The sequence below is a fragment of the Enterococcus sp. FSL R5-0957 genome (genome assembly GCF_038008005.1).
Classification (GTDB): Bacteria; Bacillota; Bacilli; order Lactobacillales; family Enterococcaceae; genus Enterococcus_B; species Enterococcus_B faecium.
Genome location: NZ_JBBOYG010000001.1, coordinates 2,420,172 through 2,477,842, shown reverse-complemented (window position 1 = coordinate 2,477,842; position 57,671 = coordinate 2,420,172). Strand labels below are relative to the sequence as shown.

The following is a 57,671-nucleotide window of genomic DNA, read 5'->3' as shown; positions in this document are numbered from 1 at the left end:
ATAGCATGAGTTATTTGGTTTCAACGATTTCAGCCGCCAATCAGTTAGCAAAAATGACGACACCACTTCAAAAAGAGCTGAAACAGCAAACTAAACCATTAAGAGACATCCCTAAATTAGGTTTTTCATTTCGTATGAAGAGCGGGAGTGAAGCAGAATTGATTTTTGAATATGTCAACATCATGTTCATGCTGCCATTTATCTCCTATCATTTCGTTCTCACTAAATTAGAAAAGCATTCAACTGAAGCCATCAAGCTGTGGGAATTGCTGGGAGAATTGGAAGTTGCAGCAGCCGTTTTGAATTATCGCACCTATATGCCGATCACTTGCCGACCAGAGTTTACTGAGGGCGGTGTGACAGCGAAAGATATCTATCATCCATTGTTAAAAGAAGCGGTAGTGAATCCAGTCAACTGGCAGAAGAATACATTAGTCACGGGTTCCAATGCATCAGGAAAATCTACGTATGTCAAAAGTATAGCCATCAGCTGTATTCTAGCACAGACGATCCAAACAGCGATTGCAGAACAGTTTACCCTGCAATCTGGGCATGTGTTGACTTCCATGGCAATCGAAGATGATTTATTTGAAGGCGACAGTTATTTTGTTTCAGAAATCAAATCGATCAAACGTTTGCTGGACCAAGTGGCTTCCAAAGAACGCTGCTACTGCTTCGTAGATGAGATTTTAAAAGGAACAAATACGATCGAACGGATTGCTTCTTCCGCTTCAGTCGTTCGGTGGCTTGCGGAGTATCCATCTTTAGCATTTGTCGCCACACATGATATCGAATTGACAGAGATTTTAAAGAATTATTGTGAAAATGTCCACTTTGAAGAACAAGTAACAGAAGGAAAAGGAATCAGTTTTGATTTCAAATTAAAAGAAGGACCTTCAAGGACCCGAAATGCGATTGCCTTGCTGAAAGTTTTGAATTATCCTGAATCCATAGTTGAACAGGCCCAAAAAGAAAGTTTGTTGTTCGATGAACAGCGGCAGTGGTATCCGTTTGATTAACTTTATCAAACGAAGCATGATGCGTGGGTCCAAAAAGACGATTATCAAAAGAAGTACATTGATGCCAAAAAAGTGGCAGAATTCAATGGAAACGAGTCTGCTGTCCAGATGATTTTGGAAGATTTAGCAAAAGACGATACAAAATAAACCACGCTGTCTTCCTTCTAGCAGCTTTTATCGAAAAAACTTAGCATCAGCGACGAGACGCACGTTCCATGGAAAAGTTCTCCGTAAAATAAACAGCGAAAACAGAAATTGAAAATAACTATTTCCATTTTATTTATTTCGGTTAAAATAAAAGAAAAAAGCTTTCGATAAAAGGACGGAGGAAAGCTTAACATGAATAAAAAAGACAAAAACCTCAGTTATAAGGATCTTCTATATGTCATCGTAGTAGTTGCTGTCGGTACTTTTATGATTTTAAAAGTGCCAGAGTTGTTTAGATAGTTATTCTATCGAAGATGATCATGAACTAAAAAACACATCTCCTCTTTGTGAGCAGGTGTGTTTTTGTGTGGAAGCCAAGTTGTTTTTTCATCTGCTGTATTCCATGATACAATTAAGAATCATGTCTATAAGGAGATAGGAAATAAATGGCAAATGCGCTTGAAATAAATAATTTGAAAAAGATCTATGGAAGTGGGGTCGAAGCATTGCGGGGAATCGATCTTTCGGTGAAAGAAGGAGATTTCTATGCGCTATTAGGGCCAAATGGAGCTGGAAAGTCTACAACGATCGGGATCATTACTTCTTTAGTCAATAAAACATCTGGAAAAGTGAATGTCTTCGGTTATGATCTGGACAAGGATCTAGTTCGAGCAAAGCAACAGATTGGATTGGTTCCACAAGAGTTCAATTTTAACCCTTTTGAAACGGTCCAGCAAATCGTCGTGAATCAAGCCGGTTACTACGGTGTATCTCGCAAAGAAGCGATGAAACGCAGTGAAAAATATTTGAAGCAGTCCAATCTTTGGGAAAAGAGAAATGTCCGTGCACGTATGCTTTCCGGGGGAATGAAGCGAAGACTGATGATTGCTAGAGCACTGATGCATGAACCACGTTTGCTGATCTTAGATGAACCAACAGCAGGAGTTGACATCGAGTTGAGACGCGAGATGTGGGAGTTTCTACGAGAATTGAACGAAAATGGTACAACGATCATTTTGACGACGCATTATCTAGAAGAAGCTGAAATGCTTTGTCGCAACATCGGAATCATCCAATCGGGTGAACTGATCGAGAATACAAGTATGAAAGAGCTTCTGTCAAAACTGCAATTTGAAACATTTATCTTTGATTTAGCGCCATATGATGCCAAACCTGTGATTGAAGGATATGCTTGTACATTTGAAGATGAGCAGACAATCGCTGTCGAAGTTGAACGAAATCAAGGGGTGAACGGAATCTTCGATCAGCTTACAAGACAAGGAATCAAAGTTCTTTCTATGAGGAATAAGTCGAATCGTTTAGAAGAACTGTTCTTGAAAATCACAGAAGAAAATAATCATACGGAGGAGAAAAATGTTTAATCTTTATTTTACTGCATTAAAAAGTTTAGCTATCAAGGAAACGAACCGCTATTTGCGTATATGGGTCCAAACACTGGTTCCGCCAGTGATCACGACATCCTTGTATTTTGTTATTTTCGGAAAAATGATCGGTGGGCGGATCGGTGACATGGGTGGTTTTTCATATATGGAATTCATCGTTCCTGGTTTGATTATGATGTCTGCTATCACTAGTTCGTATGCCAATGTTTCTTCGTCCTTCTTCTCTCAAAAATTTCAGAAAAATATCGAAGAAATCTTGGTAGCACCTGTTCCTACGCATGTGATTATTTGGGGCTTTGTGATTGGTGGTGTGGGTCGCAGTATTCTCGTCGGCTCTCTCGTAACGATCATTTCCTTGTTCTTTGTACCACTTCATGTGTATTCATGGTTCATGGTCATCATTACATTATTGATGACGGCAATCTTGTTTTCGTTAGCAGGACTGCTCAACGGGATTTTTGCTCAGTCTTATGATGATGTATCGATCGTGCCTACATTTGTCTTGCAGCCGTTAACTTATCTAGGTGGCGTTTTCTATGCCATCTCTATGTTACCGCCCTTTTGGCAAGCTGTTTCGAAAGTCAATCCGATCGTTTATATGATCTCCGGTTTCCGTTACGGATTCCTTGGAACGATCGATGTGCCAGTAGCAACATCGATGATCGTACTTGTGTTATTCATCGTTGTTTTGTACGCCGTTACTTGGTATTTGATTAATAAAGGAAGAGGATTGAGAAGTTAGAAAAGAGGTTGTGAAATCAGCGTTTTGATCTGAGTATTAGAGAAACAAACGGAAAAATAGTTCCTCATATTTTGTTGTTTTTTGAGCGAATACCGAGGGTCAGCTGATTGAACACCGTTTAGTGGAGAGGTTGTGAAAAAGCTGTTCTGCATCAAGTAATAAGAACAGCCAAACAAAAATAGCTTCTCATGTTTGATGAATATTTTGACTTGTGACCGAGGAGTTGGCAGGAGAACACCATTTATTCCGGAAAAGGGACTGTGAAGATTTTTGTCACAGTCCTCTTTTTGTTCAATCAGACAAACCTTCTGAGCTGTTCACTTTGCTTCTTTTTTTGTTTCCTAGTATAATGACAATGTTTTTGAGAAAGATTGCGACTTCACTGCTTGATAGAATGGAGAGTAACAAATAAATGACTACTAATTTTTGGAAAGAGCTGCCAAAGCCTTTTTTTGTTTTAGCACCAATGGAAGATGTAACAGATGTTGTATTTCGCCATGTCATAAAGCATGCAGCAGCACCGGATGTCTTCTTTACTGAGTTTACAAACTCAGACAGTTTCTGTCATCCAGATGGAAAAGACAGTGTACGAGGAAGATTAACATTTACAGAAGATGAACAGCCGATGGTTGCCCATATTTGGGGAGACAAGCCAGAATTTTTTAGAGAAATGAGCAGTGCTATGGCAGAAATGGGCTTCCAAGGAATCGATATCAACATGGGCTGCCCAGTCCCTAATGTAGCAGAACGTGGAAAAGGCAGTGGCTTGATCCTTCGTCCAGAAGTAGCGGCACAATTGATTGAAGCAGCTAAAGCTGGCGGTTTGCCTGTCAGCGTCAAGACGCGTATCGGCTATACGGAAATGTCTGAGATGGAAGAATGGATCAGTCACCTACTTCATCAAGATATAGCCAATCTTTCTGTCCATTTGCGTACGCGTAAAGAGATGAGTAAAGTAGATGCACATTGGGAAGTCATTCCTAAAATCATTGCTTTACGTGACCAAATCGCTCCACAAACACTAATCACGATCAATGGAGATATCCCCGATCGCCAGACAGGAGAAGAATTGGCCGAGAAATATGGCGTTGATGGCATCATGATTGGCCGAGGGATTTTCAAGAATCCTTATGCATTTGAAAAAGATCCGAGGGAACATACAGAAAAAGAACTGATCGGACTACTTCGTCTGCAACTAGATCTGCAAGATCATTATTCAGAAATCATCCCGCGTTCCATCACAGGACTACATCGTTTCTTTAAAATCTATATCAAAGGATTTCCAGGAGCAAATGACTTGCGAGTTCAGTTGATGAATACGAAATCTACTGATGAAGTACGAGAGATCTTAGAGACCTTTGAAAAAGAACATCCAACGCTTTTCAGTGAACAATGATTTCTTGCTTGAACACCATTTACCAAGAGGTTGTGACAAAAGTCTTGTCGCAACCTCTTTTTTAACCAAAAAAGTGCAAATAGTTTACTTTAAGTAAGAGAATAATTATGATAAATAAAAAAGGTGAAACAAATAGCATACTATATATACTGATATGAAAACTGTATGGATGCTCCAACTTGATGAAGCTAAGGAGGAATTCGTATGTCAGAAAAGGAATTAATGAAGGTAGTCGGTTTTTATGAAGGGCTGCCGATCGATGATCCAAAAAGCTTTATTGATGAAAAAGAACAGATACCTGTACCCAGTTCACGGGATCTTCTGGTAAAAGTCAACGCAGTATCTGTCAATCCTGTCGATACGAAACTTCGCCAAGATAACGGGATAAGAAATGCTTTACGTATCTTAGGGTTTGATGGAGTCGGAAAAGTTGTTGCTGTAGGTGATGAAGTGCAAAAATTTTCTGTCGGCGATCGCGTTTTTTACGCAGGTACAACGACAAGAGCAGGAAGCAATCAAGAATACCAACTGGTTGACGAACGTATTGTCGCTCTTGCACCAAAAAATCTTTCAGATGAAGAAGCCGCAGCCTTGCCGTTGACCTCATTGACCGCTTATGAATTGTTATTTGAAAAATTTGGTCTGACTCCAGAAGAAAATGCCAACCGCGGGAAAAAAATCTTAGTGATCAACGGAGCTGGGGGCGTCGGTTCGATTTTGAATCAACTAGCGCATTGGGCTGGCCTAGAAGTCTACGCGACTGCAAGTCCGAAGAATTTTGAATGGCTGAAAAAAACAGGTGTAGACTATCCAATCGATTATCATCACGACTTAAGTAAAAGTTTTCGTGAATTAGGAATCGATCAAGTAGAGTATGTCGCTGTATTATTCGATATTACCCGCTACTTTGATCAAATCAAGCACCTTGTCCGACCATTTGGACATGTGGGAACGATCGTAGGGATCAAAGAGCCGTTAGATATAGGTGTTTGGAAAAACCAATCTATCAGCTTCGACTGGGAGTATATGTTCGCTAAAACAGACTATAACTATGAAATCGAAACGCAAGGAGAAGCTTTAGCGCACATTGCTGCTTTAGCAAATGAAGGGATTATCCGCAGTACATTGAGCAAGGTCTATTCAGATGGGATGAATGCGAAGAACTTGAAACAAGCAACCAAAGACGTAGAAACAGGACATATGTTAGGAAAAGTCGTTGTTAGTGGTCCGTTCAACGGATAAGTAAGAATACGCCGATTTTTTTCTTATTTGACTTTGATAAAAACAAGAGCGCATGACAGTAATTTGCCATAAGCTCTTGTTTTTTTATTTATAATAAGCGAATTAACGAAAGGGAAAGAATTCCTACCAAGACGATCACCAATAAGCTTTTTGAAAGAATAGCAGCTAAAAGTGTAGGAACTGAAGCCAAAGCATTTTCGAGATTGATCTGCGGCAGATGTCCGATATTTTGGGTAAATAGACTGCTGAACCATAAAGCAGACATAATGACGATTGGGACAAAACTTAAATACTCAAGCAACGGTTGCGGTAAATCGTATTTTTTCAGTAAGACAAATGGTAGGACCCTAGAAAGCCAAGTTGCTAAAGTACAACCTAAAATAGTCAGCAATGTAAACTCAAAAGAAGGCATGTTTGATCCACACCCCCAATCCGCACCCAATCAGTGTTACAACTACAATCACTAAGTTGCTTGGGATAAAAATCAGTCCGACATATACCAGAATCAAAGTGAGACCAATCAGGATCAACTGTAATCGTTTAGAGGTGTTTCTATCAGAAATGACTTGAAGATAAAGTAACCCGATAAACATAGCGACGATGGCGAAATCCAAACCAAACTTTTTCGGATCAGTAATAAAATTCCCTAAAAGTGCGCCAACAAGAGAAGAACCCACCCACGTCAAATAAGAAATCCAATTAGCTGTATTCATCCAACGAAAGTTTAACTTTTGTCCAGTATAGTTCAATTTATTCATTCCCAGTGCGAAACTTTCATCTGTCAGCAATGTGCCAATCAGCAGATTTTGAAGCAGCCGATTTTTCTTGAAATAAGGAGCAATCGTCATACTCATCAGAATCATTCGGGAATTGACTAGAAAGGTCGAGAGAGCGATGGAGAGCAGTGGACTATGGCTCGCAAGCATGCTGACCGTGATAAATTGGGCAGAACCAGCATAGATCAGCAGGGACATCAACGTGACGACTAGTGGATGAAATCCGGCAGCTTTCCCAACGATACCAAATGCAAGTCCAATACCGATATAACCGAAAACGGTAGGTAACGTGTCTTTGATCGCAGTTTTTATATCTAACTTTTCATCCAATAACAAAACTCCTTTAGCACGACATAAATTTTCATAATTGTCGTCAAACTTGTGAATATTCTAAATTTTTAATGAAGACTTGTCAACTTCAATTTTAAACAAACGCCGATTGTAAAATTAAGCTAGACAACTAAAAAAGTCATTTGTGCTACACTCAAAATAGTTCCGTCCAAAGAATTATAAGGAGTGAGTACAAATGACCTATACCCATCTTACAACGGATGAACTTGTAATGATAGAGTCTTATTTCAAAATAAATCAATCTGTTGCGAAAACTGCGCATTGCTTGAATCGTTCAAGACAAACGATCCATAAAGTATACCTGTTCTTCAAGCAAGGAAAATCAGCCTTAGAGTACTATCAACAGTATAAGAAAAACAAATCAAACTGTGGTAGACGCCCGCTTGTTTTACCTGAGGAACAATCAGAATATATTCAAAGAAAGGTTGTTCAAGGATGGACACCCGATGTGATTGTTGGTCGTGCAGCGTTTCCTATTCGTTGTTCTGCTCGTACCATTTATCGTATGTTCAAAAAGGGGCTATTTAATCCTTCTGACTTACCGATGAAAGGCAAGCGTAAACCAAATGGACATCAAGAAAGACGTGGAAAACAAGCTTTCCGTCGCTCTATTCATGAACGTGAAAAAGATTATAGCCAATTCTCAAATGAGTTTGGTCACCTTGAAGGTGACACTATCGTAGGTTTGAAACATAAAAGTGCTGTAATTACCTTAGTTGAGCGATTATCAAAAGTTATCATCACATTGAAACCGTGTGGTAGACAAGCGATTGATATTGAAAACAAATTAAATCATTGGTTTGAATCTGTACCGAAAAATCTATTCAAATCCATCACTTTTGATTGTGGAAAGGAATTTTCAAATTGGAAACAGATCAGTAATGCCAATGATATTGCCATTTATTTCGCTGATCCAGGAACGCCGTCTCAAAGAGGCCTAAACGAGAATTCTAACGGATTGTTACGTAGAGATGGTTTATTGAAATCTATGGATTTCAATTCAGTAGATGAATCTTTTATTCAATCTGTCGCATCGAAACGAAATAATATTCCTAGAAAATCACTGAATTATCGAACACCTTTGGAAGTATTTTTGAGTTACGTAAGTATTGATGATTTGTCTAACTTAATTTGACAATTAAGAAAATAAAAAAGACTGGACGTAGTTTAAAAAAATCTTCTCAAGTTAGATTTCCAGACCTAACTTCTGAGGATCACTACATTTGTCACAGTCTCTTATACTGACAAGTATAAATGAAGTATGAAGAAAAAGTATTTGTTATTGGTATTTCTCATTATTCTTGTTTTCTAATGTGTTCACTTCAAGTGGAATTTTAGAATATTATTCAACTAACAAGTCTACATCGTATCTAAATCCATTTGTATCACTTAATTGCTTGTAAAATTCGCCACTTTTTTTAATTGTTCTTTTTTGAGTAGTAAGGTCGAGTGAAACCAGCCCATATCGGTTTTTATAGGCGTTGATCCATGACCAGCAATCAATAAATGTCCAAAGATGATACCCCTTAATGTTACATCCTTCATTTATTGCCTTCCATAAGTAAGCAAGATGATCTTTGATATACTCAATCCGATAATCATCAATTATTTGCCCTGTATCATCCATGAAACGTTCTTCATCCGCAACGCCCATTCCGTTCTCGGAGATAAATGCTTCGATGTTTCCATAATGGTTCTTGATATCCATGCACAAATCATAAATTCCTTTTTCGTAAATTTCCCATCCCCGGTATTCGTTCATTCGTCGTCCAGGCATGATATGTGGTTCGAAAAACCACTCTGGTAAAAATGGACTAGATGTATCCACCATAGAAGAACGAGATTTGACGCGACGTGGCTCGTAATAGTTTAGTCCAAGAATTTGAGCGGTATTTTCGTAGATACATACAAGATCTTCTTTCGTATAATCTTCAGGAAGCTGATTATATTCTTGTAATAACAGGATAAGCTTTTTAGAAAAATTCCCTTTAACCATAGGATCTAAAAAGCTCCGCGTATAAAATAAATCAGCGATTTCTGCTGCTTTCACATCAGCAGGATTTTGACTACGAGGAAAAGTAGGACTCAAATTTAGAATAACGCCTATTTTACTAGGAAGAGCTAGTTCTTTAAATACTTGTATTGCTTTTGCGTGTGCAAGTATAGTGAAGAATGCTGCTTGCGCTCCGCGTTTAAAGTCAATGAGGTTTGGATAATGAAAATCTTCAAGATAAGTACCTAAAATAGGCCCAAGTGGTTCATTGAAGGTAAACCAATGACAAACTAAGTCACCAAATTCTTTAAAACAAGTTTCAGCGTAATGAACATAAGCATCAACTACTTCACGTGATTCCCATCCACCTTTATCTTGAAGAGTAGCAGGCATGTCAAAATGATATAAGTTGGCAAATACTTTGATTCCGTTATTATTCATTTCGGAAAATAATTTTCGATAGAAAGAAATGGCTTTGGGATTTACTTTTCCGGTACCGCCATTTGGAAACATTCGTGCCCAAGAAATAGAAACGCGAAAGGAGTTATGCCCAGTTTTTTTCATTAGTTCTATATCTTCTTTATATTGATGGATGTGATCGGTTGTAATAGAGGAATCGATTCGTTGATAAAACCGGTAAGGTTGTTCTTTAAACCAGCGATCCCAGATAGTCTCTGCTTTTCCTGTTTCCCCTTTTCCTTCTGCTTGCTCAGCTGACCAAGCGGAACCCCACCAAAAATCATCTGGAAAAGTTAGCTTTTTCATAGTTGTCATAATTTTTTTACCTCCTGTTTTCACTTAATGATAACACCGCTTACAACTTAAAGTAAATAGTTTTGTTTAAATATATATATCTTTTTTGTTGTGTGTATAATTTTGATGTGGATTTTATCGGTTTATTTATGTTAAAGTATAGATGAAGATATGTGTTTGATTGGAGGGTCACCATTGAAAAAAATTGCGAAGTATATGGAAATTTACTTAGATATAAAGAAAAAAATTGTAAATGGAGAGTATAAAATTGGTGAGAAACTTCCTACAGGAGATGAATTGGCAGTTATTTATCATACAAGCAAGTTAACAGTAAAGAAAGGCGTAGACTTACTTGTTTCCGAAGGAGTTTTGCGAAGTAGAAGTGGGTATGGGACTGAAGTCGTCAGAACACCAATTGATAACTCACGAGTTCTTGGTCCAAACGAAGGTTTGTTTAGCGTGGTTGGTGAAGAACACGTAGATTCAGAAATCCATACTTTCTCAATTGAACTTCCATCGAAAAAAGTAGCTGATAAATTAAGTATCAGTGTAAAAGACTATGTATATAATATTGTACGAAGCCGTTTTATTGATTGTCAACCATACTCGATTGAGCAAACATTCATGCCATTAGCAGTCATACCAGGCTTGGAACCAAAACATTTAAAGAAATCTGTATATGCTTATATCACAAATGAACTGGGTCTGGAAATAAAGACTTCGCACATACGTATCAAAGGAGATACTGCGAATGAATTTGACGCAAAAATATTAAAAATAGATCCAGGTGAATTTATGATCGAGATAGACAAAGTTGTTGCTCTATCGTCTGGTAAACCTTTCGAGTATTCGGTATCGAGACATTTATATCAAGACTTTGTTTTTGAAGCTGTTTTTGTTGAAAAATAAGCTCGGGAAAATTATTTTTTTCAGAGCTTATTTTTTTATACTAATAAAGATATATACCCGTGGTGCTAGTTAATTTTTTCCTAGAGGAAAATGTCTAAACATGTTGGTAAATCAACAAAAAAACGCATATAGTAGTCTCAAAACTCCCAAGAAATGAGGACTACATATGCGTTCATCAAAATATACTGAACATTATACAGATACTTTTATAACATTCAAGGAAATTATGAGAACTGTTTCTAACATATACCACAATTGTGTACCAGATAAGATTAAAAACCGAAGAAATACTGATCAACTGAAGCAACGCGATACAGTGATTATTGCTTGTGTTATATGGGGCATAATTAATGGCTATACTAGCCAAAGAGCCACGTATAGAGCGGTTTGTTCCGTCTTATTTCCTAATGGTGACTTTCCTAGTAGGAGTCGATTCACTCGCTTAAGTTCAAACTTAGCTTACACTATCAAGATTATTCGATACTTTTTCATCAAGAAGCTCACCAAAGGTGAACTAGTCGGAATTATAGATAGTTTTCCTAGTCCATTATGTAAACCAGTTAGAAATAGACAAGCAAAACTATTGAATCAAATAGCCAAAGTTGGCTATAACTCAACAAAAAAATCTTATTTTTATGGTCTTAAAATTCATATGATCGTTACTAAGACTGGCTTTCCGATTACTTACTCAATCACGAATCCAGGTGTCCATGACGTGAAAGTGTTAGAGACTTTATCGGAAGAAGCGAATCTTCCCAATATCCTAGGGGACAAAGGATATATTAGCCATAAAATCCATGAAAAGCTTGCCCTTAAGGGCATTACTATATCCGTTCCGCCACGTAAAAACATGGATAAATCAGAAAAACTAGACCACAGCTTACTTGGAAAACAAAGAAAAACAGTTGAGACTGTTTGTTCTTCCTTAGAAAAATTAGGTTGTCAAAATTTCAACTCACGTTCTGTTAAAGGGCTAGAGAGTAGATTTGAAAGCATATTACTGGCTTACAGTGTTCTATTAAGTCGAGCACAACGACGTTTTGAAGGAACTTTGAGATATTCTTTAGGATATTAAAATTAACTAGCACCACGGGTAGATATATATATTTAATTAAAAGTATTTACTTTTATTGATAAGTGATGTATTATTTGGGTGGGAAAAGTAATCGATTACAATAAGCATAAAGGAGAAAAAATATGGGCAAAAGTAGCAGGAAGGACATTGTATTTGAAAAATTTGGTATAGTTGCGACTAAGTTGGGGAATCAGATCCATTTAAGAACTTTGCGAGATGCGTTTGCTACATTTATGCCATTTATGATGTTAGCAGGATTTGTGACACTTATTAATTCAGTGATCTTAGAACCAACAGGATTCATGGGTGAAATTGTCGATACTAGTACATTGACCACGTTACAACAAATTGGTACTTCAATTGCCAATGGTACATTAAGCATAACTACATTATTAGTTGTAGCAGCAGTATCTTATCATATGTGTGCAAGCAGAAATTATACAAATCATATTGCAGCGGTATTAGTTGCTATTTCGACATTTGTTGTATTAACACCTATGCAGATGATGTTTACTCCTGAAAATGCGGATAAAGCTGTTGAAGTGACGGGTGTGATACCTATATCCTATACAGGAGCTTCAGGAATGTTTGTAGGTATATTTGTTGGATTAGCGGCTACAGAATTATTTATTAAACTTTCTAATAATAAGAAACTACAGATTCAGCTATCCGGAAATATTCCTCCCGCTGTTTTAAAGTCTTTTAATGTATTAATCCCAATCATTATTACGATTACCTCGTTTGCTTTATTGTCATTTATAATCATTCAATTGTTTAATATGGATATAAATAAGCTAATTACCACGATAGTTACAGAGCCATTAAGTAAAATTACAACTGATTTACCAGGATTTTTGTTAATTACATCTATTGCTAATCTATTTTTTGGATTTGGTATCCATCAAGCAGTAATATCAGGTTCATTGTTAGATCCGTTTTTGATTCAGAATATGCAAGAAAATATGGCAGCTTATGCAAACAAAGAGCAAATTCCACATATTATCAATATGGCCTTTAAAGATACCTTTGCGGTAATGGGTGGATCGGGAAATACGATTGCTTTATTGATTGCAATATTTATCTTCAGTCGTAGAAAAGATTATAAGGACTTTGCTAAATTATCGGTAACTCCCGCTATATTCAATATAAGCGAACCTATTATTTTTGGATTGCCTATTGTATTTAATATCAGTCTGATTATTCCCTTTGTGCTTGCACCGATTTTTTCTTTGACAGTAGCATATTTTGCAACTGCTGTGGGATTAATTAATCATGTAGTAGTGCAAATTCCTTGGACTACGCCACCAGTTATATCGGGATTTTTAGCAACAGCCGGAGACTGGCGAGCAGCTGTTTTACAAATATTAATTATAGCCGCAAGTGTGTTTATATATTTACCGTTTTTACGAATTGACGAACACGTGACAACTAAATTGAGTGAAAATGAAACATAATTTACTATGAGATAACAAAAATTAACACAAGAAGTCGTTGGAATATAAATAGCCAGTAATTTCAATAAGGATCATATTTTTTGATAAGTACGAACATGTAGAAAAACAAACATTTTTTGGTAAGGATAATCATTATTTTTCACAAGACAAACCTATCTGTGTATATACGTCTATTTAGTATATGCAAAGATAGGTTTTTGGTGGTGAAAAATAAAGACTGTTAATATTATTAATCGTTATTTTAATATTTATCTTTAAAGATTAGAGTGGTTCGACACACCTGAAAGTTGTTGTCAGAATTTTATCCAATATACAGATGCAGTGGAACCTCTCTTACAAAATGTAGAAAAGTATCGTAAAATATATCAACAATACCGGAAAATCTATCCAGCAACGAAGGAAATTTGTCATGACTTATAAAACAAAACGCGTACCTAATAGTCAAATGACTAATATTGGGTACGCGTTAAGTCTTCTTTACTTCATCCTTTGCATGATTCGTGTTTTTAAAGCAAGGTCTGCTGTATTTCTTGTGGATTTAGGATGGTTGTTATCGTTTACTTGCTATTTTTCATTGAAATCGTCTTTCTTTACCGTTTCTTTAGTTTTTTATCTATTTTTTTCTTTTGGTTAGAAAATTCTTTTTCCCGAAAGTCTTCTTTCAGGATTTTTATGGAGTAGCGTTTTGAATAAGAGGCGTCAGTGTGATCGACTTGGCAGACGAACCAAGAGAACATTTGCCTTTTTTCTGCATGAGGTGCTTCTGCTAATAATTCTTTCCATAAATAATAACAGTCCTCTATCAGAAGAAGGGTTCGTTCATCCTCAGGCTCCCAATAGAATGTTTCGAGAGTAGCAATCACTTCATTGATCAATTCGAATGCGGGAAGATAGGCATTTTGCTGAATAAGCGATTCAACTGCTTCTTGGATGAACTTTCGCATCTCCATGATGAACTTCGCTGTTTTCCTGTTTTTGTTTTTCTTGATAATATGATCGTATTTATGGATGATAGTTGTTAATTTATCTGAATAATTTATTGCATGAAATGGCATCTTAACTTTGAAGCGTTCGATAAATTGCGGATGTTCTATAAGAATCTCTGTTAAAAGCTCCCGTACAAGAGAGGAACTAGCGGAGGAAACAAGGGACGAGAGTTCGGAAAGTGAGTAGTTGGATTTTTTTATTGGACGTTCTTCGTAAGCGAATAAGACAGCAGCCATGTGTTTGCATTTTTTTCCTTCTATGGCATATAGACAATCACAAGTCATGTTGGTCTTTTCATCCCAAGTGATCACTACCTTATAATCTTCCGTGCCAGAAACTGTTGCGGACAAGTATTTGCTTGTATAGTTCAAATGACGGACAAAACCGTGCAGATGATAGCTGTAACCGCGTTCCAAAACGTTTTCAGGAAAATACTCAAGCCAATTATTCATCTAGTTCTCCTTTCATGAAACACTTATTTATATTTAGTATAAAGAAACGTTTAAGAAAAAGTAGCTGATTTTACATATTTGATAATCACTCTTGCTCGAATTGTCAAAAATTCATTCTCCTTTTCTTTTCTTAGAGAATGTGAGAAAAAGTAAAAGAATAGCGTGTTTTAAAGATGGAACTTTTTTTGTTTTTTATTTATCTGACAAAAATGAAGTGATTTTGTTAGAAATAAATAATTGTTCCAATTGATAAAAGAGGTATGATGTATCGCAAAGAAAGATCCAAGCAGCGTTCTGATCAGCAGTTTGAACAACAATTTGCTTTGAACAGTAGGTAGTAAGCGGATTAACTAAGGGAATAAAAGATATTTTTACCGCTTTGTTTACTTAGAATGTGTCTTCCCCAAAATTTATTTTTCTAAAGGTAAAACATAGATAGGCAGATAATACCAATTATCCGTTACGAAACGCTGCTTGAGAATTTTCTTTAGATCCATACAACATTTTCTATATCTGACTAAATTGGTTCCTGATTCATCAAGTAACTGACTTTCTTTGATAATATGATAAAAAGGCAAGCAAGGAGGAAGATAAATATGCTTAAAGATCTGAACCAATTGATCGATTACATCGAAGAACATTTGACAGAAGGACTTTCCTATAAAATAATAGCCGAAAATACAGGAATCTCTGAATATCAATTAAAACGCATCTTTACGTTTATTGCAGGGATGTCGCTGATGGACTATATCAAAAACCGTAGATTGGCTTTGGCTAATCGCGATCTTCTAGGTGGGGAAAAAGTAACAGAAACGGCGTTTAGATATGGATATGAAACAGTCGAGGGTTTTTCAAGAGCTTTTCGTGATTGGTCAGGTTATCTGCCTTCAGAAATCAGCAGATATGGCATACAAAAATCTTTTCCACGCTTGACATTTTTTATTGATGTCAGAGGAGGAAAATCGATGGAATTTCGTATCGAAAAGAAAGAACAGTTTTATGTGGCAGGTGTGGCGAAAAAAGTCCCTGTCCAATTTGAAGGAGTCAATCAAGAAATACAAAAGTTAGCGCAGACGATCACGGAGACTCAAAGGGAAGAGATGCATAAGTTAGGAGCTTTATATCCACATCAAGTAATCAACGTTTCTTATGGATTTGATGGAGACCGCTTGGAAGAAAAGGGTAGTTTAATGCACATGATCGGCTTTGCTACGACAAAAGAAAATCCGTACGCTGATTTAGAAATGCTTGCTATAGAAGAACATACTTGGGCCATTTTTCCTAATAAAGGACCATTTCCCCAAACTTTACAAGACACTTGGGAGAAAATCTATGCAGAATGGCTTCCTTCTTCAGATTATGAGTTAGTTGAAGCTCCCGAGATCTCTTTTACAAAATGGGGAGAGGATTTCAGTCATGTTTACAGTGAGATTTGGATTGCAGTGAAAGCAAAAAAATAGTTAAAAAATGAAAGTATCCCCACAAGAAGAGCGTAATCGTGTCATTCCTCTTTAATTTTATGTAAGATGAACTTAACATAATAGAAAGGGTGGGAGAAATGGCAAAGTATAAGATTGAAGAAAAACCAGAGTTTGCAGTGACAGGTATTGGTGTGGAATTGAAAAGTAGCAATACAGATTTTGTCGGTTTGGCAGCAGAGAAGCAAGCCTTTGAGCAAAAAGTCATCAGTGACGGAACAATAGACACCTTGAAACAAGCTGCTGAAAATCATTATTTCTTTACAGTCAACGAACCCTATGACGGGAAAATGATGTACTATGTCGGTGTTCAAACGAGTCAGGATATTCCTAATACTACGAGAATCGTCCCATTTCCAAAAGGAACGTATCTCGTCGTAAGCGCTTTAGCAGAATCGCCTGAAGAATTAAGAAATGATTTGACGAATACGGCCTTTGGACATGTTTTAAGAGAAGTAGAAGATTACGCCTATGTTGTGGGTCCAAATGCTGTAGTCGAAATGGGAGTTACCAACGGGAAATATATGGGAGAAATCTGGATACCGGTAGTCAATAAACCATGATAATATAGAGGTCGTGAAAGTAGCGCTTTGACCTGAGCATTAGAGAGGAAAAAGGGGAAATAGCTTTCCATATTTTGCATTTTTCAGAACTAATGCCGAGGGTCAGCTACTTGAACACCGTTTATCAAGACGTCATGACTTCAGCGCTTTGACCTGAGCATTAGAGAGGAAAAAGGGGCATGACAAGGCTTTTGTCCCCCGGAGAATAAAAGAATTTATGTAGACGATTCCGATCAGAAAAATGCAGGCACAGTAGAGAGAATTATAAAAATCTCTCTACGAGGCCTGTGTTTTCTGGTCTTTTTTCTTTTTCCAAAACGGCTATTTTATGTATCAGACTATCAAGTGTGATCTTAGCCATTTCTTCTTCTGCCTTTTTCTGCAGCCGAGCGTAGCTTTCTTCTAAAGCTTCTTGGATATTCGCACCAACGACGCAATTTGGATTTGTTTTTGGATCGACTTGGATAAGCTGTGTATTACCTTCGATGCTGCGATAGACATCTAGTAAAGAAATCTGATCTGGACTTTTGGCAAGGGAAGGCTGCGGTTTTCCGGTTTTTGTAAAGATCAAACCGGATTTTTTGAGCTGACTCATGATTTTACGTACATTTGCTGCATTTGTTTCGATACTACTGGCAATCATCTCACTAGAAAGTGATCGGGTATCTTGAAACATTTCAATATAGGCAAGTACATGGATTGCATCACTAAATTGCAGAGAATACTTCATCAGTTGTCATCCTTTCATTTTTTTTGCTTGACTTATCTTACCACACTCTTTATGATGAAGGTGTAATTTATAAATGTACAGCTGTAAATCTTAACAAATAAAAAGAATAGGGAGTGGCAAATATGCATTATTTAGTAACAGGAGCAACTGGAGGTTTTGGTGGTTATGCGCTGGAATTCTTAAAAAAGATGGTTCCACAAAATGAAATCTATGTACTAGTACGTAGTGAAGAAAAAGGAGAAGCGCTGAAAGAAGCTGGATTTAATATACGTATTGGTGATTATGATGATTTAGACTCAATGAAAGAAGCGTTGAAAGGAATAGATCGATTGCTTTTTGTCTCTGGCGTTCCAGGAAATCGTCAAGCCGAACATAAGAATGTAGTGAAGGCAGCACAAGCAGCTGGGGTATCTTATATCGCTTATACAAGTTTTGCAGATGCCGATCACTCGATCAGTGTATTAGCGCCAGATCACCAATTCACTGAAAAAATGATTAAGGATTCAGGTATTTCCCATACATTTTTACGGAATAATTGGTATGTAGAGAATGAATTACCTATCATTGGGCAGGCTTTAAAAACTGGTCAATTCGTTTATGCTGCAGGAAATGGAAAAACAGGTTGGGCATTGAAACGTGAATATGCAGAAGCTGCAGCAAAAGTACTAGTAGAAAGTGACTCTCCAGAAATCTTAGAATTATCCGGCAATCTAACTGACTATGAAGAATTAGCCAAGGCATTAGAGCGTGCGACAGGTAAAGAGTTAGAAATTATTGAAGCAAGTGATGCAGCGTTTGTCGAAAATCTAAAAGAAGCCGGATTCCCTCAAGAAGCAGCTGACATGTTTTTAGCGATCCAACATGATATTAAAAAGGATCAGTTAGCTATTTCCTCTGATGATTTAGAAAAAGTATTGGGAAAACCATTAACTTCTCTTGAAGCAGCATTAAAAGAAATATTGGATCAGGAATAATGTATAAAGAGGTTGTGAAAAAGCCGATTAGTTTTGAGTATGAAGAAAAATTTTGTGAAAATGGCTTTCCACATTTTTGCATAAATTTGACTTCATACCGATAAACTGGTTTTTGAACACCGTTTACCAGAGGTTGTAAAAAAAGCCGATTAGTTTTGAGTATGAAGAAAAATTTTGTGAAACTAGTTTTCCACATTTTTGCATAAATTTGACTTCATACCGATAAACTGGTTTTTGAACACCGTTTATCAGAGGTTGTAAAAAAGCTGTTCTGCATCAAGTAATAAGAAGAGTCAAATAAAAAATAGCTCTTCATATGTTACGTTTGGCTGGACTTATTACCGCGGAGTTGGCAGGAGAACGCCGTTTTTTATTCGGAAAAAGGAGCTGAGACAAGATTTTTGTCTCAGCTCCTGTTTGTTTATCGATAAAAAAGTCTGGGGAAGACGATGGCTCAGGCTTTGTTGGAAACAGAGCCGATTTTATCATTTGCTTTTACATCACGTGCGGGTTCGATTTCTAAGCTTTGGACTTTGTCGCCATTTGTGAATACAACTACCATATCCGTGTTTTTGCCTGCAGATTGAATAGCGGCAAGATCAACTAAAGCAATCAATTGACCTCTTGCGACTTTTTGACCTTCTTCTACATATAAAGTGAATGGTTCGCCTTTTAAGTCAACAGTGTTGATGCCCATATGAAGCAAGACTTCGATACCAGTATCTGTTTGGATTCCGACAGCATGTTTCGTTGGGAAAATGTTTGTGATCGTACCAGCGATTGGAGAGAATATTTCTCCATTTTCTGGTAATACAGCATAGCCGTCACCCATCATTTTTTCCGCGAATACATCATCTGAAACTTCAGTGATTGGAATCAGTTTCCCATTTGCGATAGCGTAAATATCTTGTTCGATCGTTCCACCGGCAAATGTTTCTGTTTTAACCACGGTGTTTGTTTGTGCAGGTCGTGCTGCAGCACCACCATGTAGTTTTGCCATCTCATCTGCAACGAATTGTACTTCTGTACCTACGATGACTTGCGCATTTTTTCCGTCGATGATCTTCATACCAGGTACGCCAGTGGCTTTGATTTTATTTTGATCGATCAGGCCTGTATCTTTGACTTGCAAACGAAGGCGTGTAGTACAGTTATCGATCGAAGTTACATTGTCGGCTCCGCCTAATGCAGCGTAGATTTTGCTTGCTTGTGCCGCATATTTATTGTCTGAATTAGTCGTTGCAGTATCGTCATCTGAAAGATCTGCTTCCTCGCGGCCAGGAGTCATCAGATGGAATTTTTTGATAGCAAAGTTAAAGCCAAAGTAGTAAATCACTGCTGTTACTAATCCTTGGACGATCAACATCAATGGCTGATTCGCAATCGGATTTTTCAAAGATAGGAAGTAATCGACAAATCCGGCACTAAAGGCAAATCCTGCTGTCCAATGGAAGAATGCACTCACTGCTAAAGAAATCCCAGTGAAAATTGCATGCAAGACATATAATGGCCAAGCAACGAACATAAATGAAAATTCAAGTGGCTCTGTTACACCAGTAAAGAATGAAGCAAAAACTGCTGCTAGCATCAATGAAGCTGTTTTTGCTTTGTTTTCTGGACGTGCATTTCTGTAAATAGCATATGCTCCTGCTGGAAGCCCGAACATCATGATTGGAAAAAATCCAGCTTGATACATTCCTGTTACGCCTTTTGTTCCTTCAGAAGCCAAAAATTTACCAATATCATTGATTCCTGCTACGTCAAACCAGAACACGGAGTTCATTGCTTGATGCAATCCTGTAGGGATCAGTAAACGGTTGAAGAAGCCATAAAGACCTGCACCAACCCAGCCTAAACTCAAAATGAATTTAGCAAAAGAAACTAAAGCAGAGTAAACCGGAGGCCATACGAGCAGTAGCACTGCACTGATCAGCAGCATGACAAAGGCAGCCAAGATTGGCACTAGACGCTTGCCGCTAAAGAAAGATAAAGCCATCGGTAATTTTGCTTCGTGGAAACGATTATAAAGAGCTGCCGCAATCAATCCGGCAATAATACCACTAAATACGTTACTGATCTGAGCAAAAGATGGATCAACTGATTCTGGTTTGATATTCAATAAAGTAGCTACTGAATCAGTTTTTAAAACATTTACTGGAACTTCAAATGCGACCAAACCTGCCAAGGCAGCAGCACCTGATTTGTCCACTGACATCCCTAGTGCTAACCCAACGGCAAACAGCAAAGGTAATTGACCTAAAACTGCGTTACCGCCAGCTTGTAAAAAATGAGCGACAATGTCGTTACTATAAGATGCCCACCAGTTTCCGATCCCTACTAGTAGAGCAGCAGCAGGTAAGACCGCAACTGGAAGTTGAAGGGAACGTCCCATTCGTTGTAGATATGCTTTCAATTTTTTTCCTCCTCATGATTGTTAACATTTGTTTGTACGATTGCGCTTCTTAAACGCTCGATATGGATGGCCAAGTAACCCAGTTCTTCTTTCGTGATCGCGAGCTGGTATTCTTTGGTCAGCAACACACGGATTTTTTTAGAAATCTTATAGCTTTCTGGGTATTTTCGTTTGACCATTTCTACGATTTCCGTGTCTAAAACAGCATATTGTTGCGCATGGGTTCGTTGTAGAAGCAGTCGTAAATGATTCACCAGTCTTGAATAATTCAGTGAAAATGGTTCTGAATGGATATCTGTTTCCAATTCTGATTCCACTAAATGGATGATGTCAGATACAATCGTCACTTCACGGATACTGCGATGGTTATTGTTCCGACCGCTTCGTCCGCTGTGAATATGGATTGCGATATATCCTGCTTCATCATAAGTATATGGAATCCCAAGCTCTTTTGTCAGATACTCTACTGCCCATTGAGCAATACTGAATTCATCACTGTAAAGCACTTCGATTTCTCTTAAAAGTTTGTTGCGGATGACGATACCGTTATTGATGTTCTCCGCAGAAAAAGCAATGTGGTCGGTCAAAGCGATCAATACATGTTCATTCAACTTTTCCATCAAAACAGTTTCCGCATGATCAATGATCGTTTCTGCTGCAAATAAAAAGCGTTCATCGATCTGATTAAGTAAATTTTGCAACTTGATTTGACCTTCTGGTTCCATGACAAATATCCGTTCGACATCACGATCAAAAATCAAATCATTTCTTTTTCTGTCAAATCCAATCCCTTTTCCAATAGCTACTTTTTCCTGTCCACCGTCATCTACCAATACTGCATTTTGATTAAAGATCTTTTTGATTTTCATGCGCGCACCCTTTTTGAAGATTTGGTTTTCACGTTTGCTAGACCAGTTGATTGCGGCCAAACAAAAATAGACACGAAAAACCTCCTAGGGAAACCATGTTCCTCAGAGATTTTTCATGCCTAGTATGATCTAGTCACATGAAACGAATTATTGTTAACGTAATCAATTTTATATAGACAGTTATGTTTTGTCAATTCTTTTTTTATAATTTTTTATAATTATAGTAATTTACTGGAATTATCAGAAATAAAAGGAAGAAACAAATTAAGAAACTTGTGTTATTTAATCATTGGATCTTTTGCTTATCTTATTCGTTGTTAAAAAGCTGAAAGCGAAGGAAAAAAACTCTACTTAACTGTATTTCTCCGTTAGGACATCTAAAAATTTACGAGCAGCAGGAGAAAGAGGCTGGTCTTTTTTCCAAATGAGATTCAGTGAAGCTTGTAATGGCGGATCGAGTGGGATAAATATTTTTTCCGTCCCATAAGTATTGATGATCCCATCTAGAGCTAATGCACCAAAAGTCCCGTTATCGACCATCAAAGAAGCATTGTACAATAAGTTATATGTTCCGACGATCGATAACTGATCTATGCTGAAACTTAGCCATTCAGCTAGTTGACTGTCCACTGACGTTTGCCGGGAAATGATCAAAGGAACAGTTTTCAATTCCTGCGGATGGATGACGGTTTGCTTTGCTAAAGGATGATTCCGATGTATCAAAAGTCCCCAACGATCTTGGGCTGGCAGTCGAAATGACTGGTATTTTTGTTTGTTTGTCGGTTCGATTACGAGTCCAAAATCAAGTAATCCGCTATCCAGTTTGTCTATGATATCATCTGCATTTCCGCTATATAAATGAAACTGGATATCAGGATGCGCCTTGATCAACGAATGAAGGCTATCAGAAATGAAAGAGATTGCTTTAGTTTCGCCTCCGCCAATGTAGATTTCTCCAGAGATGATTGCGTCATTTGTTAAATTGTTCGCCGTTTTTTCTACCAACGACAAGATTTCTTTTCCTTTTGAATAAAGATATCGACCAGAATCCGTCAACTGTATCTCTCGGGAGCCTCGAGTGAAAAGTGTCACACCAAGTTCTTCTTCTAAATCTTTCAGTTGTTTTGAGAGAGTAGGTTGCGTGATATGCAGAGATTTTGCTGCTCGGCTGATATTTTTTTCTCTAGCTACTGCTAAAAAATACGTCAGTATACGAATATCCATTTTTTCCCTCCTGTTTTTAAAAAAGCATACCACTAAGTATAGTTAAAAGGAATAGTTAAGTATGTTTTATAAGTATTAGACATCATAAGCCGTCCGTTATAAAGTAAGGATAAAAGGAGGGAGCAAAATGACAAGCCTCATCGAAAAACAAATCGTCAATAAAGAGATTCGAGTAACGGATCCGCTCTTTGAAGTGATCCATCAGATCCAAGCTGAAAACGAAGAGCCTTTAGCAGCGCTGAATACTGGGTACCATGAACCAGCAGATATCCGCAAACAGCTAGAAAATATCATTAGTGACAAAGTAGATGATACGGTGACTGTTCTGCTGCCTTTTTATACAGATTTCGGCAAACATATTAGTATAGGGAAAAATGTCTTTATCAATCGTCAAGTGATGTTCGTTGACTTAGGTGGCATCTGTTTAGAAGATTCAGTATTGATTGGTCCTCGTGTCAACCTCATCACGGTGAACCATCTAACCGATCCAAACGAACGAAGAGGCTTGTCAGTAAAGCCAATCCACATCAAGAAAAATGCTTGGATCGGAGCAGGAGCAACTATTCTGCCAGGCGTAACGATTGGCGAGAATGCCATTGTTGCAGCGAATGCAACTGTTACGAAAGATGTCCCAGACAATACCATCGTTGCAGGAATCCCTGCCAAAATCGTCAAACCTGTCGAACGGATTATTTGAACAGTAAGATGAAATAAGAGATAGTGAGTATAAGCAAGAGATTTTTCAAAACAGGAGGAGAATAGAATGAATGATTTATCAGAAAAAGTAATTGTCATCATGGGCGCTTCAAGCGGAATCGGTGAAGCAACAACGAAGCTATTAGCAGAAAAAGGGGCTAAACTAGTTATAGCTGCACGCCGAGAAGATCGCCTAAAAGCAATAAAAGAATCTTTACCAGAAGCTGAGCTATATATTCAAACAGCAGATGTAAGAGATTTTGCACAAGTCCAAGCAGTTATCGATTTAGCGATGGAAAAGTTCGGTCGAATCGATGTATTGTACAATAATGCAGGAATCATGCCAACCGCTCCATTAGTTGAAGGTCACCGTGATGAATGGCAAAATATGCTTGATATAACATCATGGGTGTGTTAAATGGAATTTCCGCCGTACTTCCAATCATGGAAAAACAAAAATCTGGGCATATCATTTCAACTGATTCTGTGGCGGGACATGTTGTTTATCCTGATTCCGCCGTTTATTGCGGAACAAAATTTGCTGTCCGTGCAATCATGGAAGGATTACGTCAAGAGCAACGGCAAAATAACATCAAATCTACGATCATCTCTCCAGGAGCTGTTCAAACTGAATTATATCAAACCATCAGCGACAAAAAGGCTGCTCTTGAACTTCATGAAGCGCAAAAAGAATGGGGATTGACCTCCGAAGATATAGCTTCTGCTGTAGCATTTGCGATAGAAACGCCAGACCGGATGTCTGTCAGCAACATGATTATCCGTCCGACGACACAGAAAGTATAATCCATAACGGATAATATCCAAAGAGAATTACTTGTTAAATAGTTATTCAAACGACCATCAATTTAAGGCGTGAATGGAGAAGAATATTCTTCATTTACGTCTTTTTATGCAGAAAAAGCAAATTTATCAAAAAGAAATAAATGTTATTTAAATATGGACATTGACTTGCTTTTACTTTTTTAGTTACACTGTTATTTAGGAAAAGTTTCATAATTCAAAGGAGAAAAAAGATGAAAGCAAAGAATTTATTATTTAGCGTTATTCTTTTAGGAAATCTAGCAGTTGCCAACACAACAGTGCTAGCTGAAGAATCGACAGAAACTGTCGCAACTCAGACATCGAGTTCTTCAGAAACAGGAATTGAAAACGATACAGAGAGTACTTTGCAGTCAGCTACTGTCTCAGAAAATACAATTTCAACCGAAGAACCAACAACTGAAACAACAGAACAAACACAAACAGAAGACAGTACATCAGCAGAAGCTCAGAACAATCCAGAGAATGCAGAAGAAATCACGAACCAATTGACAGATGGGCAAACATTGACACATACCCATCAAGCAGATTTGTCTGAATTCGAAAACTATACTGGCTATGCTTTTTATGCTCGCTCATCTGCTAATTCTCAACAAGCGTTCATTGATAGTATTGCCTCAACTGCACAAAGTTTGGCAAGTGCCAATGACTTATATGCATCAGTCATGATTGCTCAAGCCATTGTTGAAAGTGGCTGGGGGAACAGTACTTTGGCTTCTGCCCCTAATTACAATCTATTTGGGATTAAAGGAAGCTATAATGGCCAATCTGTTACGATGCCTACTTCGGAATATGTGAATGGGCAATGGATTACGGTGAATGCCGCTTTTAGAAAATATCCTTCGTACAAAGAATCATTGCAAGATAACGTAACGGTATTGAAGACGACTTCTTTTCAGCCAGGCGTTTACTACTATTCCGGTGCATGGAAAAGCAATACGAACTCTTACAAAGATGCTACGGCTTGGCTAACAGGTCGTTATGCCACTGCGCCTAATTATGGTTCTACATTGAACAATGTAATCGAAACCTATAATCTGACACAGTATGATACAGCACCAACTTCAACTTCTCCGATGTATCGTCTGTATAACCGTCATACAGGAGAACATTTATATACATTGAATGCCGGAGAAAAAAATTATCTGCCAACTGTAGGCTGGGAATATGAAGGGATTGCTTGGCAAGCACCAAACAGCGGACAACCTGTCTACCGTTTATACAATCCTTACAGTGGAGACCATCATTACACAATGGCACAATCTGAGATCAACTCTTTAACAAAAATCGGTTGGCGTTATGAAGGTCTAAGTTTTTATTCTGGTGGTTCCAAGCCAATTTATCGACTATTTAATCCAAATGAAAAAACTGGTACCCATCACTATACCTTGAGTGCTAAGGAAAGAGATTGGCTAACACCGATGGGCTGGAGATATGAAGGAATAGGATTTTATGGTTATTAAAAAGAGGTTGTGACAGAAGTGGTCAGCTTCAAGAAATAAGAAGGAATTTACGAAATTGCTTTTCAAATTTTTGTGAAATCAGCGTCCTGACCTGAGTATTAGAGAAACAAACAAAAAATAGTTCTTCATATTTTGCCGTTTTTTGAGCTAATACCGAGGGACAGCTGATTGAACACCGTGTATCAGAGGTTGTGAAAAAGCTGCCCTGCATCAAGTAGTAAGAACAGCCAAACAAAAACAGATTTTCATGTTTTTTGTTTGGCTGAACTTATTACTGCAGATGTAAGTTTTTGAACACCGTTTACTCAAAAAAGGTTGTGACAACATCTTGTCATAACTTTTTTATTACCGTTTAAGCATACTGATCCAATTTCTAATATTCGACGGGATTCTTGCAAAAGGCGATTTCGGAAATTTTTGGCGGTGTAAAATTTTCTACTGCAGAAGAGCTATCTTCTATAGTTTGATAGGAATCAATAATCTTGGTTTTAGCGTTGTGCTTTCTTTATCATTTTTTCCGTTCATTCTACAAAAAATTTCTTTTCTCTATACTTTTCTATTGAGAGCGTTTTTTTTATTACACAGCTGATTCTTTGACTTTTTTCTTTTTTTATTCTATTATTGACAAGTCAATCGTTGACGAATCAATTATTAGAGAGGAGGAAATTATGTCTTTAGAAGAGATTAGTCACCTTTTATATCAAATCAAATTAGCCGATCAAAAAATCGTCCAGATCTTTGAAGAAAATATCGGTATAAGCCTTACTAGATACGAGATCATGATGAGACTGAAAGAAGAAAATCCATTGCTACAAAGCAGTTTGCAAGAAAAGTTGCAGATTGATCAAGGAGCAGTTACTCGTCATCTGAAGGTATTGGAAGCAAATGGCTATGTTTCGCGTCAGAGAAATCCTCAGAACAACCGGGAAGTGTATGTAGCGCTAACAGAAAAAGCCCAGAAGAAAATCGAGCATTGTGAAATGGACCATAAAGATACAGGTTCCGTGCTATCCCCGGCTTTCAGCGATGTAGAAATGAAACAATTTCTAACACTTTTAGATAAATTGAATACCCAACTTTGCAATATAACAACAGAAACGAAAGAGGTTAATAATAATGGAACAAAAAAATGATTTTTCAACAATTATGACTGGTAGAAGATCCGTTCGCGTATATGATGAAACATACAAAATCCCACACGAAGAAATGCTGGAAATGATCAAAGAAGCGACGACTGCACCTTCTTCTGTCAATATGCAACCATGGCGCTTTGTGGTCGCTGAAAGCGAGGAAGCAAAAGAAATCTTGCGTCCTTTGATCCGTTTCAATACGAGACAAAATGATACTTCTTCTGCAATGGTCATGATTTTTGGCGATATGCAATGTTACGAATATGGCGAAGAAATCTATAACCAAGCTTACGAATCAGGGAAGATGCCAAAAGAAGTCAGAGATCAACAATTAGCTGTGATCATTCCTTATTACAAGAGTTTTTCAAGAGAAGAAATGAACGATGTAGTCAAAGTCGATTCTAGCTTAGCGGCTATGCAATTCATGTTAGTTGCGCGTGATCATGGCTATGAAACAAATCCAATTGGTGGATTCGAAGCAGATCAGTTGGCAGAGGCATTTGGTTTGGATAAAGACCGTTATGTTCCAGTTATTATTTTATCAATAGGAAAAGCGGTAGAAGAAGGTTACGAGTCTGTTCGTTTAGCACCAGAAAAGATCACTACGTTCGAATAAAAGGTTTTCAGTTACTATTCAGTAGATATTGCTTTTCTTGAAATCGTGTGTGGTAACCTAATAAAAAAGGAGGTCGGAAAAATGACTGCATCGATGAAATTACGTTTCGAACTTTTGAATAACAACTAAATAAATTCAAAAGACATGTATAAACAACAATTTCATGGATGGATTATGTCCATTTTTTCGAACGACAGTAGAATAGGTGAAAGCTATGACAGATTTGGTGATTTAGTCATAGTTATTTCGTTCAGAGTTGGAAAAGATGTGATGCAGTTTTTTTTGCAAACAGATTTTTCTGCTCTTTTTTAGTATCGATAATTGTTGTTTTACATGAAATAGGAGTGTAAAACATATGGAAAATTTAGCAGTAAATATAACAAATCTACAAGTCAGCTTTGGCAACCAGCTAGAACTATCTATTGATTCTCTTCGTGTCTATCAGCAAGATCGTATAGGGATCATAGGAGAAAATGGTGTCGGTAAATCGACTTTGCTCAAACTAATAGCCGGTGAACTTTTTCCCGATCATGGGAAAATCCAAACAGAGATCACCTTCAACTACCTGCCTCAATTAACCTATCTCGCTGAAGCAAAGGACCTAAATTTGGAATTAGCCAGTCATTTCCAGTTAAGACTGGAAGAAACTTCAGAGCGGAAATGGAGCGGAGGGGAAGAACGAAAGATCGAGTTGATACGTCTTCTTTCTTATTATGAACAAGGGATGCTTCTAGACGAGCCAACAACCCATCTAGATAGAAAAAGTATTGATCGACTGATTGAAGAGCTTCGTTATTATTATGGTACGCTGGTTTTTGTTAGTCATGATCGCTATTTTCTAGATGAGCTGGCAACGAAAATCTGGGAAGTAAAAGACGGAGAAATCCGAGAGTTTTCGGGGAATTATAGTGCCTATCTCACTCAAAAGGAATTGGAGAAAAAGACTCAGCTACGAGAAGCAGAGTCGATCATGAAAGAGAAAAAACGATTGGAAAAATCGATCCAAGAAAAGAAAAAACAAGCGGAAAAGTTGGAAAAAGTGTCCAGTAAAAAGAAAAAGCAACAAATCAGACCGGATCGGTTGTCTTCCTCTAAACAAAAAGACAGTGTACAAAAAGCCATCCAAAAGAATGCGAAAACATTAGAGAGAAAACTCCAAAAAATAGGAGAAACAACCAAGCCGCAGCAGATGAAACAAATCCGTTTTCCAGTACCAAAATCTCTTGAACTCCACAGCCGCTATCCCATCATGGGACAAAATGTCCAACTGGAAAGAAGTGGGAGAACATTACTGGTAAATGGTGATTTTCAGTTTTCTTTAGGTAAAAAAATCGCGATTGTCGGTGAAAATGGTTCAGGTAAGACAACCTTATTAGAACATATCCGCAAACAAGGAGAAGGAATCCTTCTCTCTCCGAAAGTAAGCTTTCAAGTATATCAGCAAAAGGGTTATCAAATGACATCTGAAGAATCCATCATTCGTTTTGTCATGAGACAAACAGAGTTTTCAGAATCGCTTGTCCGTAGTTTGCTGAATCACTTAGGGTTTGCTCAGGAAACTCTGACGAAACCGTTATGTACATTAAGTGGGGGAGAAGCGACCCGTCTGACGATTGCTTTGCTTTTTACTAAGCCAAGTAATGTGTTGCTGTTAGATGAACCGACTAATTTTATTGATATGGCAACGATCGAAGCTTTAGAGAAGCTGATGCAAATATATCCGGGAACGATTTTGTTTACTTCTCATGATTCTTACTTTGTCGAGCGTACGGCTGATGAAGTTTATGAAATAAAAGGGCAGAAAATAAAAAAAGACTTACGAGAAATTTTTAAATGTGCTACGATGATTTTCGTGACAAATTTAAAGGAGTGGTACAGATTGCCTACAAATAAAAAAGAAGGAATAATTTTTACAACAATGATGTGTTTTTTGATGGTCTTAGGGATGAGCGCGTATAATTTATGGCTGCATCAAGACCTTCATTTATCAAGTTTGTTGATTGGTCTAGTGCCTGGATTCGTGGTGGCTTTCATTTTGGATGTCTTCATCATCGGTGTGCTGGCGAAAAAAATTGCCTTTAAACTACCAGTAAATCCAGAAAGCAAGGTCCAAATGATCTTAACTATTTCATGCTTGATGGTTTTAGGAATGGTGACATGTATGTCTTTGTTCGGTGTGATCATGGAACAAGGAATACCTGATCAATTATTCTCTGCTTCTTATATGAATGCTTGGAAAATGAATGTGATTGCCGCTTTACCGTTGCAGTTGATCATCGTTGGCCCGCTTTCAAGAAGTGTGCTAAAAGCAATTCAAAGTAATGAATGATGGAACACTGTTATTTGAAAAAAGACCTTGGCATGCTTTTTGTCATAGTCTCTTGAATGCAGTTCTAGAAAAATAGTGATCCGAACGATAGGTTTTGGCCTGTCGCTCGGATCGCTTTTTCTTTTCCAACTGTATTGCTCTTTTATTGAAGATAATTTGCTCTTCAATAGATATTTCTAGAAAGGTTCTGTTTATCCCTTACTCAAAAAACTGCTGCATTTGTTCTCTTACTTGCTGACACCATTGGAGTTCCTGCTGACAAAGCATAATTCTGCGCTGGATCACAACATAACGTCCAAATTCTTGTTTCTTGTCTAGCGAGAGGTCATTCAATTTTTTTTGATTTTTTTGCATGATTTTGTTCAGCTGTTGTTCTCTAGTGAATAGCAGTCCAGTAGCTGTTGTTTTATCGAGCGTCGAAAAAGCATAGATTTTTGCTAGAAATTCATCTTTTTGCGTAGGAGCGGGAGTTTCCTCTTTGATCCATTCCTCTACAAGAGTACGTCCTTCATCAGTCAAGTGGTAGATCTTTTTTTGAGAGTGCTCGTCTTTGTCCAAAACGGTCACATAACCCTGCTGGTCTAACTTGGCAAGCGTTGTATAGATCTGACTGTGATGGGCTTCCCAAAAAATTGTGATCAGCTGCTTCAATTCATACCCAGAACGTGGTTTGGATAAAAGCACGCATAATAATATATAGGCTAAAGTATTCATAAAAATCCTACCTCTCGTCTTATTTTCTTTATTATATCACAGTAAAGTTTCCATGTTTTACATGTGCATATTGACATGTAAAATAAATCATGTATGATGCTAATAGAGAGAAAGGGATGGAAATATTGGAGAATCAAATAGATATACAAGAACAAACAAATGAAGAAACAAAGGGGAAAGTTCGGCGCTCGTTGTAGCAGCTACCTGTATGATCGCTTTTATGGGAGTGGGCCTAGTAGACCCGATCTTAAAAACGATTGCTGCACAGTTAAACGCTACGCCAGCTGAAACGACCCTGTTATTTACTAGTTACATGTTAGTCACTGGTGTGGTGATGCTATTTACAGGTTTCTTATCTAGTCGGATCGGTTTGAAAAAAACATTGATGACAGGATTGTTTATCATCGTTGTATTCGCTGGTCTTGGCGGATTATCTGGCAATATCGGTATGTTGATTGGGTTACGTGCCGGCTGGGGTGTCGGGAATGCTTTGTTTGTCTCTACTGCTTTAGCAACGATCGTCAGTATTTTAGTCGGTAACACAGAAAAAGCAATCATGATGTATGAAGCAGCACTTGGCTGCGGAATGGCTGTTGGTCCTCTAGTCGGTGGAGTCTTGGGCAGTGGTTCATGGCGCTATCCATTTTTTGGGGTAGCATTTTTGATGTTTTGCGGTTTTATAGCCCTAGCGGTACTTTTACCTGAAACTGAGAAACCAAAGAGAAAAGTAGGCCTTTGGGAAGGTGTCAAAGCGTTAAGCAATCATAAACTTCGTTCAGTTGGACTAATCGCATTGTTATATAATTTCGGATTCTTTACTTTACTTGCGTATGCGCCATTTTTATTGATTTGTTATACTGAATTAGAAGTTGGTTTTGTATTCTTTGGCTGGGGTGTGCTTCTAGCTATCGCTTCGATTTTCGTTGCACCCGCTCTTGAGCGGAAGTTTACGACTTATCGGACAATTTTAGCAGCATTTGTCTTATTCATTATTTGTTTGCTGTTATTAGGGGCTGGAACTTCTATGCCAGTCCTTGTACCGATCAGTATCGTGTTAGCAGGATTTTTCCAAGGAATCATCAATACACTGTTGACAACGATTGCTATGGAAATACCAGGTCTGCAACGAAACGTTGCTTCGTCCAGCTATAGTTTTGTCCGCTTTTTCGGTGGAGCTTTAGCACCATTTATTGCAGGTGTGATTGGTGAACATATTGGTGAAAGCTATGCGTTTTATTTTGCAGGTGCCATTGTTCTTATCAGTGTATGTTGTATCATTTATCACCGTAATTATTTTGCTACAAATGAAGAAGAATAAGAAATCAGAGGTTGTGAAAAAGCTGTCCTGCATCAAGTCATAAGAACAGCCAAACAAAAATAGCTTCTCATATTTTTCGTTTGGTTGGGCTTATTACCGCAGATGCAAGCTTTTGAACGCCGTTTACCAAGAGGTTGTGAGACTGTCGTTTAACTCTGAATCACAAGGAACAATTTCAAAAAACAGTTTCTCATGTTTGTTGAATATTGTGACTTATGATTGAGGAGTTGGCAGAAGAACACCATTTATTCGGAAAAAGGGGATGTGACACGATTTTTGTCACATTCCCTTTTTTTCTCAAAATAATGAAACTGGAAAATTTTCAGTAGGTAAGCTAAAATTCATTTAAGAAAAAGAATGGGGGGATAATAGATGCTGGAAGAATATTTTCAGGAAGTCGGGTTGACACTCGTTGAATTACCCATTGAATTTTCAGATGATCGGTTGATTTATCGTAGCTATATCAAAGAATTGCCAATAATCAATGCGGAAGGTGAAACTAGAAAAGCGATGCAGCAAAAAATAGCTGATATGTATCAGGTGTATCGGGAACAGCTACTGGCTGAATCAGCGGAAGAAGAAAAAGAAAAAACGATGAACTTGTCCATGGACGAGCTGCTTCGTTATTATGATGGCGAAACATTTGACGGATTTTCGCTTCTTAACGAAGAGGAAACAGATTTACCAGGCAGCTGGTAGGCGAACGCCGTTTATATGGAAAAAGAGGCTGTGACAAAATCTTTGTCACAGCCTCTAAAAAGTCCGGCAGTTTTTTGCCGATCTTCAAGGCACTCTACTTATCGTACGGATATTTTTTAGCGGAAAGTCCGATTCAAGTGGTTTTTATTCAGCTGATATTTATAAGATAAGTGAAAAATCCCAGCAATCAGTAGCGTAATCGTATAAGCGATTGAATGATCGAAAAAAGAATAGTAATTGATTGTCGCTAATAAGCATAATGCAACCATGTAACTAATGTGCAAGCGTGTAACCAGCCCTTTTGGCCCGATTTTGTCAAAATACTGCGACCATTTTTCCCGTTGACTCCCTATGCTTCGTTTTTTGAATTGAAAGAAAAGGGATAAAATACCGACTCCCAGAAAAGCAGCGATATTCAGAGAAATAAGGTAAATAAAAAAAATCATTAAAATTTCAAACATATTGACACCTTTCTAGTTGGATAGAACCTTTACAGAAAAAAGGCAAAAGGCGGGAATAATGTTTCACACGAAACATTATTCGCGGATTTGTCCATCGCCATAAATGATATATTTTGTGGAAGTTAATTCATTTAACCCCATTGGACCACGGGCATGCAACTTTTGAGTAGAGATACCAATCTCTGCACCAAAACCAAATACCGATCCGTCTGTAAAACGAGTGGAGGCATTGACATAGACAGCCGCCGCGTCCACTTCATTTAAGAAACGTTGACTAGCCGCATAACTATCTGTCACGATCGTTTCTGAATGTTTAGTATTATGCCGATTGATATGTGCAATTGCTTCATCCAAAGAATCGACCACTTTGACAGCAAGGATATAATCTAGATATTCAGTATCCCAATCTGTGTCTTCTGCTAAAGCAGCCGTCTCTAGATATTCTAACGCACGAGCATCCGCACGTAAAGAGACCCCGTGTTCTACCAGTTCTTTTTCAATAGCTGGCAAGAAAAAAGGTGCGATCTCAGAATGGATCAGCAATGTTTCTGCCGCGTTACAGACAGATGGACGGGAAGCTTTTGCATTGACGATGATGTTCACTGCCATAGCCAACTGTGCTTCTTTATCGATATATACGTGATTATTTCCTGTACCTGTTTCAATGATAGGTACCGTTGCCTGTTCTTTGACTCGTTGGATTAATTTTGCTCCGCCTCGAGGAATCAGCACATCTAAGTATTCTGTCAATCGCATCAACTGTCCTGCAGTTTCATGAGAAGTATCATCGACAAACTGGATGGCATAAGGAGATTCGCCAGCACTGACCAGTACTTGCTGCAATAATTGGACTAATAATTGATTCGAGAAGAATGCTTCTTTGCCACCGCGAAGGATAACGGCATTCCCTGATTTGAATGCTAGACTAGCTGCATCTGTCGTGACATTTGGACGAGATTCGTAAATGATGCCGATCACGCCTAGTGGCACGCGCTTTTTGCCGATTCTCAATCCGTCGGTGTTCGTCCACATCTCATCTACTTTTCCAATAGGATCGTCTAACGAAGCAATTTTTTCGATCTCTGTAGCCATGGCATTGATTCGCTCAGGTGTCAGCTGCAAGCGGTCTTGCATCGTTTCACTGATATTGTTTTCGACTGCTTTTTCTAAGTCTTTATGATTTGCTTCAATGATCGCTTGTTGATTCTTTTTGATGGTTTGTGCCATTTGAACAAGTAGCTCATTTTTGCGGTTTGTAGGCATAAGTGCTAGTTGTTGCGCGCTATCTTTTGCCTGTTGTCCTAATTGCATCAAGTCAGTCATTTCAAGTCCTCCTTAAATAAAGTACCTACTTCTTTTCCTGCAAGAATATCAAAAATAATTGCCGGATTTTTTCCATTTGCTAAAATCATTGCGCTGTTTGCTTCAAATATCCTAGAAGCGGCTTTTAATTTACTCTGCATACCGCCTGTTCCAAATGTGCTACCAGCACCACCTGCTTGTGCCAGAATCTTTTCATCGATTTTATCGATATAGCGATACATCTGAGCCTCGGGATTTGTAGTCGGATTATCTGAATAAAACCCGTCGATATCAGAAAGGACGATCAAAAGGTCTGCCGCGACAAGTTTTGCCATGATGGCTGACAGCTGATCATTATCGCCAAATTTTGTCAGATGATCTAATTCATCCACTGCTACAGTATCGTTTTCGTTCACGATAGGGATCGTGTCCATAATCAAAAGCTGTTCCAATGTATTCCTCACATTTTTACGACTTTCAGGATAATCTACCACGTCTCTTGTCACGAGGATCTGTGCCGTCTGTTGATTATATACACTGAATCTTTGATTATAGATATTCATCAGTTCGGCTTGACCAACAGCTGCCGCAGCTTGCTGTTCAGGAATCAAAGTCGGACGTTCTGACAAATGTAATTTATGCATACCAACGCCTACAGCTCCTGATGAGACTAAGATCACTTCCTTTCCCCGATTTCTAAGATCAGAAAGGACAAAAGCTAACTGATCGATTGCCGCAAGATTGATATTTCCATTGGGATAAATCAATGTACTTGTTCCTACTTTGACAATAATTCGTTTTGCATTTTTAATTTCTTTACGCATGTGACACCTCAATCAAATATCCACTCATTAATTTCGTTCTATTCTACTTGTTTTGACGAGTAAAGTCATGTAAAAAATAGTTTTTTTGTACAACTTGCAGTCGTTTGGAAAAAGAACGAATTAATGGTTTACTTTAAGATAGCAGAATTTCTTGAAGAATTTGTAAAGAAAGTCTTTTACAGCCTCGGATATGTTAGAATAGGAGTAGTTTATTTAGGGAGGAAAACCGGTGAGAAAAAGAGGATTTGAAGTTATTTCTAAATATAAAGATCAAAATATCAATCTACCGCAGCGCGCTACACATCATGCTGCTGGCTATGATTTTGAAGCAGCAGAAGCGGTCGTGATTCCAAGTATCTGGAAAGCAGGCTGGAAAAAGGGGTTGGAAACAGTCGCAGATGGATTGAAAAAAGATGTATCAGAAAATGAAAAACAATTGAAACCAACCCTCGTGCCTACTGGAATCAAAGCTTACATGGGAGAAGATGAATTTTTGCAGCTTGCTAACCGTTCAAGCAATCCGTTGAAGCGGTTTTTAGTGTTGACAAACGGAGTAGGTGTGATTGACAGTGATTATTACAATAATGAGGCAAATGAAGGCCATATCATGTTCCAATTCACCAACTTTGGTTTCAAGGATGTAGTGATCAAAAAAGGCGAGCGTATCGGCCAAGGGATCTTTTTGCCGTTTTTAAAAGCAGATCAAGATCAAACGACTGCTCAACGTCAAGGCGGATTTGGTTCTTCCAGTAAATAAAACGTTAAAGATACTTAAGCTTGATTTAATGTCTCATGATTAGGATAAAAGGAGGCGGTACAATGGCAAAAAAATCAAAAGTACAATTTGTTTGCCAAAATTGCGGGTATGTGTCGCCTAAGTTCTTGGGACGCTGCCCAAATTGCGGAAAATGGAATACGATGGTCGAAGAAATCGAACAAGATACAACGGACCGCAGAACTCGGACAAGTTTGACAGGAGAAAAAGCAAAACCAACAAAAATCGCAGACGTCGTCCCTAAAAAAGAACCTCGGATCAAAACAAAATTAGAAGAACTGAACCGTGTGTTAGGCGGAGGTGTGGTGCCAGGGTCTATGGTCTTGATTGGTGGCGATCCAGGTATCGGGAAATCCACTTTGCTGTTACAAGTTTCTCAGCAATTAGCAGCCATAGGCGGAAAAGTCTTATATGTATCCGGCGAAGAAAGCGCAGAGCAGATAAAATTACGCGCGGAACGCCTCGGAAGTATCAACACAGAATTTTATCTATACGCTGAAACAGATATGAACGAAATCAGTCGTGCCATCGAACATATCTCCCCTGATTATGTTATCATTGATTCCATCCAAACGATGACGCAGCCAGACATCACAAGTGTGGCAGGAAGTGTCAGCCAAGTAAGAGAAACCACTGCAGAACTACTCAAAATCGCTAAAACAAATGGGATAGCCATTTTTATCGTCGGTCATGTTACCAAAGAAGGCTCGATCGCCGGCCCAAGAATGTTAGAACATATGGTGGATACGGTGTTATATTTTGAAGGTGAACAACATCATAGTTTTCGGATTTTGCGAGCAGTAAAAAACCGATTTGGCTCAACGAATGAGATTGGGATTTTTGAAATGCATGAGCATGGATTGGAAGAAGTCGCTAATCCTTCACAGATTTTCTTAGAAGAACGCCTAGACGGTGCAACTGGCTCTGCTATCGTTGTGGCAATGGAAGGGACACGTCCAATTTTGGTAGAGATCCAAGCATTAGTCACACCTACTATGTTCGGAAATGCCAAACGAACAACAACAGGTCTTGATTTCAATCGGGTATCTCTGATCATGGCAGTGCTGGAAAAAAGAGCTGGGTTGCTTCTTCAGAATCAAGATGCTTACTTAAAAGCTGCAGGTGGGGTAAAATTAAATGAACCAGCGATTGATTTAGCTATCGCTGTCAGTATTGCTTCAAGCTATAAAGAAAAAGGAACACAGCCAACGGAATGTTTCATCGGTGAAATTGGACTGACTGGAGAAATCAGACGTGTCAGTCATATTGAACAACGAGTCAAAGAAGTCCAAAAACTCGGCTTCACAAAAGTATACCTACCTAAAAACAACTTAGGTAACTGGGAAGCGCCAAAAGGAATCGAGATAGTTGGAGTAGCAACTTTGGCTGAAACGTTGAAGCGTGTGTTCCGCTAACTAATAAATGATTGTCGAAACGGAGGAAAAACGATGCAAAAACGTGTCATTACTTTGCTTATGATCATTGTCGGCGCAAGCTTGGGTATTTCATTTTTACCCTCAGCTTGGCAGGCAATCGGTCAACAGTCAAACGGATGGCTGAATAATACATTTACCAACAGCCTGTTAGGCGCACTTATTTTCTTTTTATTATCTTTGCTGTTGGCCAAACATATCTCAGCTATTATCAAACAAGTAGAACAAAAACTAAGTGAGGTCAGCTTGACTTATCTTCTCTTCGGTGCGATCGGTGCGATCATCGGATTGACTTTAGGTGTTGTGATCTCGACCCCTCTTTACAATATGGAAATTCCATTCGTCAATAGTGTATTGCCGATTTTACTGATGATCATCTTAGGTTATCTGGGATTGAGAATGGGAACAACACGAATCGAAGAATGGAAGAAAGTTTTTGGTTCACGAAGCAAAAAAATCGAGCAAGAAACAGCTAGTCAAGTTGAGAGTCAACTGCTAGAACGAAAATCAGGAGAAAATTTCCATAAATATAAAATCTTGGATACAAGCGTGATCATTGACGGTCGGATTTATGATATTACAAAGACTGGTTTCTTAGAAGGAACCTTGATGATCCCTAATTTTGTTCTTTACGAACTACAATACATCGCGGACTCAGGGGATAGTTTGAAACGTGTGCGTGGTCGTCGCGGATTAGATATCCTAAATGCCTTGCAAAAAGAAGAGGGTATATCTGTCGAAATGTACGATGGAGACTTTGAAGATATCAGTGAAGTAGACAGCAAATTGATCAAATTGGCTAAGCTTTTAGATGGTGTCATTGTAACCAATGACTATAACTTGAATAAAGTCTCTGAATTCCAAAATGTACCTGTTCTTAATATCAATGCGTTGGCAAATGCCGTAAAACCAGTCGTCATCCCTGGTGAAACGATGAATGTTCTAATAGTAAAAGCCGGGACAGAACGCCAACAAGGAGTAGCCTACCTAGATGACGGCACGATGGTTGTCGTAGAAGATGGACAGCATTACATGAATGAGCGTATCGAAGTCGTTGTAACGAGTGCCCTTCAAACAGCTGCTGGACGCATGATCTTTGCTAAACCTGCACATGCAGGACGAGGAATCGACAATAAAAAAGAGACAGAGAAAAAGACTAAACAATCAAAATAAAAAAGAAATTCAGCCAACTGGTAAGGAAATTCAACCAGTTGGCTTTACTATTTACCTTAGAAAAGGTAAAATTTGTGCTGAGTGGCTTTAAATAAATGATATTTGAGAAGCCGTAACTGACGGAATTTTTGCTGTTAGTCAAAGTCTAGTTTGAAAGAAGAGGAAGAAAATGACGAAAGTACGCGTACGCTATGCACCAAGTCCAACTGGGCACCTGCATATTGGAAATGCAAGAACTGCATTATTCAATTATTTGTTTGCCCGCCACAATGATGGAGACTTTATTATTCGTATTGAGGATACTGACCAAAAACGTAATATCGAAGATGGCGAAAAAAGCCAGTTGGAAAACCTTGCTTGGTTGGGAATGTATTGGGATGAATCTCCTGAAAATCCTGGAGAATACGGCCCTTACCGTCAATCTGAACGTAAAGAAATCTATCAACCGCTGATTGATCAGCTGCTTGCTAGCAATCGAGCATACAAATGCTATTGCACAGAAGAAGAATTAGAAGCAGAACGGGAAGCACAACGCGCAAGAGGAGAAATGCCTCATTACGCAGGAACATGTGCGAACTTGACACCTGAAGAACAAGCAGAAAAAGAAGCACAAGGTCTAGAATCTGTTGTACGTTTCCGTGTGCCTCGCAATACAGAATACGCATTTACAGATATGGTGAAAGGCGCTATTTCGTTCGAATCCGATAATATCGGTGGCGACTTTGTCATCCAAAAACGCAATGGTATGCCAACTTATAATTTTGCTGTTGCGGTCGATGATTATTTGATGAAAATCACTCACGTTTTACGTGGAGATGACCATATTGCCAATACACCAAAACAACTGATGATCTATGAAGCATTTGGCTGGACACCACCAACCTTCGGACATATGACATTGATCATCAACAGTGAAACAGGTAAAAAACTAAGCAAACGTGACGAATCAATCTTGCAATTTATCGAACAATATCGCGAATTAGGCTATCTACCAGATGCAATGTTCAACTTTATTGCATTATTGGGCTGGTCACCTGTGGGCGAAGACGAAATCTTCGAACACCAAGAATTGATCAAAATGTTCGATCCAAAACGCCTAAGTAAATCACCCGCAGCTTTCGATGCGAAAAAACTGCAATGGGTAAACAACCATTACATCAAAGCAATGGATCTAGATGCATTTACTGACATGTGTCTGCCTTATCTAATCGCTGATGGACGTGTAGCAGAAAACCCAGATGAAAAGACAATCGAATGGGTGAAGAAGATCGTTAGCCTGTATCAACCTCAAATGAGCTATGCTGCAGAAATCGTTGATCTGTCTACGCTATTTTTCAATGAACATCCTGTATTGAATGAAGCAGCAAAAGAAGTACTTGCTGGTGAAACAGTTCCTACTGTTCTCCGCGCATTCAAAGCACAGCTAGAACAAATGGAAGTAGTAGATGCTCCAACTGTCAAAGCTGCCATCAAAGCTGTTCAAAAAGAAACTGGCGTAAAAGGAAAAAATCTTTTCATGCCAATCCGTGTAGCTGTATCAGGACAAATACATGGTCCAGAATTGCCTGAAACGATCGAATTGCTTGGTCGTGAAAAATCATTAGCACATTTAAATCAAGTACTGAACTAAACACGATGAACAGAAAAAAGTAAGCAGCTGATCATTACAAGAGAGATACCGGGTGGTGCAAGGTATCAATGAATGGTTGCCGAAATGCCTCTGGGAGTGGTCTTGGCGAAACACAGAAAACAGGAAAAACTGTTTTCTAGGAAACAAAGTAGCCAAGAACGTATAACAGGCGTTAGCTGTCAGAGATAATCATTGATTATGAAGAAAAGTGGAACCACGCGGAAAGCGTCTTTTGATAAGGAAACTTATTTAAAAGGCGCTTCTTTTCTTTATAAGAAGATGATTTCCTACATAAAATTCTTACGAAAGGAGTGGAAAGTCATGAGTTGGTTTACCCGAGCGATTGATGCAGCAAAGAGAAACGATCCGGCTGCACGTTCGACAGCTGAGATCGTTTTGACATACCCTGGTTTTCATGCCTTGTTTTGGCATCGTTTCTCTCATTTTTTATATCAGCACCGGCTCTTTTTATTGGCGAAGATCAATGCTCAATTCTGGCGTTTCCTAACTGGTGTTGAGATCCATCCAGGAGCAACGATTGGCACTGGCGTGTTCATCGACCATGGAATGGGAATCGTCATTGGCGAAACCGCAGAAATCGAGGACGATGTGATTTTATTCCATGGCGTAACATTAGGCGGTACAGGAAAAGAAACGGGTAAAAGACATCCAACTGTTAAACAAGGAGCCATGCTCTCTGCGAATGCGCAGATATTAGGACCGGTAACGATCGGAAAAAACGCCAAAATCGGTGCAGGTGCCGTTGTGTTGAAAGATGTTCCAGACGACGCTACAGCGGTAGGAGTACCAGCAAAAGTCGTTCGAATCAAAGGAGAAAAAGTGAGGAGATCAGAATGATAAAAATCTACAATACATTGACCAGAAAAAAAGAAGAATTCATCCCTATACAAAAGGGACATGTCGGTATGTATGTCTGCGGACCGACTGTGTATAATTATATCCATATCGGAAATGCTCGTAGCACCATTGCTTTCGATACAATTCGACGCTATTTTGAATATCGAAGCTATAAAGTCGATTTCGTATCGAATTTCACGGATGTAGACGATAAAATCATCCGTACAGCAAACGAATTAGGTATTACAGCACCAGAAGTTGCTGATCGTTTCATCCGAGCATTTGAAGAAGATACGAAAGCGTTGAATGTCGAGCCTGCTACACTGCATCCAAGAGTCATGGATCATATGCCAGATATTTTAGCATTTATTCAAGTGTTGGTTGAAAAAGGCTATGCTTATGAATCTTCAGGTGATGTGTATTACCGTACCCGTAAATTTGAAAATTATGGGAAATTAAGTGACCAATCCATCGATGAACTGGAAGTCGGAGCAAGTCAGCGTACAGGGGAAGAACAGCAGCAAAAAGAAGACCCATTAGATTTCGCTTTATGGAAACAAGCAAAACCTGGCGAGATTTCTTGGGATTCACCATGGGGCAAAGGACGTCCCGGTTGGCATATTGAATGTTCCGTTATGGCAACAAAACATTTAGGAGAAACGATCGATATCCATGGTGGCGGGCAAGATTTAGAATTTCCTCATCATGAAAATGAAATCGCACAAAGTGAAGCGAAAACAGGGAAAAAATTCGCTAATTACTGGATGCACAATGGTTATGTAACGATTGGCGAAGACGATGAAAAAATGAGTAAATCTCTAGGGAATTTCATCACTGTACATGAAATGATCAAAAACGTTGATCCACAAGTCTTGCGTTTCTTCATGGCGACCACACAATACCGTCGTCCGATCCGCTACAGTGAAACGACGATGAAAGAAGCAGCCACCAATTTACAACGACTGAAGAATACGTTTGACAATTTGAAATTCCGCCAAGAAACTGCCTCAGAGAATTTGGCAGATGATGCGGATAAAATCGCTTTGTTAGAAAATTTAGAACAGCGATTCATCGAAGAAATGGACGATGATTTTAATGCAGCAAATGGGATCACAGTGGTCTATGAGCTTGCTAAGTGGCTGAACACTTATCTAGACCAGCCGAAAGTTTCTGCCGCTGTCTTGGCACAAGGAGAAGCTTTATTCTCGCAATGGCTTTCGATCTTCGGTATTTTATTTACAGCAGAAGAGTTATTAAATGAAGAGATTGAACAATTGATCGAAGAACGAAATCAAGCAAGAAGCAATCGTGATTTTGCCCGAAGCGACGAAATTCGTGATTTGTTGAAAGAAAAAGGGATCTTATTAGAAGATACACCGCAAGGAACCCGATGGAGAAGAGAAGCATGAGAGATTACACACAATTGAACGGTTTAGCCTTGGCTTATGTTGGAGATGCGATTTACGAAATCTATGTTCGTGACCACCTGATTGATCAAGGAGAAACAAAACCCAATAAGCTGCATCGTGCGGCAACGAATTATGTTTCTGCGAATGCACAAGCCTTTTTGATTCAGCAAATGCTGGAAGAACATCTTTTGACAGAAGAAGAAGAACTTTATTATCGCAGAGGAAGAAATGCTAAAAGCCATACGAGCGCAAAAAATGCTGACGTTACGACGTATCGGGTCGCAACAGGGTTCGAAGCGCTCATGGGCTATCTGCATTTGACAAAACAAACCGAGCGGATGGAAGAATTGATCCGCTGGTGTATTCAGAAAGTTGGTGAAAAAAATGGGTAAAGAAAGAACAAACAAACATCAATCGAAACGTGGATTTGAAGACAAAAAACAAAATAGATATCCAAATAAAAAGCAAACTGGACGAAATCAGTCAGTTTCTGATCAAAATGAAGAAGCATTAGAAGATAATTTCGTCTTTGGACACCATGCCGCAGTAGAAGCGCTACAACAAGGGCGAGGGAATAAACTCTTTCTTCAAGAAGATTCACGAGGAGAAAAAGTAGAAGAACTGAAAGAAATCGCACGTGAACAAGCTGTGCCAGTCAAATGGGTTCCTAAACAAAAATTAGAAACTTTGAGCGATCACGGCGTGCATCAAGGAGTCGTTCTTGCGATTACACCTTATGAATATTTATCCCTTGACCAACTGATTGAACGAACAAAAGAGAAAAAAGAAGACCCCTTCTTTTTGATTTTGGATAGCATCGAAGATCCACACAATTTTGGGTCGATTTTACGGACAGCAGACGCAAGTGGCGTCGATGGTGTGATCATACCAAAACACCGAGCAGTTGGAATCACACCTATCGTAACAAAGACTTCCACTGGGGCAGTCGAACATGTCCCCGTTGCACGCGTGACGAATTTGGTACAAGCTGTGCAACAGCTCAAAGAAACAGGATTTTGGGTATTTGGCACAGATATGACCGGCACAAACTTCCAAAAATGGAATGCCAAAGGATCAATTGCTTTAGTCATTGGTAATGAAGGCAAAGGAATGAGTCCAGGATTGAAAAAAGAAATGGATGAATTGCTGACGATCCCGATGACCGGGCACGTCCAGAGCTTAAATGCCAGTGTTGCTGCTGGTTTGCTTATGTATCAGGCTTTTTCCCAACGTCAGGGGGAGTAGACCATGAAAAAACAGCTGTTGATTGTAGACGGCTACAACATGATTGGTTCGTGGCCGGAACTTGTCCAGCTTAAAAAGCAGGACAAAATGGCGGATGCAAGAGAAGCTCTTTTACATCGTTTATCAAATTATGCGAAATATGAAGGACTAGAAGTCATCGTTGTCTTCGATGCCCAATTAGTTCCGGGCATCCAACAAAATTATAAGAAATACCAGTTGGATGTTGTTTTTACGAAAGAAGACGAAACGGCTGACAGTTATATCGAGAGAATCGCTGGTCAGCTGAATGACCGTTTGACACAAGTGACAGTGGCGACAAGCGATTTAGCAGAACAGTGGATGATCTTTTCCCAAGGAGCATTACGAACTTCTGCTTATGAATTATATAAGACGATAAAAAAAACGGAAAAAACAATAGCCCAAGAAAATAAAGATATGCATTTTATTGATTTCCGACGTAATTCTCCATGGAATGAAGAGCAGTTAAAAAAATTGTCCCAAAAATTGGACGATTTAATGAGAAAAAATAAATAACATATCGTTCTAATCAGTTCGATGAATCATTGATGATAAGATTCCTCCATAAACGAATTTATGGAGGAATTATTTTATGTCTGAGGAGTTATTGCGCGCTGCACGTAATGGTGACGAAGAAGCATTTGCTGCCCTATATCAAAAATATTTTCCACTTTTACTACGTTTGAAAAACACCTATTATTTAAGAAATTATGTTTCTGAGGATTGGGAACAAGAAGCAAGGATCGCTTTATATCAGGCATTGAGAACTTACGAAAAAAGCAAAGGTGTTAGCTTTGGAAGTTATTATAAAAGCATTATAAGCAATCAAATCTATTCTCTATTGAGGAAGCAGAACGCGCTGAAGCGTCGTGATCAAAAAGATGAAGTCTCAATCGACCAAAAAATAGAGACAGAAGGACCAGACTTTTTAGCAGAGATCACATTGCAAGAACCTTTAGCGATTCAGCATCTTTTATTAAAAGAAGCAATCGAAAATTGCGAAATCCAGTTTTCAAAAATAGAAGCTAAAATTTTTCATTATTATATGCAAGGCGTTGATTTTGTAGACATGGCTGAATGTTTAGCAATGGATCACAAGCAAGTAATGAGCGCTTACGGGAGAGTAAAACTCAAAATAAAAAAACACTTGGAATTTTATAATGAGGAATAATTTAGAAAAATCTTAATGAGCTTCTTATTTATTTTTATTGCATTTCTTTTTTTTTTATGGTAAACTTGAAAATTTTAAAAATATGTGGTATAGTTGATAGTAGAGGTGAACTGTATGCCAACAACTTTAGCTTCAATCAAGAAAGATTTAGAAGGTCGTATCGGCAGCCCAATCATGTTGGTTGCTCAGACAGGAAGAAAGCGTCAAACAGAACGCCGCGGCGTTTTAACAGAAACCTATCCTTCAGTATTCGTTGTTGATTTGGATCCTGAAGAAAATTCTTTTGAACGAGTATCTTACAGCTATTCAGATGTACTTACTCGGACAGTTGAGATCGAATTTTTAACTGAAGCAGTTTAAAAAGCAAACGAGCCTGAGATTCGTAAGGCTCGTTTGCTTTTTTGTGTGCGAATCGGTATGCTAAGAATAAAAAAGCAGGGGGCGTTTGCTTAGTGGAATATCAGGTAAAGAAATTTGAAGAATTGTCAACAGCAGAGTTTTACGCGATCGTCAAAGAACGAATCGCAGTTTTTGTTGTGGAACAACAGTGTCCTTATCAAGAAGTTGATGACATTGATGGACAAGCTTGGCATACGTTTTTTCAAGATACTGAGGGGAAGATCCTTGCCTACACGCGAGTATATGAAGAAGCGGAGAGTATCCATTTTGGACGTGTCCTTGTTCATCAGGACAACCGTAAAGATGGTTTAGGAAGAAAGATTGTTCAAGAAACGATTAACATGATCCAGAAAAATTTTCCAGAAAAACCAATCGTGATCGGCGCACAAGAATACCTACAAGCTTTTTATGAGTCGTTTGGATTCAAGGCAATCTCAGATGTGTATTTGGAAGATGATATTCCACATATCGACATGAAAAAGGAACAAGTAGCAAGTTAAGAATCTATGATTTGTCAAATTAAGCTAGAATAAAATGCTTCTTGTACATAGCTCAAAAATATTTCGATTGGTGTTCTGTAATTCAATGATTTTCTTGGAATATGATTACGTTGATTGCTGACACTGGAAATAAATGTCTGATTCACTTCTCTAAAATCCATTGATTTCGGCAGTCCATTACGACGCAGAATCCCGTTAGAATTCTCGTTTAATGGGCGTTGAGAAGGTGTTCCAGGGTCCGCAAAATATATATCAATATCATGTTGGTTACTAATGGCTTTCCAGTTAGAAAATTCTTTTCCACAGTCAAACGTAATAGATTTAAAGAAGTTTTTAGGGAAGCGAGAAAACCATTGATTAAGGGCAGTTTCAATATCTAATGCCTTACGGCCGTTGGGTTTAATCGTGATAATGACTTTAGATAATCTTTCAACTAAAGTAATGACGGCACTTTTATGATGAATGCCAACGATCGTATCACCTTCAAGGTGACCAAACTCAGAATTGAAATCAGGATAATTATCAGGTCGATCATGGATTGAGCGCTGATACTGTTGTTTTCCCCGTTTTTCCTGATGGCCATTGGGTTTTCTTTTACCTTTCATCGGTAGTGTGTCAATATCAAATATTCCTTTAGAAAATAAACGATAAAGTGTTCTCATACCGCATGAAACAGGTCTTTCTTTTCGCCCGATAATGACGTCAGGCGTCCAACCAAGAGTGACTTTCTCTTTAATGTAATCTACTTCATGAGCAGGTAATTGAATGACTTTTCTCCCACATTTTTTCTTATTTTCTTTATACTGGTGCCAATAATCAAGAGCAGTCTTACCTTGCTTGAACTTATTGACTACATTATAAATAGTTTGTATAGCACGTCCCATTCGGTTAGCGATTTCAACCGGCTTATTATGTTGAAGATAATATGATTCTATCATTGTCAGTTCGTCTATGGTAAGATGTTTGTAGGTCATTTATGGTTACACTCCTTTGTTTTCTTTCGTCGGAAATACAATTTGAGTGTACCATAAATGCCTTTTTATTTTTCTAACTTAATTTTACAATTCGCGATCTAAAAAAAGAAAGCCGATACTGAAAATCGGCTTTCTTTTTTTAGATTATTTATTATTTAGAAGTATCGGAAAGATTTGTTTGCTCTACTGGATGTGTATTGTCTTCTGCCACTTGTTTGGCAAGAAGATCGCGTATGTCACTAAGATAATCTTCTGCAGTAGGAGTTTCTTCCACTTCCACTTGCTCTTCTTTGGAGCGTAAATTCTTCGCACGGTTTGCCGCTTTGACAACTAAGAATAAGACAAAACCAGTGATCAGAAATGTAATGATAGCACTAATAACGTTACCAAACGCAAATGTGACGCCTTTTGTCGGCGACCAGTCAAGAATTGAAAGTGCTCCTTCTAAATCAGAAGTACCTGTGATCATTGCGACAAACCAACCTATTAGTGGTGTGATCAAGCCTTGCACCACTTGGTTTACGATGCTTGTAAACGCACTACCAATAACAACGCCGACAGCAAGATCCAAGACATCTCCACGCATGATGAACTCTTTGAATTCTTTGATCATGAATGACCCTCCCTTCTTTTATTTGTCTTTAGTATATCGAAAAATAAAAAATAAAAAAACAATATACGCTTTTAGCCGTCTGTTTCTTTTGATAAAAAACATCTATGCTATACTATAAAGTGTAACATCATTTAGAAAAAACGGCGAATTGCCTGAACTTATAAATTTCAAGCAGAGGAATAAGTAAAAAAGGCAGGTTGACCATTAAAAGAGTAAGCGGGCAATCATCTGTGAAAAGGAGCATATAAATATGGTGTATCAATTGGCAGAAGGCGTGAATCTTCATGTCTTACCAACAAAACAATACAAAACGATCCGGATTTTTATCCGTTTTACTGCGCGTCTGCAACAAGAAGTCATCACGAAACGTTCACTTCTCAGCAGCATGTTGGAAACAAATAGTTTGAATTATCCGGATCAGACAAAGTTAAGTGCGCAACTTGCAGAGCTTTATGGCGCAAGCTTTGGATTATCAGTTAGAAAAAAAGGAAATTTACATTGGCTAAACGCAGGGACCAGTTTTGTGAATGGTGAATATGTCAATGATCCAAACCTTTTTTCTCAAGCGGTAGATTTTTTAAAAGAGGTTTTATTTTATCCAAATATTAAAAATCATCAGTTTGATCAGTTGACGTTTGACTTGGAAAAGAACAATCTGCGTCTATATTTGGAAAGTTTGAAGGAAGATAAACAAACTTTTGCTTCCTATGCCTTGCAAGAACTTTATTTTGAAAACAGCCCGGAACAAAAGATCCCAGGGTTGGGCGTAGTCGAAGATCTGGACAAGATCACTGCTAGTTCGCTAGCGTCCTACTATCAAGAAATGATGGCAAATGATCAAATCGACATTTTTGTTGTCGGCGATGTTGATCCGGACAAAGCAGCTGAAGCAGTTGGGCAATTACCATTTGAGTCGCGGGAAACAGTTTATCCCGATCTGTTTTATACCCAGCCTCAAGTGAATATCGTGAAGGAACGACAAGTACGTGAGCCAATCGTTCAAGCAAAGCTGAACCTAGCTTATCAGACAAATGTGTATTACGATGAACCAGAACGTTTTGCGCTAATGGTCTTTAACGGTTTATTTGGCGGTTTTCCTCACTCTAAACTTTTCACGAATGTCAGAGAGAAAGAAAGTCTAGCTTATTATGCCTCTAGTAGCGTGGATACGTTCCGAGGGTTCATGAGTGTCCAAACCGGTATCGATGAAAAGAACCGAAATCAAGTACTTCATCTGATTCACGAGCAATTAGAAAGTTTGCGAAATGGTGAAATAACAGAGTTGGAACTGTCTCAGACAAAAGCAATGCTGAGAAACCAATATCTGCTTTCTCTAGACTCTCCTCAAGCAGCAATCGAAGCTTCTTTTTTGGACAGCTGGCTGCCAGAAACAAAATTATCTGATGAAGAATGGTTGAAACGCATGGAAAGCGTGACAATCAAAGAGATACAACAAGTGGCTGAGCAAATCGAATTGCAGGCAATCTTCTTTTTAGCAGGAGGAAATGCAAATGAATAAAACAGAATATGAGCAAATCAATGAAACACTTTATCATGAAGTACTGCCAAACGGTTTGACCGTGTATTTGTTGCCTAAAAATGACTATCACAAGACATATGGTTTGTTCAGTACGAATTATGGTTCGATCGATAACGAATTTATTCCCTATGGTGAAAAAGAAAAGGTGAAAGTTCCAGATGGAATTGCCCATTTTTTAGAACATAAGTTGTTTGAAAAAGAAGATGGTGATGTCTTTCAATTATTTGGGAAACAAGGAGCTTCCGCCAATGCTTTCACAAGTTTTACGAAAACCAGCTATCTGTTTTCTACGACGGATCAGGTAGAAAAAAATCTGACGACCCTGGTCGATTTTGTACAAGCACCTTACTTCACAGAAGAAACTGTAAACAAGGAAAAAGGAATCATCGGTCAGGAAATCCAAATGTATGAAGACGACCCTAACTGGCGGATGTTTTTTGGCATACTAAATAACTTGTATCCTACACACCCATTGCATATCGATATTGCGGGCACGGTTGAAAGTATCGACAAAATCACAGCTCAAGACTTGTATACGTGCTATCGGACGTTTTATCAGCCAAGCAATATGGTTTTATTTGTAGTTGGTAAGATGGAGCCTGAGAAATTGATGAAACTTATTCGGGAAAACCAAGAAGCAAAAAATTTCCCTCCAAAGCAAGAAATTGTACGTTATTTCCCTGAAAACACAAAAGAAATCATCAAACAAAGTGCATTGGAAGCAGCCATTACACGAGATAAATTTGTACTTGGTATTAAAGGATTAGACACATTGCCGCAAGAAGGAACAGAACTGTTACGCTATAAAACAGCAATCAATCTGTTGTTCCAAATGATTTTAGGCAATACTTCTCGAAACTATCTAGCGATGTACAATCAAGGAATTATCGATGACAGCTTTGGTTTTGAATTCAGCTTGGATCGTGAATTTCACTTTGCGGACTTCAGCGGAGATACGGACGAACCAGAGAAAGCAGCAGAAAAGGTCAAAGAAATCATTCTTGGATTCGCTGATGATCCGGAAGTGTCAGAAACAAATCTCGATTTGCTGAAGAAGAAAATGCTTGGACAATATTTCCAATCATTAAATTCGATCGAATATATTGCCAATCAATTTACGCAAAGTTTATTTGGCGATCGAACTTTATTTGATCTTCCTGAAATCATCGATTCGATCCAAATGAAAGACGTACTGGCAGCTGGGGAAGCATTTATAAGTGAAGAGGCCTTCAGCGAGTTTTACATGAGACCAAAATAAACCAGTATTTTATGAGGAAAAGTCTTAAATTTCGTTTTAGACTTGTAGTAGGAACCTCCTCCAAAATCAGCTTTTATGGTATTCTTAGTTGTGTTGGAAAAATTAGTGAGAAAATAAAACAAATCATGCTCTCTTTTAATCAACTTATATTAAAATAAAATCAAACGAAGTAATCAAAGAGGTTGTGACAGAAGTGGTCAGCTTCAAGAAATAAGAAGGAATTTACGAAAATTGCTTCTCAAATTTTTGTGATATTTCGGCTTATTGCCGAAGAAGCTACTTCTGGAACACCGTGTACCAAGAGGTTGTGAAAAAGCTGCCCTGCATCAAGTAATAAGAACAGCCAAGTAAAAACAGATTCTGATGTTTTTAACTTGGTTGGACTTATTACCGCAGATGCAAGCTTTTGAACACCGTTTAAGGAAGAGGTTGTGAAATCAGCGTTTTGACCTGAGTATTAGAGAAACATACGGAAAAATATCTCCTTATATTTTGTCGGTTTTTGAGCTAATACCGAGGAACAGCTGATTGAATACCGTTTAAGAAAGAGGTCGTGAGCCTGCCGTTTAACTCCGAGTCACAAGGAACAAGTTCAAAAAACAGCTTCTTATATTTATTGGATATTGTGACTTGTGACCGAGGAGTTGGCAGGAGAACAATGTTTATTCGGAAAAAAGGAGCTGTGACATGACTTTTGTCACAGCACCCAAACATAACGTCTTTCGTTGCAACAGCAGATGCTTCGGAGAATCAAACAGACTGGAGAAGATGAACGAGTGGCTTTTGAAACCATCGGAGAAAAATTACGGCAAGCACGCCTGAATAAAAAAATATCTTTAGATGAATTACAGCAGATTACAAAAATTCAAAAACGTTATTTGGAAGCAATCGACAATGATGATTTTGACCAATTGCCTGGTAAATTTTACGTGCGGGCATTTATTCGGCAATACGCTGAAGCTGTAGGAGAAGATGGAGACCATTTAGTCGATGTTTTTGATGGGAAAAGCAAATTGACAGGATCGGTCCCTGAACGTCCGCAGCCTGAAACAGTAAGTACTTCTAGAAAAGCAATGCATCAGGAAGAATCGCATCCAAGTCTCTTTTGGACAAGTCTTCCTGTCATCTTATTAGGATTGGTTGCTTTGGCGATTGTCGTTGTCGTGGGCTATATGACTTGGCAAGATCGTCAAGCTGATCCAATAATCGGAGACACAGCTTCTTCGCTTAAAGTAGAAGGATCAGTCGAGGAGTCCTCTTCCTCAGAGCAAAGCACGCAGACCAAAGAGTCTTCTACAGTAGAATCAACAACAAAATCAAGTGAAGAAAAGAAAATGGCAATAGCTACAGGAGAAGATTCTGGCAGTGCCATCGCAGTAAATATCACAGACGCTACCAAGCCTGTAACCCTTGAATTTACTGCTGTCAATCGTGTATGGTTAGGTGTGCTAGTAGACAATGCCTATGTTTATCAAGGGACACTGGCAGCAAATGAAACACAGAGTACCGTGTTACCGGAAACAGCAACAAATGCGACCATCACGATTGGTGCAGCAAGCAATGCAACGATCAAAGCGAATGGAGAATCCGTACCAGTTAATCCAGGGGAAAACAATCAGAGTCCAAAAAATGTGAACCTTACTCTTCAATACGCAGAATGATCGTATAAATTAGTTTACGCATCTGTTTACTTGTAGGTATAAAAAAGAAGGATCGTGACAAATCTGTGTCGCGGTCCTTCTTCGTTAATTCAAAAAGATCAATTTCAATAAAAATACTCCTTTGAATAAATTCATTTGGAAAAGTAAATAATATCGGTGGAAACTTCGCTGATAGTCACGTAGAATAGGGAAGAAAGGAGTCGATAGTGTGAATTTACCAAATAAATTAACTGTACTTAGAATTTGTATGATCCCGATTTTCATTTTGGTTGTAGGTTTACCTTTAGATTGGGGACAACTTAACGTAGGAGACACCACACTGGCTGTCACACAGCTAGTAGGTGCAGTTATTTTTGCTTTAGCTAGTATCACAGACTGGTTAGATGGAAAAATTGCCCGTGCGCGAGGCCTTGTCACTAATTTTGGCAAGTTTGCGGACCCGTTGGCAGATAAAATGCTAGTTATGACTGCTTTTATCATGTTGGTTGACCAAGGAAAGGCCCCTGGTTGGGTAGTAGCGATCATTGTCTGTCGTGAATTAGCCGTCACAGGCTTGCGTTTACTACTTGTCGAACATGGAGAAGTCATGGCTGCAGCTTGGCCGGGAAAAGTCAAGACGGCTACACAAATGGTTGCTATTATCTTGCTGTTTATCAATAATATCCCATTCAGCCTGATCGGTATTCCAGTAGATCAAATCATGCTTTATGCTTGTCTGATCTTTACTATCTATTCAGGTGTGGATTACTTCATCAAAAACAGCGGTGTGTTCAAAGGATCAATGTAAGTATCGTTTAGTGGAGAGGTTGTGAGCCTGCCGTCTAACTCTGAGTCACAAGGGATAATTTCAAAAAACAGCTTTTCATGTTTTATGTATATTGTGACTTATGACCGAGATTTTGGCAGGAGAACACTGTTTATTTGGAACAAGGAGCTGTGACAAGATTTTTGTCACAGCTCCTTGCCCTCTTTTTAAATAAAAAAATATAAAAATACAGCGTATACTATATAAGGGAGCGGGAAGTAATGAAAGCAGAAATAATAGCTGTCGGAACAGAACTTTTACTAGGACAAGTCGTGAATACGAATGCCACTTTCTTGTCAGAACAGCTAGCTGATCTAGGTATCGAAGTTTATTATCAAACAGTTGTAGGAGATAATCAGCAGCGTTTAGAAGAGTTGATTGCTCTAGCTGAAACAAGAAGTGAACTCATACTCTTATGTGGCGGATTAGGACCGACAGAAGATGACCTGACAAAAGAAGCAACTGCGGCTCACCTCGGTAAGTCTCTCATACAAAATACGGAAGGATACAAAAAATTATTGGCATATTTTGAAACAACCCATCGAAAAATGACCAAAAACAATCTGCAACAGTCCCAGATCATCGAAGGCGGGGTTCCTCTACCAAATCGTACAGGGCTTGCTTTAGGGACTTTTTATCAAACAGATACACATGCGTATATCCTTCTTCCCGGTCCGCCTAATGAGTTGAAACCAATGTTTGGGGAACAAGTACGTCCTTTACTAGAGGAACGTTTTCCTTCTGAAGAAAAACTAATTTCTAAAGTTTTGCGCTTTTATGGGATTGGTGAATCGCGACTGGTCACTGAGCTAAAAGATCTGATTGAGACACAGATCAATCCAACGATCGCACCATATGCCAAACCAAATGAAGTGACATTACGACTGACAGTGAAAACAAATGATGTTCAGGCAGGGAATCAAGCTCTTTTAGCATTAGAAGAAAAAATCCAAGAACGAGTAGGGGAATATTTTTATGGATACGGCGATGATAATTCGCTAGCAAAAGTCGTAGTGGAACTACTGAAAGAAAACAAGCAGACTGTAACAGCAGCGGAAAGTTTGACAGCCGGCGCCTTCCAAGCCGCATTAGGCGACATTGCTGGTGTATCTGAAGTATTTCCAGGCGGATTCGTTACCTACTCGCTCCAAACAAAAGCTGGTTTTCTGGAGATTGATCCGGAGCTATTAGCAGAATATGGAACAGTCAGCAAAGAATGTGTGGAGCAGATGGCCATTCAAGCACGTGAGATAGCAAGAACAGATTACAGTGTAGCTTTCACCGGAGTGGCTGGACCGGACACGTTAGAAGGTCAATCTGCAGGAACAGTATGGATCGCTATTTCATCTAAAGACGGCGTGGTTTCGGAAAAATATCACTTTGCCAGAGATCGTGCTGCTATCAGATATAATGCGGTTATGCAAGGATTTGATCTTTTGAGAAAACAGCTTTTAAGAAAATGATAAATGCGAATATTTGTTCGGTTTTTTCTTGCTTTTTTTCACTAAAAAAGATATGATAAGGATAATGAAATGTTGCTCTGATTTGTAAATATAAGGAGGATTATCGTATTGGCAGATGATCGTAAAGCAGCCTTAGATGCTGCACTGAAAAAAATTGAAAAGAGCTATGGTAAAGGCTCTATTATGAAATTGGGCGAAAAAATCGACCAGCAAATCTCTACAATTCCAAGTGGCTCTCTTGCGTTAGATGTCGCTTTAGGTGTCGGCGGTTATCCCCGTGGACGTATTATCGAAGTATACGGACCTGAAAGTTCAGGTAAAACAACAGTGGCGCTACATGCTATTGCAGAAGTACAAAAAAATGGCGGAACTGCCGCTTTCATCGATGCTGAGCATGCGTTAGATCCGCAATATGCACAAAAATTAGGTGTGAATATCGATGAACTACTTCTTTCACAGCCTGATACAGGAGAACAAGGTCTGGAGATCGCTGATGCTTTAGTATCAAGTGGAGCTGTAGACATCGTAGTAGTCGATTCAGTTGCCGCTTTAGTTCCACGAGCAGAAATCGACGGCGAAATGGGTGACTCACATGTCGGGTTACAAGCACGTTTGATGTCTCAAGCATTGCGTAAACTCTCTGGTTCGATTAACAAAACAAAAACAATCGCTATTTTCATCAACCAAATCCGTGAAAAAGTAGGCGTGATGTTTGGGAATCCAGAAATCACGCCTGGAGGACGCGCATTGAAATTTTACGCAACGATCCGTTTAGAAGTACGCCGTGCAGAACAATTGAAACAAGGAACAGATATTGTTGGTAACCGTACAAAGATCAAAGTCGTGAAAAACAAAGTAGCTCCTCCTTTCAAAATCGCTGAAGTAGATGTCATGTATGGCTTAGGTATCTCACAAGAAGGAGAACTTCTAGACATGGCAGTAGAAAAAGACATCGTTGATAAAAGTGGTGCTTGGTATTCTTATAAAGAAGATCGGATTGGCCAAGGACGGGAAAACGCTAAAATCTATATGGCTAATCATCCTGAAATGATGGCAGAAGTTTCTGCTCTAGTTAGAGCAGCTTATGGTATTGGCGAAGAAGTCGCTGTCCCAGAAGATGAAAAAGGACAAGAAGAATTGCCTTTAGAAGAAGAATAAAAATCATGATAAACAAAAACGACTGGTCTGAAGAGTAGGTACTCTCCTTGACCTGCCGTTTTTTTATTGATCTTAATTGTCAAATTAAGTTAGACAAATCATCAATACTTACGTAACTCAAAAATACTTCCAAAGGTGTTCGATAATTCAGTGATTTTCTAGGAATATTATTTCGTTTCGATGCGACAGATTGAATAAAAGATTCATCTACTGAATTGAAATCCATAGATTTCAATAAACCATCTCTACGTAACAATCCGTTAGAATTCTCGTTTAGGCCTCTTTGAGACGGCGTTCCTGGATCAGCGAAATAAATGGCAATATCATTGGCATTACTGATCTGTTTCCAATTTGAAAATTCCTTTCCACAATCAAAAGTGATGGATTTGAATAGATTTTTCGGTACAGATTCAAACCAATGATTTAATTTGTTTTCAATATCAATCGCTTGTCTACCACACGGTTTCAATGTGATGATAACTTTTGATAATCGCTCAACTAAGGTAATTACAGCACTTTTATGTTTCAAACCTACGATAGTGTCACCTTCAAGGTGACCAAACTCATTTGAGAATTGGCTATAATCTTTTTCACGTTCATGAATAGAGCGACGGAAAGCTTGTTTTCCACGTCTTTCTTGATGTCCATTTGGTTTACGCTTGCCTTTCATCGGTAAGTCAGAAGGATTAAATAGCCCCTTTTTGAACATACGATAAATGGTACGAGCAGAACAACGAATAGGAAACGCTGCACGACCAACAATCACATCGGGTGTCCATCCTTGAACAACCTTTCTTTGAATATATTCTGATTGTTCCTCAGGTAAAACAAGCGGGCGTCTACCACAGTTTGATTTGTTTTTCTTATACTGTTGATAGTACTCTAAGGCTGATTTTCCTTGCTTGAAGAACAGGTATACTTTATGGATCGTTTGTCTTGAACGATTCAAGCAATGCGCAGTTTTCGCAACAGATTGATTTATTTTGAAATAAGACTCTATCATTACAAGTTCATCCGTTGTAAGATGGGTATAGGTCATTTGTACTCACTCCTTATAATTCTTTGGACGGAACTATTTTGAGTGTAGCACAAATGACTTTTTTAGTTGTCTAGCTTAATTTTACAATCGGCGTGAATAAAGAAATCGTGAGTTATTTAATTATACGAGTGGGTACATAAAATAAAAATATCTGTTCATCTACAAAGAATAATTTAATAGAAAAGTTTCTCAACTTAAAGGTTTACCTATATGAAACTAGCGTCATTTATTTTAAAAACCATCGTTTAATGAATAAGTAGAAAGCCGTTTCTTTGTTTATTTAAAGTTGACACTACGGGGTACAAACATTAGAATAAAGTTGTGCATGTTTTTTGTACACATATATGCGAAGATGCATATTGACAAGTTTAGAATAATTTATCATAGAAGCTGTATAGATGATAAAAATGAAAAAGATAGTATGGAGGTGGATTTTATGGTATTCAACATTCTCCTCGCTATCATCGGTTTAATTGTCGGTCTTGGTTTAGGGTTTATGGTCGCAAAGTCACGTCACGAGAAAGAAATAGCTGGTGCACAATCATCAGCTGCTGGAATCATCGATAGTGCAAAAAAAGAAGCAGAAACTCTAAAAAAAGAAGCATTGTTAGAAGCTAAGGAAGAAAATCAGAAATACCGTTCTGAAGTTGAAAGTGAGCTGAGAGAAAGTAAGTTAGAATTAAAATCTCAAGAGAATCGTTTGATTCAACGCGAACAAACGCTGAATCGTAAAGATGACTCGTTAGAAAAACGCGAGAACTCACTTGAAAGTAAAGAAGAAGCACTTAGTTCAAAACAGCAATTAATTGAAGAGCGAGAAAAAGACGTTGAAAAAATGATTGAAGATCAACAAAAAGAACTAGAAAAAATTGCTGGTTTATCAAAAGAGGACGCACGAGATGTCATCATGAAATCGACTGAAGAAGAGCTGAATCATGAGTTAACTCTAATGGTAAAAGAATCTGAACAGCGTGCCAAAGAAGAAGCAGATCGCAAAGCGAAAAACTTATTATCATTAGCGATTCAACGCTGCGCAGCAGATCAAGTTTCAGAAACGACTGTTTCAGTTGTTACCCTTCCGAATGATGAAATGAAAGGTCGTATCATTGGACGAGAAGGTCGTAATATTCGAACGCTTGAGACGCTGACTGGTATCGATTTAATCATCGATGATACACCGGAAGCAGTTGTTCTTTCCGGATTCGAT

The 57,671-nt window shown here is 38.5% G+C and carries 52 protein-coding genes, 4 pseudogenes and 1 other annotated feature (2 of these 57 cut by a window edge); of the genes and pseudogenes, 41 read left to right on the top strand and 15 right to left on the bottom strand.

Going from position 1 to position 57,671, the window contains the following annotated elements:
- The 5 genes from MKX69_RS12085 to MKX69_RS12065 form a co-directional block, all read left to right on the top strand.
- A protein-coding gene (locus tag MKX69_RS12085; protein WP_341010398.1) for a MutS-related protein crosses the window boundary here: on the top strand, positions 1–1,019 show its 3' portion. 520 nt of this gene lie to the left of the window's left edge; only the last 1,019 of its 1,539 coding nucleotides appear in the window; its start codon lies off the left edge, out of view; it ends in the stop codon at positions 1,017–1,019.
- Positions 1,020–1,612: 593 nt separating this feature from the next.
- Entirely contained in the window at positions 1,613–2,548 is a 936-nt protein-coding gene (locus tag MKX69_RS12080) for an ABC transporter ATP-binding protein (protein ID WP_002376359.1), read from the top strand.
- Positions 2,541–3,311, top strand: coding sequence for an ABC transporter permease (locus tag MKX69_RS12075; RefSeq protein ID WP_002287492.1), 771 nt, complete (start codon positions 2,541–2,543; stop codon positions 3,309–3,311). The genes MKX69_RS12080 and MKX69_RS12075 overlap by 8 nt, the downstream gene beginning before the upstream one ends.
- A 412-nt stretch (positions 3,312–3,723) precedes the next feature.
- Entirely contained in the window at positions 3,724–4,707 is a 984-nt protein-coding gene (locus tag MKX69_RS12070) for a tRNA dihydrouridine synthase (protein WP_341010395.1), read from the top strand.
- A gap of 204 nt (positions 4,708–4,911) precedes the next feature.
- Positions 4,912–5,949, top strand: a complete 1,038-nt coding sequence (locus MKX69_RS12065; RefSeq protein ID WP_002318818.1) for a zinc-binding alcohol dehydrogenase family protein — start codon at positions 4,912–4,914, stop codon at positions 5,947–5,949.
- A gap of 88 nt (positions 5,950–6,037) precedes the next feature.
- Here MKX69_RS12065 and MKX69_RS12060 read toward each other — a convergent pair whose 3' ends face one another.
- Together MKX69_RS12060 and MKX69_RS12055 are read right to left on the bottom strand one after the other, a co-directional pair.
- A complete protein-coding gene (locus tag MKX69_RS12060) occupies positions 6,038–6,361 on the bottom strand; it encodes an AzlD domain-containing protein (protein ID WP_104879336.1) in 324 nt (107 codons plus the stop codon).
- On the bottom strand, positions 6,348–7,055 hold the full coding sequence (locus MKX69_RS12055) for an AzlC family ABC transporter permease (protein ID WP_341010391.1): 708 nt from the start codon (positions 7,053–7,055) through the stop codon (positions 6,348–6,350). Before MKX69_RS12055 ends, MKX69_RS12060 begins: the two co-directional genes overlap by 14 nt.
- A 196-nt stretch (positions 7,056–7,251) precedes the next feature.
- Here MKX69_RS12055 and MKX69_RS12050 point away from each other — a divergent pair, with 196 nt between their 5' ends.
- Positions 7,252–8,211 (top strand): IS30 family transposase, encoded by a 960-nt coding sequence (locus MKX69_RS12050; protein ID WP_000222573.1) that lies wholly within the window; start codon positions 7,252–7,254, stop codon positions 8,209–8,211.
- 207 nt (positions 8,212–8,418) lie between these two features.
- Here MKX69_RS12050 and MKX69_RS12045 read toward each other — a convergent pair whose 3' ends face one another.
- Complete coding sequence (locus MKX69_RS12045) at positions 8,419–9,843, bottom strand: glycoside hydrolase family 1 protein (RefSeq protein ID WP_002302703.1); 1,425 nt, start codon at positions 9,841–9,843, stop codon at positions 8,419–8,421.
- A 174-nt stretch (positions 9,844–10,017) separates the two neighbouring features.
- Here MKX69_RS12045 and MKX69_RS12040 point away from each other — a divergent pair, with 174 nt between their 5' ends.
- From MKX69_RS12040 to MKX69_RS12025, 4 genes and pseudogenes are all read left to right on the top strand, one after another.
- Positions 10,018–10,731 carry a GntR family transcriptional regulator gene (locus MKX69_RS12040; RefSeq protein WP_002302701.1) on the top strand — a complete coding sequence of 238 codons (714 nt, stop codon included), beginning with the start codon at positions 10,018–10,020 and terminating at the stop codon, positions 10,729–10,731.
- A gap of 166 nt (positions 10,732–10,897) precedes the next feature.
- Positions 10,898–11,806 carry an IS982-like element ISEfm1 family transposase gene (locus MKX69_RS12035; RefSeq protein ID WP_002343056.1) on the top strand — a complete coding sequence of 303 codons (909 nt, stop codon included), beginning with the start codon at positions 10,898–10,900 and terminating at the stop codon, positions 11,804–11,806.
- A 122-nt stretch (positions 11,807–11,928) separates the two neighbouring features.
- A complete protein-coding gene (locus MKX69_RS12030) occupies positions 11,929–13,260 on the top strand; it encodes a PTS sugar transporter subunit IIC (RefSeq protein WP_341010388.1) in 1,332 nt (443 codons plus the stop codon).
- Positions 13,261–13,521: 261 nt separating this feature from the next.
- Positions 13,522–13,680, top strand: a pseudogene (locus MKX69_RS12025) (FGGY-family carbohydrate kinase); the annotation flags it as partial.
- Between the two features lie 170 nt (positions 13,681–13,850).
- On the opposite strand, the gene MKX69_RS12020 reads toward MKX69_RS12025, so the two are convergent.
- On the bottom strand, positions 13,851–14,699 hold the full coding sequence (locus MKX69_RS12020; RefSeq protein ID WP_002331280.1) for an SWIM zinc finger family protein: 849 nt from the start codon (positions 14,697–14,699) through the stop codon (positions 13,851–13,853).
- A gap of 596 nt (positions 14,700–15,295) precedes the next feature.
- Here MKX69_RS12020 and MKX69_RS12015 point away from each other — a divergent pair.
- Together MKX69_RS12015 and MKX69_RS12010 are read left to right on the top strand one after the other, a co-directional pair.
- Positions 15,296–16,159: an AraC family transcriptional regulator gene (locus MKX69_RS12015; protein WP_341010385.1), complete on the top strand. Its 864-nt coding sequence runs from the start codon at positions 15,296–15,298 to the stop codon at positions 16,157–16,159.
- Between the two features lie 98 nt (positions 16,160–16,257).
- Entirely contained in the window at positions 16,258–16,740 is a 483-nt protein-coding gene (locus MKX69_RS12010; RefSeq protein ID WP_341010384.1) for a GyrI-like domain-containing protein, read from the top strand.
- Positions 16,741–17,002: 262 nt separating this feature from the next.
- Here MKX69_RS12010 and MKX69_RS12005 read toward each other — a convergent pair whose 3' ends face one another.
- Positions 17,003–17,470 (bottom strand): Rrf2 family transcriptional regulator, encoded by a 468-nt coding sequence (locus MKX69_RS12005; protein WP_002287477.1) that lies wholly within the window; start codon positions 17,468–17,470, stop codon positions 17,003–17,005.
- A gap of 122 nt (positions 17,471–17,592) precedes the next feature.
- On the opposite strand from MKX69_RS12005, the gene MKX69_RS12000 reads away from it, so the two are divergent.
- Positions 17,593–18,444, top strand: coding sequence for an SDR family oxidoreductase (locus MKX69_RS12000; protein ID WP_002287475.1), 852 nt, complete (start codon positions 17,593–17,595; stop codon positions 18,442–18,444).
- Positions 18,445–18,898: 454 nt separating this feature from the next.
- Here the strand turns inward: MKX69_RS12000 and nagE are convergent, their stop codons facing one another.
- From nagE to MKX69_RS11985, 3 genes are all read right to left on the bottom strand, one after another.
- Complete coding sequence (gene nagE / locus MKX69_RS11995) at positions 18,899–20,857, bottom strand: N-acetylglucosamine-specific PTS transporter subunit IIBC (RefSeq protein ID WP_341010380.1); 1,959 nt, start codon at positions 20,855–20,857, stop codon at positions 18,899–18,901.
- On the bottom strand, positions 20,854–21,726 hold the full coding sequence (locus MKX69_RS11990) for a PRD domain-containing protein (protein WP_002287471.1): 873 nt from the start codon (positions 21,724–21,726) through the stop codon (positions 20,854–20,856). The genes nagE and MKX69_RS11990 overlap by 4 nt, the downstream gene beginning before the upstream one ends.
- A gap of 351 nt (positions 21,727–22,077) precedes the next feature.
- Positions 22,078–22,950: a LysR family transcriptional regulator gene (locus tag MKX69_RS11985; RefSeq protein WP_341010377.1), complete on the bottom strand. Its 873-nt coding sequence runs from the start codon at positions 22,948–22,950 to the stop codon at positions 22,078–22,080.
- 127 nt (positions 22,951–23,077) lie between these two features.
- Between MKX69_RS11985 and MKX69_RS11980 the strand changes: the two genes are divergently transcribed.
- The 7 genes and pseudogenes from MKX69_RS11980 to MKX69_RS11950 all read left to right on the top strand — a co-directional run bounded on the left by MKX69_RS11980 (position 23,078) and on the right by MKX69_RS11950 (position 30,024).
- Positions 23,078–23,647, top strand: coding sequence for a DapH/DapD/GlmU-related protein (locus MKX69_RS11980; protein WP_341010375.1), 570 nt, complete (start codon positions 23,078–23,080; stop codon positions 23,645–23,647).
- Between the two features lie 66 nt (positions 23,648–23,713).
- Positions 23,714–24,450, top strand: a pseudogene (locus MKX69_RS11975) (SDR family oxidoreductase).
- Positions 24,451–24,680: 230 nt separating this feature from the next.
- Positions 24,681–25,949: a glycoside hydrolase family 73 protein gene (locus MKX69_RS11970; protein ID WP_002287463.1), complete on the top strand. Its 1,269-nt coding sequence runs from the start codon at positions 24,681–24,683 to the stop codon at positions 25,947–25,949.
- A gap of 668 nt (positions 25,950–26,617) precedes the next feature.
- Positions 26,618–27,082: a MarR family winged helix-turn-helix transcriptional regulator gene (locus MKX69_RS11965; protein ID WP_002287461.1), complete on the top strand. Its 465-nt coding sequence runs from the start codon at positions 26,618–26,620 to the stop codon at positions 27,080–27,082.
- Complete coding sequence (locus tag MKX69_RS11960; protein WP_341010371.1) at positions 27,066–27,695, top strand: nitroreductase family protein; 630 nt, start codon at positions 27,066–27,068, stop codon at positions 27,693–27,695. Before MKX69_RS11965 ends, MKX69_RS11960 begins: the two co-directional genes overlap by 17 nt.
- A 355-nt stretch (positions 27,696–28,050) precedes the next feature.
- A pseudogene (msr(C), locus tag MKX69_RS11955) lies at positions 28,051–29,528 on the top strand (ABC-F type ribosomal protection protein Msr(C)).
- 46 nt (positions 29,529–29,574) lie between these two features.
- Positions 29,575–30,024: a DUF2798 domain-containing protein gene (locus MKX69_RS11950; RefSeq protein WP_341010543.1), complete on the top strand. Its 450-nt coding sequence runs from the start codon at positions 29,575–29,577 to the stop codon at positions 30,022–30,024.
- Positions 30,025–30,222: 198 nt separating this feature from the next.
- Here MKX69_RS11950 and MKX69_RS11945 read toward each other — a convergent pair whose 3' ends face one another.
- The gene (locus MKX69_RS11945; protein ID WP_081156765.1) at positions 30,223–30,738 is read right to left on the bottom strand and encodes a PadR family transcriptional regulator; all 516 of its coding nucleotides are present in this window, start codon (positions 30,736–30,738) and stop codon (positions 30,223–30,225) included.
- A gap of 116 nt (positions 30,739–30,854) precedes the next feature.
- Between MKX69_RS11945 and MKX69_RS11940 the strand changes: the two are divergent.
- A pseudogene (locus tag MKX69_RS11940) lies at positions 30,855–32,056 on the top strand (MFS transporter).
- Between the two features lie 372 nt (positions 32,057–32,428).
- Positions 32,429–32,755: a hypothetical protein gene (locus tag MKX69_RS11935; RefSeq protein WP_341010368.1), complete on the top strand. Its 327-nt coding sequence runs from the start codon at positions 32,429–32,431 to the stop codon at positions 32,753–32,755.
- Between the two features lie 116 nt (positions 32,756–32,871).
- Here MKX69_RS11935 and MKX69_RS11930 read toward each other — a convergent pair whose 3' ends face one another.
- From MKX69_RS11930 to proB, 3 genes are all read right to left on the bottom strand, one after another.
- Entirely contained in the window at positions 32,872–33,216 is a 345-nt protein-coding gene (locus MKX69_RS11930) for a hypothetical protein (RefSeq protein ID WP_002307733.1), read from the bottom strand.
- A 75-nt stretch (positions 33,217–33,291) separates the two neighbouring features.
- Complete coding sequence (locus MKX69_RS11925; protein ID WP_002337400.1) at positions 33,292–34,539, bottom strand: glutamate-5-semialdehyde dehydrogenase; 1,248 nt, start codon at positions 34,537–34,539, stop codon at positions 33,292–33,294.
- On the bottom strand, positions 34,536–35,342 hold the full coding sequence (gene proB / locus MKX69_RS11920; RefSeq protein WP_002287451.1) for a glutamate 5-kinase: 807 nt from the start codon (positions 35,340–35,342) through the stop codon (positions 34,536–34,538). Before proB ends, MKX69_RS11925 begins: the two co-directional genes overlap by 4 nt.
- A gap of 229 nt (positions 35,343–35,571) precedes the next feature.
- Here proB and MKX69_RS11915 point away from each other — a divergent pair, with 229 nt between their 5' ends.
- The 12 genes from MKX69_RS11915 to MKX69_RS11860 all read left to right on the top strand — a co-directional run bounded on the left by MKX69_RS11915 (position 35,572) and on the right by MKX69_RS11860 (position 45,953).
- Positions 35,572–36,099: a dUTP diphosphatase gene (locus MKX69_RS11915; RefSeq protein WP_341010364.1), complete on the top strand. Its 528-nt coding sequence runs from the start codon at positions 35,572–35,574 to the stop codon at positions 36,097–36,099.
- A 62-nt stretch (positions 36,100–36,161) separates the two neighbouring features.
- Entirely contained in the window at positions 36,162–37,532 is a 1,371-nt protein-coding gene (radA, locus tag MKX69_RS11910; RefSeq protein WP_002287449.1) for a DNA repair protein RadA, read from the top strand.
- Between the two features lie 33 nt (positions 37,533–37,565).
- Positions 37,566–38,723: a PIN/TRAM domain-containing protein gene (locus MKX69_RS11905; RefSeq protein WP_341010360.1), complete on the top strand. Its 1,158-nt coding sequence runs from the start codon at positions 37,566–37,568 to the stop codon at positions 38,721–38,723.
- Positions 38,724–38,892: 169 nt separating this feature from the next.
- Positions 38,893–40,353: a glutamate--tRNA ligase gene (gene gltX, locus MKX69_RS11900; RefSeq protein ID WP_341010358.1), complete on the top strand. Its 1,461-nt coding sequence runs from the start codon at positions 38,893–38,895 to the stop codon at positions 40,351–40,353.
- Positions 40,350–40,589, top strand: a binding site (T-box leader). It overlaps the preceding gene by 4 nt.
- 85 nt (positions 40,590–40,674) lie before the next feature.
- Positions 40,675–41,211, top strand: coding sequence for a serine O-acetyltransferase EpsC (epsC, locus tag MKX69_RS11895; protein ID WP_002287446.1), 537 nt, complete (start codon positions 40,675–40,677; stop codon positions 41,209–41,211).
- On the top strand, positions 41,208–42,620 hold the full coding sequence (gene cysS / locus MKX69_RS11890) for a cysteine--tRNA ligase (protein ID WP_341010355.1): 1,413 nt from the start codon (positions 41,208–41,210) through the stop codon (positions 42,618–42,620). Before epsC ends, cysS begins: the two co-directional genes overlap by 4 nt.
- Positions 42,617–43,012 (top strand): Mini-ribonuclease 3, encoded by a 396-nt coding sequence (locus MKX69_RS11885; protein WP_002293091.1) that lies wholly within the window; start codon positions 42,617–42,619, stop codon positions 43,010–43,012. The genes cysS and MKX69_RS11885 overlap by 4 nt, the downstream gene beginning before the upstream one ends.
- Positions 43,005–43,865, top strand: coding sequence for a 23S rRNA (guanosine(2251)-2'-O)-methyltransferase RlmB (rlmB, locus tag MKX69_RS11880; protein WP_002318842.1), 861 nt, complete (start codon positions 43,005–43,007; stop codon positions 43,863–43,865). The genes MKX69_RS11885 and rlmB overlap by 8 nt, the downstream gene beginning before the upstream one ends.
- 3 nt (positions 43,866–43,868) lie before the next feature.
- The gene (locus tag MKX69_RS11875) at positions 43,869–44,399 is read left to right on the top strand and encodes an NYN domain-containing protein (protein WP_002318843.1); all 531 of its coding nucleotides are present in this window, start codon (positions 43,869–43,871) and stop codon (positions 44,397–44,399) included.
- 76 nt (positions 44,400–44,475) lie between these two features.
- Entirely contained in the window at positions 44,476–45,054 is a 579-nt protein-coding gene (locus MKX69_RS11870) for a sigma-70 family RNA polymerase sigma factor (RefSeq protein WP_341010351.1), read from the top strand.
- 114 nt (positions 45,055–45,168) lie between these two features.
- Positions 45,169–45,414 (top strand): Veg family protein, encoded by a 246-nt coding sequence (locus MKX69_RS11865; RefSeq protein ID WP_002287434.1) that lies wholly within the window; start codon positions 45,169–45,171, stop codon positions 45,412–45,414.
- A gap of 92 nt (positions 45,415–45,506) precedes the next feature.
- Positions 45,507–45,953: a GNAT family N-acetyltransferase gene (locus tag MKX69_RS11860; RefSeq protein ID WP_341010347.1), complete on the top strand. Its 447-nt coding sequence runs from the start codon at positions 45,507–45,509 to the stop codon at positions 45,951–45,953.
- A gap of 14 nt (positions 45,954–45,967) precedes the next feature.
- Here the strand turns inward: MKX69_RS11860 and MKX69_RS11855 are convergent, their stop codons facing one another.
- Positions 45,968–46,927 (bottom strand): IS30-like element IS6770 family transposase, encoded by a 960-nt coding sequence (locus MKX69_RS11855; protein ID WP_002293280.1) that lies wholly within the window; start codon positions 46,925–46,927, stop codon positions 45,968–45,970.
- A 151-nt stretch (positions 46,928–47,078) separates the two neighbouring features.
- Positions 47,079–47,540, bottom strand: coding sequence for a large conductance mechanosensitive channel protein MscL (mscL, locus tag MKX69_RS11850; protein WP_002287431.1), 462 nt, complete (start codon positions 47,538–47,540; stop codon positions 47,079–47,081).
- A 250-nt stretch (positions 47,541–47,790) separates the two neighbouring features.
- Here mscL and yfmF point away from each other — a divergent pair, with 250 nt between their 5' ends.
- The 6 genes from yfmF to recA all read left to right on the top strand — a co-directional run bounded on the left by yfmF (position 47,791) and on the right by recA (position 55,425).
- On the top strand, positions 47,791–49,059 hold the full coding sequence (gene yfmF / locus MKX69_RS11845; RefSeq protein WP_341010345.1) for an EF-P 5-aminopentanol modification-associated protein YfmF: 1,269 nt from the start codon (positions 47,791–47,793) through the stop codon (positions 49,057–49,059).
- The gene (yfmH, locus tag MKX69_RS11840; RefSeq protein WP_341010343.1) at positions 49,052–50,338 is read left to right on the top strand and encodes an EF-P 5-aminopentanol modification-associated protein YfmH; all 1,287 of its coding nucleotides are present in this window, start codon (positions 49,052–49,054) and stop codon (positions 50,336–50,338) included. The genes yfmF and yfmH overlap by 8 nt, the downstream gene beginning before the upstream one ends.
- A gap of 737 nt (positions 50,339–51,075) precedes the next feature.
- A complete protein-coding gene (locus MKX69_RS11835) occupies positions 51,076–51,999 on the top strand; it encodes a RodZ domain-containing protein (protein ID WP_341010341.1) in 924 nt (307 codons plus the stop codon).
- A gap of 208 nt (positions 52,000–52,207) precedes the next feature.
- A complete protein-coding gene (pgsA, locus tag MKX69_RS11830; protein ID WP_002298210.1) occupies positions 52,208–52,786 on the top strand; it encodes a CDP-diacylglycerol--glycerol-3-phosphate 3-phosphatidyltransferase in 579 nt (192 codons plus the stop codon).
- A gap of 239 nt (positions 52,787–53,025) precedes the next feature.
- On the top strand, positions 53,026–54,267 hold the full coding sequence (locus MKX69_RS11825) for a competence/damage-inducible protein A (RefSeq protein WP_341010338.1): 1,242 nt from the start codon (positions 53,026–53,028) through the stop codon (positions 54,265–54,267).
- A 108-nt stretch (positions 54,268–54,375) separates the two neighbouring features.
- On the top strand, positions 54,376–55,425 hold the full coding sequence (gene recA / locus MKX69_RS11820; protein WP_002307721.1) for a recombinase RecA: 1,050 nt from the start codon (positions 54,376–54,378) through the stop codon (positions 55,423–55,425).
- A 79-nt stretch (positions 55,426–55,504) separates the two neighbouring features.
- On the opposite strand, the gene MKX69_RS11815 is transcribed toward recA, so the two are convergent.
- The gene (locus tag MKX69_RS11815) at positions 55,505–56,464 is read right to left on the bottom strand and encodes an IS30 family transposase (RefSeq protein ID WP_000222573.1); all 960 of its coding nucleotides are present in this window, start codon (positions 56,462–56,464) and stop codon (positions 55,505–55,507) included.
- A gap of 436 nt (positions 56,465–56,900) precedes the next feature.
- Between MKX69_RS11815 and rny the strand changes: the two genes are divergently transcribed.
- Positions 56,901–57,671, top strand: partial view of a ribonuclease Y gene (gene rny, locus MKX69_RS11810; protein ID WP_002287336.1) — the 5' end (the start) only. It continues 786 nt past the right edge of the window; the window shows 771 of its 1,557 coding nt (coding positions 1–771); it begins with the start codon at positions 56,901–56,903; its stop codon lies beyond the right edge, outside the window.

Coding starts and splice junctions, on each gene's coding strand:
- MKX69_RS12080 (WP_002376359.1), top strand. CDS start 1,613: ATGGCAAATGCGCTTGAAATAAATAATTTGAAAAAGATCTATGGAAGT.
- MKX69_RS12075 (WP_002287492.1), top strand. CDS start 2,541: ATGTTTAATCTTTATTTTACTGCATTAAAAAGTTTAGCTATCAAGGAA.
- MKX69_RS12070 (WP_341010395.1), top strand. CDS start 3,724: ATGACTACTAATTTTTGGAAAGAGCTGCCAAAGCCTTTTTTTGTTTTA.
- MKX69_RS12065 (WP_002318818.1), top strand. CDS start 4,912: ATGTCAGAAAAGGAATTAATGAAGGTAGTCGGTTTTTATGAAGGGCTG.
- MKX69_RS12060 (WP_104879336.1), bottom strand. CDS start 6,361: ATGCCTTCTTTTGAGTTTACATTGCTGACTATTTTAGGTTGTACTTTA.
- MKX69_RS12050 (WP_000222573.1), top strand. CDS start 7,252: ATGACCTATACCCATCTTACAACGGATGAACTTGTAATGATAGAGTCT.
- MKX69_RS12045 (WP_002302703.1), bottom strand. CDS start 9,843: ATGACAACTATGAAAAAGCTAACTTTTCCAGATGATTTTTGGTGGGGT.
- MKX69_RS12035 (WP_002343056.1), top strand. CDS start 10,898: ATGCGTTCATCAAAATATACTGAACATTATACAGATACTTTTATAACA.
- MKX69_RS12030 (WP_341010388.1), top strand. CDS start 11,929: ATGGGCAAAAGTAGCAGGAAGGACATTGTATTTGAAAAATTTGGTATA.
- MKX69_RS12020 (WP_002331280.1), bottom strand. CDS start 14,699: ATGAATAATTGGCTTGAGTATTTTCCTGAAAACGTTTTGGAACGCGGT.
- MKX69_RS12015 (WP_341010385.1), top strand. CDS start 15,296: ATGCTTAAAGATCTGAACCAATTGATCGATTACATCGAAGAACATTTG.
- MKX69_RS12010 (WP_341010384.1), top strand. CDS start 16,258: ATGGCAAAGTATAAGATTGAAGAAAAACCAGAGTTTGCAGTGACAGGT.
- MKX69_RS12005 (WP_002287477.1), bottom strand. CDS start 17,470: ATGAAGTATTCTCTGCAATTTAGTGATGCAATCCATGTACTTGCCTAT.
- MKX69_RS12000 (WP_002287475.1), top strand. CDS start 17,593: ATGCATTATTTAGTAACAGGAGCAACTGGAGGTTTTGGTGGTTATGCG.
- MKX69_RS11990 (WP_002287471.1), bottom strand. CDS start 21,726: ATGAAAATCAAAAAGATCTTTAATCAAAATGCAGTATTGGTAGATGAC.
- MKX69_RS11985 (WP_341010377.1), bottom strand. CDS start 22,950: ATGGATATTCGTATACTGACGTATTTTTTAGCAGTAGCTAGAGAAAAA.
- MKX69_RS11980 (WP_341010375.1), top strand. CDS start 23,078: ATGACAAGCCTCATCGAAAAACAAATCGTCAATAAAGAGATTCGAGTA.
- MKX69_RS11970 (WP_002287463.1), top strand. CDS start 24,681: ATGAAAGCAAAGAATTTATTATTTAGCGTTATTCTTTTAGGAAATCTA.
- MKX69_RS11965 (WP_002287461.1), top strand. CDS start 26,618: ATGTCTTTAGAAGAGATTAGTCACCTTTTATATCAAATCAAATTAGCC.
- MKX69_RS11960 (WP_341010371.1), top strand. CDS start 27,066: ATGGAACAAAAAAATGATTTTTCAACAATTATGACTGGTAGAAGATCC.
- MKX69_RS11945 (WP_081156765.1), bottom strand. CDS start 30,738: ATGAATACTTTAGCCTATATATTATTATGCGTGCTTTTATCCAAACCA.
- MKX69_RS11935 (WP_341010368.1), top strand. CDS start 32,429: ATGCTGGAAGAATATTTTCAGGAAGTCGGGTTGACACTCGTTGAATTA.
- MKX69_RS11930 (WP_002307733.1), bottom strand. CDS start 33,216: ATGTTTGAAATTTTAATGATTTTTTTTATTTACCTTATTTCTCTGAAT.
- MKX69_RS11925 (WP_002337400.1), bottom strand. CDS start 34,539: ATGACTGACTTGATGCAATTAGGACAACAGGCAAAAGATAGCGCGCAA.
- proB (WP_002287451.1), bottom strand. CDS start 35,342: ATGCGTAAAGAAATTAAAAATGCAAAACGAATTATTGTCAAAGTAGGA.
- radA (WP_002287449.1), top strand. CDS start 36,162: ATGGCAAAAAAATCAAAAGTACAATTTGTTTGCCAAAATTGCGGGTAT.
- MKX69_RS11905 (WP_341010360.1), top strand. CDS start 37,566: ATGCAAAAACGTGTCATTACTTTGCTTATGATCATTGTCGGCGCAAGC.
- gltX (WP_341010358.1), top strand. CDS start 38,893: ATGACGAAAGTACGCGTACGCTATGCACCAAGTCCAACTGGGCACCTG.
- epsC (WP_002287446.1), top strand. CDS start 40,675: ATGAGTTGGTTTACCCGAGCGATTGATGCAGCAAAGAGAAACGATCCG.
- cysS (WP_341010355.1), top strand. CDS start 41,208: ATGATAAAAATCTACAATACATTGACCAGAAAAAAAGAAGAATTCATC.
- MKX69_RS11885 (WP_002293091.1), top strand. CDS start 42,617: ATGAGAGATTACACACAATTGAACGGTTTAGCCTTGGCTTATGTTGGA.
- rlmB (WP_002318842.1), top strand. CDS start 43,005: ATGGGTAAAGAAAGAACAAACAAACATCAATCGAAACGTGGATTTGAA.
- MKX69_RS11875 (WP_002318843.1), top strand. CDS start 43,869: ATGAAAAAACAGCTGTTGATTGTAGACGGCTACAACATGATTGGTTCG.
- MKX69_RS11870 (WP_341010351.1), top strand. CDS start 44,476: ATGTCTGAGGAGTTATTGCGCGCTGCACGTAATGGTGACGAAGAAGCA.
- MKX69_RS11865 (WP_002287434.1), top strand. CDS start 45,169: ATGCCAACAACTTTAGCTTCAATCAAGAAAGATTTAGAAGGTCGTATC.
- MKX69_RS11855 (WP_002293280.1), bottom strand. CDS start 46,927: ATGACCTACAAACATCTTACCATAGACGAACTGACAATGATAGAATCA.
- mscL (WP_002287431.1), bottom strand. CDS start 47,540: ATGATCAAAGAATTCAAAGAGTTCATCATGCGTGGAGATGTCTTGGAT.
- yfmF (WP_341010345.1), top strand. CDS start 47,791: ATGGTGTATCAATTGGCAGAAGGCGTGAATCTTCATGTCTTACCAACA.
- yfmH (WP_341010343.1), top strand. CDS start 49,052: ATGAATAAAACAGAATATGAGCAAATCAATGAAACACTTTATCATGAA.
- MKX69_RS11835 (WP_341010341.1), top strand. CDS start 51,076: ATGCTTCGGAGAATCAAACAGACTGGAGAAGATGAACGAGTGGCTTTT.
- MKX69_RS11825 (WP_341010338.1), top strand. CDS start 53,026: ATGAAAGCAGAAATAATAGCTGTCGGAACAGAACTTTTACTAGGACAA.
- MKX69_RS11815 (WP_000222573.1), bottom strand. CDS start 56,464: ATGACCTATACCCATCTTACAACGGATGAACTTGTAATGATAGAGTCT.